54 protein-coding genes and 7 tRNA genes (2 of these 61 only partly in view) are annotated in these 56,560 nt (G+C 48.5%); 36 read left to right on the forward strand and 25 right to left on the reverse strand.

Annotated elements, in window-relative coordinates:
* From LHL18_RS00520 to LHL18_RS00535, 4 genes are all read right to left on the reverse strand, one after another.
* A protein-coding gene (locus LHL18_RS00520) for an alkaline phosphatase D family protein (protein WP_226765353.1) crosses the window boundary here: on the reverse strand, window positions 1-1,336 show its 5' portion. The gene continues 443 nt to the left of window position 1, outside the view; 1,336 of the gene's 1,779 nt are visible here — the first part of the coding sequence; it begins with the start codon at window positions 1,334-1,336; its stop codon lies beyond the left edge, outside the window.
* Between the two features lie 72 nt (window positions 1,337-1,408).
* The gene (locus tag LHL18_RS00525; RefSeq protein WP_226765354.1) at window positions 1,409-2,947 is read right to left on the reverse strand and encodes a DHA2 family efflux MFS transporter permease subunit; all 1,539 of its coding nucleotides are present in this window, start codon (window positions 2,945-2,947) and stop codon (window positions 1,409-1,411) included.
* Entirely contained in the window at window positions 2,944-4,017 is a 1,074-nt protein-coding gene (locus tag LHL18_RS00530) for an HlyD family secretion protein (RefSeq protein ID WP_226765355.1), read from the reverse strand. Before LHL18_RS00530 ends, LHL18_RS00525 begins: the two co-directional genes overlap by 4 nt.
* A gap of 35 nt (window positions 4,018-4,052) precedes the next feature.
* On the reverse strand, window positions 4,053-4,487 hold the full coding sequence (locus LHL18_RS00535) for a MarR family winged helix-turn-helix transcriptional regulator (RefSeq protein ID WP_226765356.1): 435 nt from the start codon (window positions 4,485-4,487) through the stop codon (window positions 4,053-4,055).
* Window positions 4,488-4,617: 130 nt separating this feature from the next.
* On the opposite strand from LHL18_RS00535, the gene msrB reads away from it, so the two are divergent.
* The 7 genes from msrB to LHL18_RS00570 all read left to right on the forward strand — a co-directional run bounded on the left by msrB (window position 4,618) and on the right by LHL18_RS00570 (window position 12,889).
* A complete protein-coding gene (gene msrB, locus LHL18_RS00540; RefSeq protein WP_134054988.1) occupies window positions 4,618-5,004 on the forward strand; it encodes a peptide-methionine (R)-S-oxide reductase MsrB in 387 nt (128 codons plus the stop codon).
* Window positions 5,005-5,131: 127 nt separating this feature from the next.
* A complete protein-coding gene (locus tag LHL18_RS00545) occupies window positions 5,132-6,583 on the forward strand; it encodes a glyceraldehyde-3-phosphate dehydrogenase (RefSeq protein ID WP_134054986.1) in 1,452 nt (483 codons plus the stop codon).
* A gap of 165 nt (window positions 6,584-6,748) precedes the next feature.
* Window positions 6,749-7,876, forward strand: a complete 1,128-nt coding sequence (locus LHL18_RS00550) for a M14 family metallopeptidase (protein WP_226765357.1) — start codon at window positions 6,749-6,751, stop codon at window positions 7,874-7,876.
* Window positions 7,877-7,884: 8 nt separating this feature from the next.
* Window positions 7,885-9,549, forward strand: a complete 1,665-nt coding sequence (pbp4b, locus tag LHL18_RS00555) for a penicillin binding protein PBP4B (RefSeq protein WP_226765358.1) — start codon at window positions 7,885-7,887, stop codon at window positions 9,547-9,549.
* 34 nt (window positions 9,550-9,583) lie between these two features.
* Window positions 9,584-9,910 carry a zinc ribbon domain-containing protein gene (locus LHL18_RS00560; protein WP_226765359.1) on the forward strand — a complete coding sequence of 109 codons (327 nt, stop codon included), beginning with the start codon at window positions 9,584-9,586 and terminating at the stop codon, window positions 9,908-9,910.
* 2 nt (window positions 9,911-9,912) lie between these two features.
* The gene (locus LHL18_RS00565; protein ID WP_226765360.1) at window positions 9,913-10,194 is read left to right on the forward strand and encodes a YeaC family protein; all 282 of its coding nucleotides are present in this window, start codon (window positions 9,913-9,915) and stop codon (window positions 10,192-10,194) included.
* The gene (locus tag LHL18_RS00570) at window positions 10,184-12,889 is read left to right on the forward strand and encodes a DUF349 domain-containing protein (protein WP_226765361.1); all 2,706 of its coding nucleotides are present in this window, start codon (window positions 10,184-10,186) and stop codon (window positions 12,887-12,889) included. Before LHL18_RS00565 ends, LHL18_RS00570 begins: the two co-directional genes overlap by 11 nt.
* Window positions 12,890-12,926: 37 nt before the next feature.
* Here LHL18_RS00570 and ansA read toward each other — a convergent pair whose 3' ends face one another.
* Together ansA and sppA are read right to left on the reverse strand one after the other, a co-directional pair.
* Window positions 12,927-13,943, reverse strand: coding sequence for an asparaginase (gene ansA, locus LHL18_RS00575; RefSeq protein WP_134054974.1), 1,017 nt, complete (start codon window positions 13,941-13,943; stop codon window positions 12,927-12,929).
* Between the two features lie 60 nt (window positions 13,944-14,003).
* Window positions 14,004-15,884 (reverse strand): signal peptide peptidase SppA, encoded by a 1,881-nt coding sequence (gene sppA / locus LHL18_RS00580; RefSeq protein WP_226765362.1) that lies wholly within the window; start codon window positions 15,882-15,884, stop codon window positions 14,004-14,006.
* A 185-nt stretch (window positions 15,885-16,069) separates the two neighbouring features.
* On the opposite strand from sppA, the gene LHL18_RS00585 reads away from it, so the two are divergent.
* The 4 genes from LHL18_RS00585 to LHL18_RS00600 all read left to right on the forward strand — a co-directional run bounded on the left by LHL18_RS00585 (window position 16,070) and on the right by LHL18_RS00600 (window position 21,665).
* On the forward strand, window positions 16,070-18,088 hold the full coding sequence (locus LHL18_RS00585) for an NADPH-dependent 2,4-dienoyl-CoA reductase (RefSeq protein ID WP_134054970.1): 2,019 nt from the start codon (window positions 16,070-16,072) through the stop codon (window positions 18,086-18,088).
* A 237-nt stretch (window positions 18,089-18,325) separates the two neighbouring features.
* Entirely contained in the window at window positions 18,326-19,558 is a 1,233-nt protein-coding gene (glgC, locus tag LHL18_RS00590) for a glucose-1-phosphate adenylyltransferase (protein ID WP_134054968.1), read from the forward strand.
* A 22-nt stretch (window positions 19,559-19,580) separates the two neighbouring features.
* Entirely contained in the window at window positions 19,581-20,993 is a 1,413-nt protein-coding gene (locus LHL18_RS00595; protein ID WP_226765363.1) for a glycogen synthase, read from the forward strand.
* A gap of 114 nt (window positions 20,994-21,107) precedes the next feature.
* Window positions 21,108-21,665, forward strand: a complete 558-nt coding sequence (locus tag LHL18_RS00600; RefSeq protein ID WP_226765364.1) for an NAD(P)H nitroreductase — start codon at window positions 21,108-21,110, stop codon at window positions 21,663-21,665.
* Window positions 21,666-21,798: 133 nt separating this feature from the next.
* On the opposite strand, the gene LHL18_RS00605 is transcribed toward LHL18_RS00600, so the two are convergent.
* Both LHL18_RS00605 and ggt read right to left on the reverse strand, forming a co-directional pair.
* Window positions 21,799-22,620, reverse strand: coding sequence for a type 2 periplasmic-binding domain-containing protein (locus LHL18_RS00605; RefSeq protein WP_226765365.1), 822 nt, complete (start codon window positions 22,618-22,620; stop codon window positions 21,799-21,801).
* A gap of 3 nt (window positions 22,621-22,623) precedes the next feature.
* Window positions 22,624-24,291: a gamma-glutamyltransferase gene (gene ggt, locus LHL18_RS00610; protein WP_226765366.1), complete on the reverse strand. Its 1,668-nt coding sequence runs from the start codon at window positions 24,289-24,291 to the stop codon at window positions 22,624-22,626.
* Window positions 24,292-24,463: 172 nt separating this feature from the next.
* Here ggt and LHL18_RS00615 point away from each other — a divergent pair, with 172 nt between their 5' ends.
* The gene (locus tag LHL18_RS00615; protein WP_226765367.1) at window positions 24,464-26,167 is read left to right on the forward strand and encodes a methyl-accepting chemotaxis protein; all 1,704 of its coding nucleotides are present in this window, start codon (window positions 24,464-24,466) and stop codon (window positions 26,165-26,167) included.
* Window positions 26,168-26,216: 49 nt separating this feature from the next.
* On the opposite strand, the gene LHL18_RS00620 is transcribed toward LHL18_RS00615, so the two are convergent.
* Window positions 26,217-26,293 (reverse strand) — tRNA-Pro (locus LHL18_RS00620).
* A gap of 187 nt (window positions 26,294-26,480) precedes the next feature.
* Here LHL18_RS00620 and LHL18_RS00625 point away from each other — a divergent pair.
* From LHL18_RS00625 to LHL18_RS00640, 4 genes are all read left to right on the forward strand, one after another.
* The gene (locus LHL18_RS00625) at window positions 26,481-27,353 is read left to right on the forward strand and encodes a DMT family transporter (RefSeq protein ID WP_226765368.1); all 873 of its coding nucleotides are present in this window, start codon (window positions 26,481-26,483) and stop codon (window positions 27,351-27,353) included.
* Window positions 27,354-27,429: 76 nt separating this feature from the next.
* Window positions 27,430-28,551, forward strand: coding sequence for a lysophospholipid acyltransferase family protein (locus LHL18_RS00630; RefSeq protein WP_226765369.1), 1,122 nt, complete (start codon window positions 27,430-27,432; stop codon window positions 28,549-28,551).
* Window positions 28,548-29,420 carry an EamA family transporter gene (locus LHL18_RS00635; protein ID WP_226765370.1) on the forward strand — a complete coding sequence of 291 codons (873 nt, stop codon included), beginning with the start codon at window positions 28,548-28,550 and terminating at the stop codon, window positions 29,418-29,420. The genes LHL18_RS00630 and LHL18_RS00635 overlap by 4 nt, the downstream gene beginning before the upstream one ends.
* Window positions 29,404-29,649 carry a DUF2960 domain-containing protein gene (locus tag LHL18_RS00640; protein ID WP_134054950.1) on the forward strand — a complete coding sequence of 82 codons (246 nt, stop codon included), beginning with the start codon at window positions 29,404-29,406 and terminating at the stop codon, window positions 29,647-29,649. Before LHL18_RS00635 ends, LHL18_RS00640 begins: the two co-directional genes overlap by 17 nt.
* Before the next feature lie 54 nt (window positions 29,650-29,703).
* Here LHL18_RS00640 and cspE read toward each other — a convergent pair whose 3' ends face one another.
* Window positions 29,704-29,913 carry a transcription antiterminator/RNA stability regulator CspE gene (gene cspE, locus LHL18_RS00645; RefSeq protein WP_008222696.1) on the reverse strand — a complete coding sequence of 70 codons (210 nt, stop codon included), beginning with the start codon at window positions 29,911-29,913 and terminating at the stop codon, window positions 29,704-29,706.
* A gap of 309 nt (window positions 29,914-30,222) precedes the next feature.
* The gene (gene ald, locus LHL18_RS00650) at window positions 30,223-31,341 is read right to left on the reverse strand and encodes an alanine dehydrogenase (protein ID WP_134054947.1); all 1,119 of its coding nucleotides are present in this window, start codon (window positions 31,339-31,341) and stop codon (window positions 30,223-30,225) included.
* Window positions 31,342-31,489: 148 nt separating this feature from the next.
* Here ald and lrp point away from each other — a divergent pair, with 148 nt between their 5' ends.
* The 7 genes from lrp to LHL18_RS00685 all read left to right on the forward strand — a co-directional run bounded on the left by lrp (window position 31,490) and on the right by LHL18_RS00685 (window position 38,414).
* Window positions 31,490-31,978 (forward strand): leucine-responsive transcriptional regulator Lrp, encoded by a 489-nt coding sequence (gene lrp, locus LHL18_RS00655; protein ID WP_134054945.1) that lies wholly within the window; start codon window positions 31,490-31,492, stop codon window positions 31,976-31,978.
* Window positions 31,979-32,073: 95 nt separating this feature from the next.
* Window positions 32,074-34,572, forward strand: a complete 2,499-nt coding sequence (locus LHL18_RS00660; protein WP_455566975.1) for a DNA translocase FtsK 4TM domain-containing protein — start codon at window positions 32,074-32,076, stop codon at window positions 34,570-34,572.
* Window positions 34,573-35,184, forward strand: coding sequence for an outer membrane lipoprotein chaperone LolA (lolA, locus tag LHL18_RS00665; protein ID WP_226765372.1), 612 nt, complete (start codon window positions 34,573-34,575; stop codon window positions 35,182-35,184). It begins immediately after the preceding gene.
* 5 nt (window positions 35,185-35,189) lie between these two features.
* A complete protein-coding gene (locus LHL18_RS00670) occupies window positions 35,190-36,530 on the forward strand; it encodes a replication-associated recombination protein A (protein WP_134054939.1) in 1,341 nt (446 codons plus the stop codon).
* Complete coding sequence (crcB, locus tag LHL18_RS00675) at window positions 36,530-36,904, forward strand: fluoride efflux transporter CrcB (RefSeq protein WP_134054937.1); 375 nt, start codon at window positions 36,530-36,532, stop codon at window positions 36,902-36,904. Before LHL18_RS00670 ends, crcB begins: the two co-directional genes overlap by 1 nt.
* 5 nt (window positions 36,905-36,909) lie before the next feature.
* Entirely contained in the window at window positions 36,910-38,199 is a 1,290-nt protein-coding gene (serS, locus tag LHL18_RS00680) for a serine--tRNA ligase (protein WP_226765373.1), read from the forward strand.
* A 62-nt stretch (window positions 38,200-38,261) separates the two neighbouring features.
* Window positions 38,262-38,414 (forward strand): hypothetical protein, encoded by a 153-nt coding sequence (locus LHL18_RS00685; RefSeq protein WP_226765374.1) that lies wholly within the window; start codon window positions 38,262-38,264, stop codon window positions 38,412-38,414.
* Here LHL18_RS00685 and LHL18_RS00690 read toward each other — a convergent pair.
* The 5 genes from LHL18_RS00690 to LHL18_RS00710 all read right to left on the reverse strand — a co-directional run bounded on the left by LHL18_RS00690 (window position 38,409) and on the right by LHL18_RS00710 (window position 40,469).
* A complete protein-coding gene (locus tag LHL18_RS00690; RefSeq protein ID WP_134054932.1) occupies window positions 38,409-38,744 on the reverse strand; it encodes a TusE/DsrC/DsvC family sulfur relay protein in 336 nt (111 codons plus the stop codon). The two genes, LHL18_RS00685 and LHL18_RS00690, sit on opposite strands and share 6 nt — an antisense overlap.
* The gene (locus tag LHL18_RS00695; protein WP_226765375.1) at window positions 38,732-39,001 is read right to left on the reverse strand and encodes a DsrH/TusB family sulfur relay protein; all 270 of its coding nucleotides are present in this window, start codon (window positions 38,999-39,001) and stop codon (window positions 38,732-38,734) included. Before LHL18_RS00695 ends, LHL18_RS00690 begins: the two co-directional genes overlap by 13 nt.
* Entirely contained in the window at window positions 39,001-39,357 is a 357-nt protein-coding gene (gene tusC, locus LHL18_RS00700; RefSeq protein WP_226765376.1) for a sulfurtransferase complex subunit TusC, read from the reverse strand. Before tusC ends, LHL18_RS00695 begins: the two co-directional genes overlap by 1 nt.
* Window positions 39,357-39,719 carry a sulfurtransferase complex subunit TusD gene (tusD, locus tag LHL18_RS00705; RefSeq protein ID WP_226765377.1) on the reverse strand — a complete coding sequence of 121 codons (363 nt, stop codon included), beginning with the start codon at window positions 39,717-39,719 and terminating at the stop codon, window positions 39,357-39,359. The genes tusC and tusD overlap by 1 nt, the downstream gene beginning before the upstream one ends.
* A gap of 81 nt (window positions 39,720-39,800) precedes the next feature.
* A complete protein-coding gene (locus LHL18_RS00710) occupies window positions 39,801-40,469 on the reverse strand; it encodes a Bax inhibitor-1/YccA family protein (protein ID WP_134054924.1) in 669 nt (222 codons plus the stop codon).
* A 162-nt stretch (window positions 40,470-40,631) separates the two neighbouring features.
* Between LHL18_RS00710 and LHL18_RS00715 the strand changes: the two genes are divergently transcribed.
* The 9 genes from LHL18_RS00715 (at window position 40,632) to LHL18_RS00755 (ending at window position 44,780) form a co-directional block, all read left to right on the forward strand.
* Window positions 40,632-40,722, forward strand: a tRNA-Ser gene (locus LHL18_RS00715).
* Between the two features lie 186 nt (window positions 40,723-40,908).
* Window positions 40,909-40,999, forward strand: a tRNA-Ser gene (locus LHL18_RS00720).
* 208 nt (window positions 41,000-41,207) lie between these two features.
* The gene (gene uvrY, locus LHL18_RS00725; RefSeq protein ID WP_134054922.1) at window positions 41,208-41,852 is read left to right on the forward strand and encodes a UvrY/SirA/GacA family response regulator transcription factor; all 645 of its coding nucleotides are present in this window, start codon (window positions 41,208-41,210) and stop codon (window positions 41,850-41,852) included.
* On the forward strand, window positions 41,852-43,669 hold the full coding sequence (gene uvrC, locus LHL18_RS00730) for an excinuclease ABC subunit UvrC (protein WP_226765378.1): 1,818 nt from the start codon (window positions 41,852-41,854) through the stop codon (window positions 43,667-43,669). Before uvrY ends, uvrC begins: the two co-directional genes overlap by 1 nt.
* A 33-nt stretch (window positions 43,670-43,702) precedes the next feature.
* A complete protein-coding gene (pgsA, locus tag LHL18_RS00735) occupies window positions 43,703-44,257 on the forward strand; it encodes a CDP-diacylglycerol--glycerol-3-phosphate 3-phosphatidyltransferase (RefSeq protein ID WP_134054918.1) in 555 nt (184 codons plus the stop codon).
* A gap of 134 nt (window positions 44,258-44,391) precedes the next feature.
* Window positions 44,392-44,467, forward strand: a tRNA-Gly gene (locus LHL18_RS00740).
* Window positions 44,468-44,497: 30 nt separating this feature from the next.
* Window positions 44,498-44,571: transfer RNA gene (locus LHL18_RS00745), tRNA-Cys, on the forward strand.
* A 29-nt stretch (window positions 44,572-44,600) separates the two neighbouring features.
* Window positions 44,601-44,687: transfer RNA gene (locus tag LHL18_RS00750), tRNA-Leu, on the forward strand.
* Between the two features lie 17 nt (window positions 44,688-44,704).
* Window positions 44,705-44,780: transfer RNA gene (locus tag LHL18_RS00755), tRNA-Gly, on the forward strand.
* 55 nt (window positions 44,781-44,835) lie between these two features.
* On the opposite strand, the gene LHL18_RS00760 is transcribed toward LHL18_RS00755, so the two are convergent.
* The 4 genes from LHL18_RS00760 to LHL18_RS00775 form a co-directional block, all read right to left on the reverse strand.
* Window positions 44,836-46,278 carry an SLC13 family permease gene (locus tag LHL18_RS00760; protein ID WP_226765379.1) on the reverse strand — a complete coding sequence of 481 codons (1,443 nt, stop codon included), beginning with the start codon at window positions 46,276-46,278 and terminating at the stop codon, window positions 44,836-44,838.
* Window positions 46,279-46,307: 29 nt separating this feature from the next.
* A complete protein-coding gene (gene rluF / locus LHL18_RS00765) occupies window positions 46,308-47,066 on the reverse strand; it encodes a 23S rRNA pseudouridine(2604) synthase RluF (RefSeq protein ID WP_226765380.1) in 759 nt (252 codons plus the stop codon).
* Window positions 47,067-47,191: 125 nt separating this feature from the next.
* Window positions 47,192-49,360 carry a hypothetical protein gene (locus LHL18_RS00770; RefSeq protein ID WP_226765381.1) on the reverse strand — a complete coding sequence of 723 codons (2,169 nt, stop codon included), beginning with the start codon at window positions 49,358-49,360 and terminating at the stop codon, window positions 47,192-47,194.
* A gap of 221 nt (window positions 49,361-49,581) precedes the next feature.
* On the reverse strand, window positions 49,582-51,231 hold the full coding sequence (locus tag LHL18_RS00775; protein ID WP_343834690.1) for an electron transfer flavoprotein-ubiquinone oxidoreductase: 1,650 nt from the start codon (window positions 51,229-51,231) through the stop codon (window positions 49,582-49,584).
* 185 nt (window positions 51,232-51,416) lie between these two features.
* On the opposite strand from LHL18_RS00775, the gene LHL18_RS00780 reads away from it, so the two are divergent.
* The 3 genes from LHL18_RS00780 (at window position 51,417) to LHL18_RS00790 (ending at window position 53,705) form a co-directional block, all read left to right on the forward strand.
* Complete coding sequence (locus LHL18_RS00780) at window positions 51,417-52,166, forward strand: electron transfer flavoprotein subunit beta/FixA family protein (protein ID WP_226765382.1); 750 nt, start codon at window positions 51,417-51,419, stop codon at window positions 52,164-52,166.
* Entirely contained in the window at window positions 52,166-53,095 is a 930-nt protein-coding gene (locus LHL18_RS00785; protein ID WP_226765383.1) for an FAD-binding protein, read from the forward strand. Before LHL18_RS00780 ends, LHL18_RS00785 begins: the two co-directional genes overlap by 1 nt.
* A gap of 112 nt (window positions 53,096-53,207) precedes the next feature.
* Window positions 53,208-53,705: a GNAT family N-acetyltransferase gene (locus tag LHL18_RS00790; protein WP_226765384.1), complete on the forward strand. Its 498-nt coding sequence runs from the start codon at window positions 53,208-53,210 to the stop codon at window positions 53,703-53,705.
* Between the two features lie 29 nt (window positions 53,706-53,734).
* Here LHL18_RS00790 and fur read toward each other — a convergent pair whose 3' ends face one another.
* A complete protein-coding gene (gene fur / locus LHL18_RS00795; protein ID WP_134055251.1) occupies window positions 53,735-54,175 on the reverse strand; it encodes a ferric iron uptake transcriptional regulator in 441 nt (146 codons plus the stop codon).
* Between the two features lie 154 nt (window positions 54,176-54,329).
* On the opposite strand from fur, the gene LHL18_RS00800 reads away from it, so the two are divergent.
* Window positions 54,330-54,800, forward strand: a complete 471-nt coding sequence (locus tag LHL18_RS00800) for a DUF4442 domain-containing protein (RefSeq protein ID WP_226765385.1) — start codon at window positions 54,330-54,332, stop codon at window positions 54,798-54,800.
* A 43-nt stretch (window positions 54,801-54,843) separates the two neighbouring features.
* Here the strand turns inward: LHL18_RS00800 and fldA are convergent, their stop codons facing one another.
* The 4 genes from fldA to LHL18_RS00820 all read right to left on the reverse strand — a co-directional run.
* Window positions 54,844-55,374 (reverse strand): flavodoxin FldA, encoded by a 531-nt coding sequence (gene fldA, locus LHL18_RS00805; RefSeq protein ID WP_226765386.1) that lies wholly within the window; start codon window positions 55,372-55,374, stop codon window positions 54,844-54,846.
* A 13-nt stretch (window positions 55,375-55,387) separates the two neighbouring features.
* Window positions 55,388-55,660, reverse strand: a complete 273-nt coding sequence (ybfE, locus tag LHL18_RS00810) for a LexA regulated protein (RefSeq protein ID WP_134054898.1) — start codon at window positions 55,658-55,660, stop codon at window positions 55,388-55,390.
* A 14-nt stretch (window positions 55,661-55,674) separates the two neighbouring features.
* Window positions 55,675-55,872 carry a DUF2788 domain-containing protein gene (locus LHL18_RS00815; RefSeq protein ID WP_134054896.1) on the reverse strand — a complete coding sequence of 66 codons (198 nt, stop codon included), beginning with the start codon at window positions 55,870-55,872 and terminating at the stop codon, window positions 55,675-55,677.
* Window positions 55,873-55,937: 65 nt separating this feature from the next.
* Window positions 55,938-56,560 carry the 3' portion of an alpha/beta fold hydrolase gene (locus tag LHL18_RS00820; protein WP_226765387.1) on the reverse strand. The gene runs 151 nt beyond the window's last position, so the window shows 623 of its 774 coding nt (coding positions 152-774); the start codon falls outside the window, past its right edge; its stop codon occupies window positions 55,938-55,940.

Here is a 56,560-nt window from a genome sequence, read left to right on the forward strand (position 1 = left end):
CCAGGTTATAAGGCATTGCAGGTAGCTGCAGCAGTGTCATGACTGCTGGCGTTAATCTTTGCTGATTGGCTTGCAGGTATGCCAGTTGCTCTGTCGTAAGGGTTGGATCGCCAGCCTGGGCACGGCCTGCCAGTTGCGCCAGTGCTGCCAGTTCGGCAAAATCGGTAATGCTCAGCTGCTGCAATGCAACGGCACCGGGCAGCATCATTCGTCCCATTAACACTTGCTGGCCAAGCATCTGCCAGCGCGCCGTGCTTTGGCTTAGTTTATCCTGCAGCCACTGCAGCTGTTCTGCACCCAGTATGGTACGGCTGCTCTGGGTTAAATCGGCTGTAAAACGCTGCGCGTCAAGCTGACCTGAAGTAGGGTCGATGTATGAAGCGTACTGCAGTTGTTGATCCCGGCCGATAATACGCGTGTCCAGCATCAGCAGGTTAAGTAAATTACCAAACTCAAACTGACGATAGATGGTTTCATTATCACCGGTTGCGACAGGTCGGATTGGCATCCACTCAAAATAAGCCCTCAGCGCCGCCATTTTACGTTCGGTGTAATCACCTTCATCACTCTGATGGTTTTCTGCACCGTCTCGCCAGGCGTCGTTGGTAATCTCATGGTCATCCCATACCGCAATAAAAGGTGCCGCAGCATGAATTTGCTGCAGTGCCTGATCAGTTCGGTACTGTGCATACCGCTGGCGATAATCGGCCAAAGTTAAGATTTCTGTTGCCGGCTGCACAACCCGACCCATGGCTTGAGCATCTTCACTGGCGTAACCCCCAGCACCGTATTCATAGATATAGTCGCCAAGATGGATGGATGCATCCAGATCACTTAATAATGCCGCGGCGGCATAGACATGAAAATAGCCAGCGGGGTAGTTAGAACACGAGAATACAGCCAGTTTTACCTGACTGACATCACCTTCAGGTAGCGTTTTACCGCGACCGATTGGGGAATACACAGTGCCGGCCCGAAAGCGATAGAAATACTCGGTGCCCGCAGCCAGCTCCCGAACATCAATTTTAACGGTATAGTCACTACTGGCTGATGTAGTGGTATTACCGCTTCGCAGTATCTGGCTAAACTCTTTGTCTACCGATAGTTGCCATTCCAGTGGCACTTCTGTTGCCTCTGCGCTGATACGAGTCCATAGCAGCAAAGCATCAGTAGTAGGGTCACCGCTGGCGACACCATGTAAAAATGCTACATCGTACGGTAAAGGTTCTGGATTATCGTTGTCACTGCTACAGCCGCTCAGGCTGGTAGATATAACAATACTGCCGATACTGGCTGCTGAAGCCAGAAGAAAATCGCGCCGGGTAAGCTTTGCCATCTGTTCACTCCTGAATAAGATGGCATTAGCTAAACAGAGATAAATTACAATAATATTAATGAAACTAATAAATTAGTTTACGTGTTTTTGTTTAGCCGGGCTAAGTAACAGCAGCAGTGGCAGGGCGGCAAGTGTTAAAAACATCATTAACCTAAAGTCCTGTAAGTACGCCAATGTGGCAGCCTGGCGCGTCACTTCAGCATTAATCTGGCTCAGCCCCTGTGCTGTGGAGATATCAAAAACACCTTGCTGTACACTCTGTTGTAAGGCGTCATTTGATTGGGTGATAAAGCCGGCAAACGCCGCATGATTAGCCTGAGTACGGTGTGCCAGATAGGTAACGACCACCGAAATACCAATACTACTCCCAATATTTCGCATTAAGCTGAACAAGGATGTGCCTTCATTACGATAGCGGCTATGCAGTGTGGAAAATGCAATGGTCGACAGTGGCACGAAAATGAAACCCAAGCCCAGGCCTTGGATCATACCGGTGCTGATAATATCCCAATGGCTGATGTCAGTATTAAACAACGTCATTTGCCACAGCGAAAAGGCAGTTAACAGCAGTCCCAGTAGAATTTTCAGCCTTACATCCACTTTGCCGGATAATTTACCGACCGTAATCATCGCTGCCATGGTGCCAATCCCCCTTGGTGCCAGCACATAGCCTACATCGATCACCGGGTATCCTAAAAGGTTTTGCAAAAACGGCGGTAATAGCGCCATTGTTGCCAGCAAGATAATGCCGACGATAAAAATAAACACTAAGCCGACACTAAAATTGCGGTCGCGAAAGATAGCAGGTTCTATAAAAGGTTGCCGCGCAGTAAAAATATGCACAATGAATAAATACATTGCCAACACCGCTAAGACTGCTTCGGTAAGTATTTCCCGGCTGGCGAACCAGTTAAGCACTTCTCCGCGATCAAGCATCATTTGCAGCGCGCCTATACTCAATGCCAGTAACGCAAAGCCGGTGATATCAAAACGACGTGCAGTATCTGTTGCGGTTTCCTGCACAAACGCCGCAATGCCTGCCCATGCCAGTAACCCAAACGGCAGGTTAATATAAAACACCCAGCGCCAGTTATAATATTCTGTCAGCCAGCCACCAAGGGATGGGCCGAGAATAGGCCCTATCATAACGCCAACCCCCCACATTGCCATGGCTTTACCATGCTGTGCTTTAGGGTAGGTATCAAGCAGCACTGCCTGAGACAGTGGAACTAAAGCGGCACCAAATACGCCTTGCAGCAGACGGAACAGCACCAGCTGACCAAGGCTTTGTGCCGCACCGCACAACATAGATGTGATGGTAAAACCGATGACTGACCAGAGAAATATTTGCTTACGGCCAAAGCGGGCACTGAGAATACCGGTAAGCGGCATACATATCGCAGCGGCGACAATATAGGAGGTCAGCACCCACGAGATCTGATCCTGAGTTGCACCAAGGGTTCCCTGCATATGCGGCAGAGCCACATTGGCGATAGTGGTATCCAGCGCCTGCATTATCGTGGCCAGCATGACAGACAGTGTGATCAGTAAGCGTTGCCTCGCCAGCGACTGATTATCCTGGGTATCCGCCGGGGCACTAATGCTGCTCATAGGCTAAAGCCGAACAGGCTGCGTTTGTGGCCCGTATCAACTGCGACTTCGGCACTGAGCCCAGCAAGAAGTGGGGCTGCGCTGGCATCGGGTTGCAGAGCAATGCGTACCGGTACTCTTTGGGTGATTTTCACCCAGTTACCAGTGGCATTTTGCGCCGGAATAATAGAGAACTCGGCACCGGTTGCCGGACTTAAGCTTTGCACAACCCCGTGCCAGCTTTGATCAGGATAGGTATCGACCTTGACCGTAACCTCTTGCCCTGGCTGCATATAGGTTAAATCGGTCTCTGTGAAGTTAGCCTCAATCCACAGTTTTTGGTTGGCGACTAAGGTTGCTGCAGTCGCACCGGCTGCCAAGTATTGGCCGGGTTTTGGCAGTTTACTGACCGCGCCGTCCATACTGGCTCTGACTGCCAGGTATTCAACATCAAGGTTAGCTTTGGCAAGCTCAGCCTGTGCCGCCTGAAATGCAGGGTGTTGCTCTGTTGGTAGGGTTACGCTGCCACCTAAACTTTCTGCGATACGCTGTAAGTCTTGCTGTAATGTGGCGATTTGTTGGAGCGAAACGGCTGTAGTTTGTTCGGCGTCGTCGTAATTATTAGCTGACACATAGTGGCTGGCCAGCAAGTCGGCCTGACGGGCTTGTTGCTTTTTGCTGAACTCATATTTGGTTTGAGCTAATGCGATTTCTGCCTCTTTTTCGCGGTAGGACGCCTTTAAAGCCGCAATATCTGAGCGCACCTGAGACAGTGTCGCCTGCGCTTTGGCCCTGGCAACCAGATAAGGTTCTGGTGTAATGGTAAACAGGATATCACCGGCGTTAACCTGCTGGTTCTCTTGCACCAGAATATCCTGCACTGGTCCGTTGATTCTTGCACTTACCGGCACTTTGTCGGCTTTGATATATGCATTATCGGTAGAGATAAAACGTCCGCCATGCAAATAGGCGGCGACACCGCCAACGGCAAACAGCGCTGGCAACAGCAGCATAAATACCCGGCGGATAAGCCGGTTATTCGGCTTAGTCAGTCTGGTTTCAGCAGGGGATGAAATAATACTGTTAGCCATAAAATACTCCGCCTGTAACAGGCATAATACGTTGTTTAATTGATACTTAATTTCTGTTGGATGCTTTGCAATTGTGTTATCAGCAAGTCCTGATCTAATCCGGCCAGTGCCACAGATTTCACCTTGCTGCCGGCAAGTTGGATGGTTTGTAGGTGGTTGTCTGCTTTGGGACGCAGGTAAATATGATAGGCACGGCGGTCATCCGGCGAAGGGCGACGCTCTATCAGATCCAGTGCTACCAGGTGGTCCAGCAAACGCGCCAGGGTAATAGGCTGGATCTCAAGCCGGTCTGCGATATCTACCTGACGTACACCTTCAAATCGGGCAACAATTAACAGTGCACGGGCTTGTGCCAACGTCAAAGGGCTACCCAGCAATGCCAGTTCCTGCTGAAATGCTTTGCGCATCAAGCGTGATACATCAGCCAGCAAGAAACCGATGTTGTTAGCCATAGCGTTGTCTGAACTCATAAAACATATTACCTATATAGTAAGCAATGCTTATTATATTTATTGCATATCATTAATCAAGTATGGTTACTGTTTTTGTGGTGTAAGGCGGGATATGCTTACAGAAAGGCAAAGCGCAGGAGTAACGGCAATGAAATTAACTGAACAACAATGGCAGCAGCGGCTAACTGACGAGCAATACCGGGTTACCCGGCTAAAAGGGACGGAATATCCGTTTAGCGGTGAGCTGCTGCATAACGAAAAGCAGGGCACTTATCACTGTATTTGTTGTGGTAGCGAACTGTTCCGTTCAGACACCAAATTTGATGCAGGCTGCGGCTGGCCCAGCTTTTACCAGGCAATAGAAGGTAAAGTTGACTACCAGACTGATACCAGCCATGGCATGAACCGTACCGAAATTTTATGCGCGAACTGTGACGCCCATTTAGGGCATGTGTTTGATGATGGGCCGGCGCCAACCGGGAACCGCTATTGCGTGAACTCAGTATCACTTAGCTTTAAAGGAAGTAACGAATAAAAAAACTGTAACTGTTGTCGTAGGCTTTCATCTTCTATTACAATACGCGCCGGCAAAGCGTTAAGCGGCGCAGACCCTGCTTTGGCATAACCGATTAATTCATCTTATTGAAGTAAAAGGCCTACACATGACCCTATCGCACGAAGAGCTGTATCAGAAGAGCTGGCAGGAACGCCAGGAATATGCCGAAAATATGCAACCTATCATTGGCCGGCTGTATCGCAGCAAAGGCATTGAAGTGGTGGTTTACGGTCGGCCACTGGTAAATGCGACCACCATCGACATCATTAAAGCGCACAAAAGCGTTGAACGTTTTGAAGGCCAGAAGCTGCGCCTGCGTGAAAGCTTTCCGGTGCTGGAAGCGATTAGCAAAATGAAGCTGGCACCGGGGCGTGTCGATATCGGTAAGTTGGCTTATGGTTATATCTATAAGAACGCTGCTAACGGTGTGGAGTTACAGCAATACTTGGATCGCGAACTGGCCGACATCCTCGATCAGGAAGATCAGGTAAAACCTGTTGACGTTGTGTTGTACGGTTTTGGCCGTATCGGCCGTTTGTTAGCGCGCTTAATGCTGGAAAGATCCGGCCCGAGCACTAAATTGCGCTTACGCGCTATCGTTGTGCGTGGCGGTAAGAAAGGTGATTTGGAAAAGCGCGCCAGCCTGTTACGCCGCGATTCAATTCACGGCCCATTTAATGGCAGCATTACCATTGATGAAGAAAATCAGGGGATCAAAGCCAATGGCACCTTCATTAAGGTGATATACGCTAATTCACCGGAGCTGGTTGATTACACGCAGTATGGCATTAACAATGCACTGGTGGTCGACAACACCGGCATCTGGAAAGACGATAAAGAGCTGAGCATCCACTTCAAAAGCAAAGGAACAGCGAAAGTGCTGTTAACCGCGCCGGCAAAAGGCGAAGTGCCGAACATCGTTTACGGTGTAAACCAGCATATGATTTTGCCGGAGCACAAAATTGTATCAGCAGCAAGCTGCACCACCAATGCCATTACACCGGTGTTAAAAGCGCTGGAAGATGAATTTGGTATCCGTAACGGCCATGTCGAAACAGTCCACTCATACACCAATGATCAGAACCTGATTGATAACTTCCACAGTGCTGAGCGCCGTGGCCGTGCCGCGCCACTGAATATGGTATTAACGTCTACCGGTGCAGCCAGTGCTGTGGCCAAAGCCTTGCCTCAGCTTAAAGGCAAGCTGACCGGTAACGCTATACGTGTGCCAACACCTAATGTATCTATGGCGATTTTGTCACTGAACTTGAACCGCGAAACCAGCCGCGAAGAGATGAACGACTTCCTACAGCGTACATCGTTATTCTCTGAGCTACAGGATCAGATTGATTTTACCGCGTCGACCGAAATTGTGTCGTCTGACTTAGTGGGTTCCCGCTATGCCGGCGTGGTTGACTCCCAGGCTACTATTGTAGATGGCGATCGCTGTGTGTTGTACGTTTGGTATGACAACGAGTTCGGTTACAGTACTCAGGTCATCCGTGTTATGAATGATATGGCTGGCATTAAGTATCCAACCTTACCGGTAGCGCGTTAAACCGTTACTTTATCGAAAAGCCGCTTTTTAGCGGCTTTTTCTTTAGCGTGAACCTGTTAGAATCCGTCACACTGTCGCACAGCCTTAGCGCACCATAGCAACCCGACTTGTGCCACAAGCAGGCTGTGTTAGTCTTCTTACCATTTTAAGCAATGGATTTATGTTATGAAAATCACCAGCAATTTTGACAGCGGTAATATTGAAGTTCTGCAGATGGACAGCCCGGATAACATTCAACTGGCTATCCGTAAAGACAATCAGTCTGACTTTTTCCAGTGGTTCCACTTTCGCTTAAGTACCGAGCACGCTCAGGAACACAAACTGATCTTTACCAACGCGTCAGAGTCGGCTTATCCGGATGGCTGGAAAGATTATCAGGCCGTAGCCTCTTACGATCGTCAAACCTGGTTCCGTGTCGATACTGAATACGATGGTAAGGCGCTGACAATAAAGCACTTTCCAGAAGCAGAGTCGGTATATTTTGCGTATTTTGCACCATACAGCTATGAGCGCCATATGGATTTGCTGCATCAGGCGCAATCTGATTACAACTGTCAGCTGGTCGAGCTTGGCGAAACGCTGGATGGCCGCGACATGAGTTTACTGGTTGTCGGCGAGCCGGAAGAGGGTAAAAAGAAAATCTGGATCACAGCACGTCAGCACCCGGGCGAAACCATGGCGGAATGGCTGATTGAAGGCTTACTGGACCGCCTGCTTGACGAAGACGATGGTGTAGCACGCGCGTTATTAGACAAAGCAGTGTTTTATATAGTGCCGAATATGAACCCCGATGGTTCAGTGCGCGGCCATTTGCGCACCAACGCGGCCGGTATGAACTTAAACCGCGAATGGCAAACACCCTCAATGGAGAAAAGCCCGGAAGTGTATCTGGTCCGGCAGAAGATGCTGGAGACGGGTGTAGACCTGTTCCTAGATATGCACGGTGATGAAAATCTGCCTTACAACTTTGTTGCCGGTACTGAAGGCGTGCCTTCGTACAATGAACGGATCCAAAAGCTGGAACAGCTGTTTAAACAGACCTTGCTGGCTGTGACGCCTGAATTCCAGACCCAGTATGGCTATGAGCTCGATGCGCCGGGTAAGGCCAATATGACCGTTGCAACCTCCTGGGTTGGCGATCAGTTTAACTGCCTGGCATACACCGTTGAAATGCCGTTTAAAGACAATGCTAATCTGCCGGATTCGGCTTACGGTTGGTCTGATGTGCGTTCAATGAAACTTGGTCAGGACATGTTGCCGGCGATTTTAGCCGTTGTTGATACACTGCGTTAGGTTTTCGCATGCGCAGTAAAGTAAAGGTATTGCTACTGGCAACTGCTCTGGTATCGCTTGGTGGCTGTACAACGGCGCAGCAGTGGTTGCAGGTATCACCACTGCCGGTCAGCAGTCAAAGTACAGCGCAGCGCACTACGCTCAGTGGCGGCAGTGCCGTCGGTCAGTTGGATGTTAGCTGGCCTCAAACCAACAGTAAAAGAGCACTGGTAAACAACAGGGCTACCTTCATTGGTTATCAGGGCCAGGGGCAGTTATTGCTGGAACTTGGTACAGCGCAGCGCCTTACACTGAGTATAAATGGCAAGGTGCTGCAACTGGCGCCGGATGCCGCTCTGGGCCAACATCTGGTGTTTGATATCAGTTCAGTAACACGTAACGGTCTTAACCAGTTGGCAATGCTGGATATTAAACCATTAGGTGCGTCGGTGCGCCTGGTGTTGCCTTATCCGTCACTTGACGACGGTACACTAGAGCAAGCCGGCTTTTCAGTCACAGAGCTTGACGAACTGGACGCGTTAATTAACCGCGAAGTGGCGCAGGGCTTCCCCGGCGCGGTGCTGCTTATTGCCAAAGACGGTAAAGTGGTTAAAGAAACAGCGTATGGCTATGCCAGCCGTTATGATACCACTGGCGCCGCGCTGAGCTCGCCCGAACCGATGCAAACTGACACAGTATTTGATTTGGCGTCAAACACGAAAATGTATGCCACCAATTATGCATTGATGCATCTGGTCAGTACCGGTTTGCTCGATATCAATCTGCGGGTACAGCATTACATTGCCGAATATCAGGGCAATGGCCGTGAACAACGATTGGTGAAGGACCTGTTGTATCACAATGCCGGTTATCCACCTGAGGTGCATTTTCACCGGCCGGATAACCGCCACGGCGAAGCATTTTACTCGCTTGACCGAGACAACAGTATGCAACTTATCGCCACTAAGGTGCCGTTCGAGCGAGAGCGTGGCGGTAAGGCGATATACAGCGACATCGACTACATGCTGCTGGGGCTGATTATTGAGCGCATTACCGGTCAGCAGCAGGATCAGTATCTGGAACAAACACTGTATCGGCCTATGGGCTTGTCACACACCTTGTTTAATCCGCTACGCAAAGGCATTACGCCACAGCAGATTGCTGCCACTGAACTTGCCGGTAACAGCCGCGGTGGCCGGGTCACTTTTCCGGCGGATCAGGGCGGGGTGGTGAGGGGTAATGTGCATGATGAAAAAGCACATTATGCTTTTGATGGTGTAGCCGGCCACGCAGGGCTATTCTCCACCGCCAGGGAAACGGCAAGCCTTGCCATGCTGGCGCTGCATGGTGGTTATGGATTAACACCGGTATTCAGTCCTGCTGTTGTACAACAGTTTGTACGGCCATCAGCATCTGATCATACTGTTGGCCTGGGTTGGCGCACTGCCACAGGTGGCGATCTGAACTGGCACTTCGGCCCTTATGCCAGTGCTTATGCATTTGGCCATACCGGCTGGACAGGCACAGCAACACTTATCGACCCATACTATGGCCTGGTGGTAGTATTACTGACGAACAAAAAACACAGCCCAATCCTGCCTGAAGGTGAGAACGGCTATTATTTTGCTGGCGACAGGTTTGAAACTGGTATGTACGGCAGCATCATGAGTAAAATATACCAGGCGTTGCAGTAGGCTTATCCTGCTGCCTTATTAAGGTTGGAGTACCATGGCGATTATTTCCTGTCCGTTTTGCGGGCACAAAATTTCCGATAAAACGGCAACATGCAGCAAATGCAATGGCGATGTCGCCGGTTTAACACCGGAGAAACGTGAATCTTTAGTACGCAGCAAAGCGCTGGATAAAGCACAAAGTCTGGTTAATCACTCGATGTTTGCACTCTTGCTGTTTCTGGCCGGTTTCGGCCTGATGTACTGGTGGGATCCGGAAGCGGGCAGCGCCCAGCAATACATTGCCGGTGGCGCTATAGGGTTGGGGTTTTGCTGGTACATTATCAGTCGGGCCCGCATCATGTTTATGAAAAAGCGTAAGTGAAGATGAACTTTAATGCTCTTGTACAGGCCATGACGCCTGATACTTATGAAAAGTTGGCCGAAGCGGTAGCAACAGGACGCTGGGCCGATGGCAATGTTATGAGCGACGCGCAGCGCCAACACAGTTTGCAATTGGTCATGGCCTATCAGGCGCAGGTGCTTAAATCTGATGAGCTGTTCACCATAGGGGCAGATGGTCAGATGGTACATAAATCTAAAGCCGAGCTTAAAAAGCAATTCGATACCCAGCCGTCTATCGCAAGGTTTTCGCACGATGATCTTTAAACGTTTTTTCAAACCAAAATGGCAGCATGCCGACGCTGCGGTGCGCCAACAAGCTATAGCGCAGTTAGACCAAAATAATCAAGAGCATAAGAGTATACTGCATGAACTAGCGTTTAACGATGGCGCAGAAGCCGTGCGTAAAGCGGCATTGGTGAAATTGAACGACTTTTCACTGTGGTGGCAGGCAAGTAAACACGACAGCGCTGAGCGTATACAGCATCTGGCTGAGCAAACGCTGATAGAACAGTTGCTACAAAATAAAGTGGAAGCGAAGTTAAAACTGCAGTTTATTGCTCAATGCAACCGTAGCAGTATTCTGGAGCAATTGGCACAAACAGAAACAGATGCTGGTATTAAATTTAGTTTGTTACAGCGTCTTAATAAGGCAGAGCTGAAACACAAAGCACTGCAGGAGCCGGTATTACAGCTGGCGCAAAAACGACAATTGCTGGCTGGCCTTACCGATGAGAAAGTGCTGGAGAAACTGGCGCGCCAGCTTGACGGTGAGTTACAAACTGAGGTGCTGCAAAAACTGCAAGCGCTGCATGAGCAAAAACAAAAGCCGCCGCAATTACGTAAACAACTGACGTTACTGCTGGCAAAATTAAATGCGTTACGTGAACGCACTGTGCTGGAGCAAATACCGGCGCAGCTGGAAGAGTATCAGGCGCAGTGGCAGCAACTGGAACCTGAGCTGGAGTGTCTGGCGCAGGAGGCGCAGGAATTTCGTACTAAGTATGAAAAAATCAACAGCCAACTGCAGCAGTGGTTGGCTCCGAAACTGGCGCAGCTGAATGAGATCCAGGCGCAGCAACAACGAGAAACAGAGCAGCGGGCCGCTTATAAGGCATTACAGCAGCAAGTTGATGCTCTTAAGCAAGGTTTGCAGCAGGCTTTGCTCAACGCCGATATCAGCGCAGCACAGCAACTTGAATCGCATTTGCAGGCCTTTGAGCAGGCGTTGGCAGAGGCTGATGTTGCAGATAAATCCGAGCTGACAAAGCAGGTCAAACAGTTACAGCAACAACTGCAGCAGTTGCCGGCGTTGGCTGATCAACTGGCGCAGCTTACCCGGTTGGTGGCAGACTGGGCCGCACAGAAAGTCCCGTCAACAGTGGAAGAATACCAGTCACTGGCGGCGCAGCTGTCCCAATGGCAGCAAGACTGGCGCAGGCTAAGTAAGGCGCTGGTGATTGCCGTGCCGGATAGTCTGCAACAGGCGAAAGACGATTTGGCCCGGCAATGGCAAAATGCTGCGGTAGGTTTTACCGCCCAGAGTGAGAAAGTACAACGTCAATGCCGCAGTAAACTGGCGCAGTACCGCAGATTATATTCGGCCGGTAAATATAAGGTGCTGTTTGGTCTGTTTAAGGGCATAGAGCAGGATTATGCGCAGCTGACGGCGTCGCAGCAACAGGCGCTTGGTAAAGACTACGAGTTTGCCAGTGAAAAAATGGCCGAGCTTGCAGACTGGCAGGAATATATCGCGACGCCACGTAAGCAACAATTACTGGCGCAAATGCAAACGCTTAGCGCAGAGCTGCCTGATAATCTTATCCGTCAGCGCGCCGATGAGGTGAAGCAGGCACGGGCACAGTGGAACTCATTGGGTAAGGCTGATCCAGCATTGGAGCAGCAGTTAAATGATGATTTTGATGCAGCCTGCGAGCGGGCATTTGCACCATGTCGCAGCTATTTTGCTGCGCAGGACGCGCTGCGCGCAGAGCATGTAAAGCAGCGTGAGCAGCTTATTGCCAGCGCGCAAGCAATACAATCAGAGCAACTGGATGCGAAAACACTGGAACAACAACTGCACCAGTTGAAGCAGGCCTGGCAACAAGCTGGGGCAGTGGATAAACAGCAATTTAACGCCTTAAACGACGCTTTTACTCAGGCGTTGGCGCCTTCGCGTGAACACCTGACAGCAATCCAGCAACAGGTTGCTCAGGCTAAACAGCAGCTTATTGTCAAAGCACAAAGCGCCTTAGCACTGAACGATGCTAACCTGACCGCCAAAGCGTTAAAGGAGTGCCAGCAACAATGGAAGCAACTGGGCCAGGCCGCTCGTAAGCAGGATCAGGCACTGTGGACAGAATTTCGTGCAGTGTGTGACAGCTTCTTTAATGCCCGGGCGGAGCAGGTGTTACAGCAAAAAGCCGCCGAGCAGGCTGAGCTGGAACAGATTACTCTGCAACTCAATGCGTTAGAGGCCTTATTACAACAAGCTGACAGTGCAGCAGAGTTCAATGCATTACAGCAAAAGCTGCAGGCGATAGAGACTCACAGCGTGGGCGCACAGCAAAGTGTACGGCAGCTGCAAAGTAAACTACAGCAAGCGCAGCAACAATGGCTGCAGCAACAGAACACTCAGGAATTTGCTGCGATGTTTGAGTTGTTGCAGGACCCTGCTGTCAGTGCCGAACAATTGCCTGCTGCGTACCGGGATGTGTTTGCCAAACAGCAAGAACAGCAGTTCAGTCGCGAGCAACTGACGCTGGCGCTGGAAATTGTGACCGATATGCCGTCACCCGATCAGGCGGCAAGGCAGCAAGTTCAGCTGTTACTGTTGTCAGATAAGCATAATCAGGGCGTGGCGCTGGATAAACACAGTCTGCTGCGCCGCTGGTTGCAGTTTGGTGCTGTACAAGCGACAGAGCTACCGCTGTTGCAGCGGGTAAAGGCCGTTTTTGCCTGAGCTGTGCTTATTTGGCTAAGCCATAAATGACAGCAGGTTAACCTGCTGTCAGCTCTCCACGCAGGTCTTGCTGCATTTGCTGGCGTACTTCATCAGCAGACAAGTTTTTACTCAGTAAATAGTGCAACTTGGTCAGTGCTGCTTCCAATGTCATATCGTAGCCGCTTATTACACCGTTTTGTTTCAGGGCGTTGCCAGTGGCGTAGCCTTGCATATTAACGGTGCCTTTAAAGCACTGAGTGCAGTTTACGATAATCAGGCCGCGCTGGCTGGCGTCACTGAGAATTTGTAACAACTCTGGCCGCTGCGGCGCATTGCCAACGCCAAAAGATTTGATAATCAACGCTCTTACCGGCGCCGCGGTCATATTGCGGATCACTTCAGTGCTGATGCCGGGATATAAGGTCACCACACTGATCGGTTGCGGAATAATGTGTGCCAGTGTCAATGGGGCTGCCAGTTTGGTCTGACTTAATTTGCCGGCAACCAGGCTGATATGAATACCGGCTTCAAGCAGCGGTGGAAAATTAGGTGAAGCAAACGCATTAAAGCCATTGGCATCGGCTTTGGTGGCGCGGTTACCGCGAAACAGCTGGTTGTTGAAAAACAAGGCAACTTCAGCAATCGGGTAGTTCGCCGCCAGATACAGCGCATTTAGCAGGTTCACTTGTCCGTCTGAGCGCATTTGTGCCAGCGGAATTTGTGAGCCGGTAATAATGACCGGCTTTTGCAGGTTTTCCAGCATAAACGATAGCGCAGATGCGGTATAAGCCATAGTGTCTGTGCCATGCAACACAACAAAACCGTCGTAGTGCGGGTACTGCTGCTGAATATCTTCTGCAATATGGCGCCAATGCTCGGGTGTCATGTCAGATGAATCTATCACCGGGTGATATTCGTGAATATCAAACTCAGGCATTTCCGGCCGGTAAAACTCCGGCATACTCTTTACGGTATCGGTTAAAAAACCCGGTACAGGCACATAGCCTTGATCTGAGTGCTGCATGCCGATGGTGCCGCCGGTGTAGGCGACATAAATACGTTTTCTGCTCATATTATCAATATAAAAATGCCCGGTCATTGCCGGGCATTGTAATAGACTTCGCTAGGGCTGTCAGTTAATGCTGCAGCTTACACAGTATGAATAAACACCATTTGGATCATTGAACTGGTTCATCAGCACAAAATCCTGTTTCAGTTGCTTGGTTAACTTGCCAAGCAATTTCTGCTCTGCGCTGGCTTCCGATTGTGGCAACCAGCCCTGAACCTTGGCTTCACCCAGTAAATCTTTAATCATCTGCTCGCCCGGTGTCAGATCCTGCTGTACCACTTTGACATCATAGTGGCTTAAACCGGCTTTATCGGCTGCGGCTTTAATGGCATCGCCAAAGCTGCCCAGTTTATCTACCAGGCCCAGCTCCTGTGCCTTGCGGCCTGTCCAGACACGGCCCTGGGCAATCTTGTCTACTTCTTCTGCTGTCATATTGCGGTTTTCGCTAACCAGCGTTAAGAACTCGCTGTAGCCACGTTCAATTAATAGCTGGAACAGATCAGCTGCTTTATCGTCCAAACCTTTAAACAGTGGTAAGCCGTTACTTAAACCAGCAAGCTCGGTAGTGCCGACACCGTCTACATTCAGGCCAAGCACCGGTAACGCGTCTTCAGCTGTATGCAGCAGACCAAAGATGCCAATAGAGCCAGTAATGGTTGTAGGTGATGCCCAAATTTCATTGGCCGGTGCTGCTATCCAGTAACCGCCAGACGCCGCAACAGAGCCCATAGATGCGATAACCGGTTTACCGGCTTCACGCAGCAGACGGATCTCCTGACCAATTATTTCCGACGCATAAGCGCTACCGCCTGGGCTATCGATACGCAGTACAACGGCTTTTACTTTATCGTCAAAGCGTGCTTTACGCAGCAGTTCAGCTGTAGAGTCACCGCCAACTGAGCCTGCTTTGGCATAACCATCAACAATCACACCGCGTGCTACCACTACAGCAACCTTGTCAGTAACCGGATTATCAAACTGTTTTGAAGGCACAACCAGATGTGCGTAATCCTGGAAAGTAACGTGGTTGTAAGTGTGCTCGTCGTTCTCACCGACAATAGCTACCAGCTCGCGACGAAACTCTTCACGGGTTTTGATGCTGTCGACCAAACCGGCATTGACAGCATACTGACTTAAGTCACCGTTTGCAGCTTGCAGCTTTTCCAACAGTGAGCTGTAAGTTTCATCGAAGTTGTCTATGGCAAAACCACGGCGCTGCGCGACCTGCTCTTTATAGTCGCCCCACAATTCATTTAACCAGGCAGAATTGGCTTCTTTTGCTGCATCAGACATGTCGTTGCGCAAAAATGGCTCTACCGCTGATTTATAGGTACCCACCCGGAACACATGGGTATTAATTTTCAGCTTCTCTAACGCATTTTTGTAATACATCGGGTAGCTGCCATAACCTTCAAGCAACACTGTGCCCATCGGGCTCAGGTTTATCTCGTCAGCGTAACTGGCAAGGTAGTATTGGGTCTGGCCGTAAAAACCACCGTAGGCAAACACCTTTTTACCGGCGGCTTTAAAGCTTTCGATGGCTGCACCAATGCGCTGCATTTTATCCAGTGAACCATGGCCTAACATCGATAAATCCAGCACCAGCGCCTGAATACGGTTGTCGCTGCTGGCTTGTTTTATTACCGTAACCACATCACTGACCAACACTTCAGGCGCTTCTTCCTGACCGCCCAGACTTTCGTTGATTGCCGTTGCGATAGGGTCTGTCCAGCGTTTCTCTTCTACCAGGTCACCGGTCAGATTAAGTACTAGCGCAGCTGTTGGCGGCACTTCAACGTTATCGTCGCCACCAAAAATGGACATTGCGATAACGACAACCAGGCCAATAAACAGCAGGTTTAAAATGACAGAACGGAAGCCGCGATACAGCCGGCCAATGGCACTGAACAACCGGCGGATCGGGCCGGGATTTTTATTGGTCATAGGGTATTCCTGTTGTTGCATCACTATTTATGCATGCTTGTATGCTAAACAATTTACTGTCAAAGGCTAAGTGGAATTTGTAAGTAAATGTGTAACACTCTGCGTCAGTGCAGGCGCAGCTTGCTATCGGCAGACAAAGCGGCTAAAGTCTGCCACAAACAACAGGTACGACCAGAGAGGCTAATGTGGCATACCAAAAACTATTACAACCACTGGACTTGGGTTTCACCACGCTGAAAAACCGCGTCATTATGGGCTCGATGCACACCGGGCTGGAAGAAGAAAAGCAAGGCTTTACTAAACTTGCTGCCTTTTATGCCGAGCGCGCCAAAGGTGGAGTTGGTTTGATTATCACTGGCGGCATCAGCCCAAATTTTCGCGGCAATCTGGTGCCATTTGGCAGCCAGCTTAGTTTTTGGTGGCAAACCGGTAAACATAAAGAAGTGACACAAGCTGTGCATCAGCATGGCGCGAAAATATGCCTGCAGCTGTTGCACGCTGGCCGCTATGGCTATCATCCGTTTAGCGTTGCACCAAGCAAAATTAAGTCGCCCATAACGCCGTTTAAACCATCACAAATGTCATCGCGGCAGGTGCGCAGTACTATCAGAGATTTTGCGCACTCTGCCAAGCTTGCTAAAAAAGCCGGTTATGATGGCGTTGAAGTAATGGGCTCAGAAGGCTATCTGATTAATCAGTTTATTTGTCTGCGCACTAACCAGCGTAAAGATGAGTGGGGTGGCAGTTTTGAAAACCGTTGTCGCTTTGCCGTCGAAACGGTTAAAGCGGTGCGTGACGCCTGCGGTGAAGATTTTATCATTGTCTACCGCTTGTCGATGCTGGACCTGGTGGAAGATGGCAATAGCTATGATGAAGTTGTGGCGTTGGCAAAGGCGATTACTGATGCCGGCGCCAGCTTAATTAACACCGGTATTGGCTGGCATGAAGCCCGTGTGCCAACAATTGGCACTATGGTGCCACGGGCAGCATTTAGCTGGGTCACTGCCCGGGTAAAAGCAGAAGTGAATATTCCGGTGATTGCCACCAACCGTATTAATGACCCGCAGGTGGCTGAAGATATTCTGGCCAGTGGCCAGGCGGACATGGTCTGTATGGCGCGGCCATTTTTAGCGGATGCCGAGTTTGTTAATAAAGCTGCGGCAAATCAGGCTGGGCTGATTAATACCTGTATTGCCTGTAATCAGGCCTGTCTTGATCATGTGTTTCAAAATAAGCGCGCCAGTTGTCTGGTTAACCCGCGTGCCTGTTACGAAACCGAACTGAATTTTACCCCGGCGCAGCAGCGCAAAAAAATAGCCGTTGTCGGTGCAGGCCCGGCAGGCCTGGCATTTAGCGTCTATGCTGCCCAGCGCGGCCATGAAGTGCATTTGTTCGATAAATCGCATCAGATTGGCGGACAGTTTAACTACGCTAAACAAATTCCCGGCAAAGAAGAGTTTCATGAAACGTTACGTTATTTCGGCCGTATGCTGGAATTACATGCCGTTAAACTGCATTTAAACAGTGAACAAACGGCAGATAGCTTGGCCAGTGGCGGTTTTGATGAAGTCGTACTGGCCAGCGGTATAGTGCCGCGTGATATCGGCCTGACTGGCAGTGACCACGATAAAGTACTCAGTTATCTGGATGTATTGCGTGACCATAAAGCGGTCGGTCAGCATGTTGCCATTATTGGCGCGGGAGGGATCGGTTTTGACGTTGCCGAGTATTTAACTGAGCCTCATTCGCTGACATTGCAACCAGATGCGTGGTTAAAAGACTGGGGGATTGATAAAAACTATCAGGCCAGAGGCGCCTTGCTGCCCGATGAAACCCAGCCACCTGCTGCGCGTAAAATTTACCTGCTGCAGCGTAAAACCAGTAAAGTGGGTGCTGGCTTGGGTAAAACAACCGGCTGGATCCACCGAGCCTCGTTAAAGAAGAAAGGCGTCGAGATGATAGCGGGGGTAAATTATCTGCGCGTTGACGACAACGGCTTGTGGATTGAAATTGCCGGAGAAGAGCGCTGCCTGAACGTCGATAACGTGGTGATCTGTGCCGGCCAGGAACCGCTGCGTGCACTGGTGCCGGAGCTTGCGCAAAAAGGTATTAAAGCACATCTTATCGGCGGCGCCGATGTTGCAGCTGAGCTGGATGCGAAAAGGGCGATCCGTCAGGGAGCAGAGCTTGCCGCTGTCATCTGACAGCTGATGTCATGTGCTGTTCTGGTGAAGGCATCGCACCAATGCTGTGCGCCTGCTGCTCAAAGGCACCGTTTTGGTGCCTTTGTTATATCAGTGTCATAAATATCTGTTCATTTAGAACCTGTGAAACCTTATTGCTAAGGACTGCTAGCCATTTGCTAACAGCTACTGCTATTGTGGTATTAGCTTTGCAACCTGAAAATAAATTACACACGTTGAGCTGAACAGGGAGTTTTTATGTCCGGGGTATTAACCATGATTCTGGCCGGTGGCGAAGGTACGCGTTTAGCACCTTTAACCGGTGTCAGGGCAAAACCAGCTGTACCTTTTGGTGGAAATTATCGCATCATCGATTTTGTGATGAATAACTTTGTTAACTCAGATTTGCTGCAAATTTTTGTTATCACTCAATTTAAATCGCACTCACTAATGAAACACCTAAGCCGTGCCTGGCGTGTTACCGGCTTAACTAACCGCTTTATCGACCCTATACCAGCACAAATGCAAACCGGTAAACACTGGTATCTGGGTACAGCTGATGCCATCTACCAGAACCTGCATCTGATCCACGGCCTGGATCCGGAGCATGTCTGCGTATTTGGTGGTGACCACATTTACAAAATGGATGTAAGGCAGATGCTGGATTACCACCGGCAGAAAAATGCCCGCCTGACCGTTGCGGCCATACCTGTGCCGGTAGCGCAGGCGCACGAGTTTGGTGTGATTGAAGTCGATGCCAACGGCAAAATGATTGGCTTTGAAGAAAAACCGAAAACCAACCCGAAAACGATACCGGGTAATCCGGATTTTGTACTGGCGTCTATGGGTAATTATATTTTTGAAGCCAAAACATTGGTTTCAGTACTGGAAGATGATGCCGCCAAAGCCGACTCGAAACACGATTTCGGCCATAACATTATTCCGCAGTTGTACCCATCGGGTGATGTGTATGTTTATGATTTTTCGTCTAATGTTATCCGCGGTGAAAGCCCGAGCAGCAGCGGTTACTGGCGCGATGTCGGCACCATAGATTCATACTACGAAGCCAATATGGACCTTATCTCTGTCGAGCCGCCGTTTGATTTATATAACAGGTACTGGCCACTGCGCGGCTATACGCCACCGGTACCACCGGCGAAGTTTGTACACGATGAAGCCAACCGCACCGGGCAGGCCATAAGCTCAATGGTGGCATCAGGCTGTATCGTTAGCGGCTCAATTGTTTATCAGTCTATTCTGGGTCATAACGTGCATGTACACAGCCACGCCTATATTGAAAAGTGCGTACTGATGGGTAACAACGATATTGGCCGGGGTTGCCGCATTCGTCGCGCCATTATTGATAAAGATGTCAAGATTGCGCCGGGCACTATAATCGGCGAGGATCCCGTTTTGGATAAGCAACGTTTTCATATCTCCGCCAGTGGCGTTATTGTGATACCCAAAGGTGCCATGGTTGGGTTTGAGTGAAACAACGAAAAGGCAGTAGATAGTGCGGATATTGTTTATATGCAGTGAATATGAAGGGCTGATCAAAACCGGCGGCCTGGCCGATGCATGCCGAGGGCTGGTGCAAAGCCTGATTGCCGAAGGCCACGAGGTAACGGTTGCGTTACCGCGTTACGCCAGCCTGTACAAACAGCATACCGACAGTTGGCAATCGGTATATTTTACACTGGGCGGTCGGCCGTTCGGCTGCGCTGTCAGGCACTTTAAGCACTATGGCGCTGATATTGCGCTGGTTGAGCATGATGATTTTTTTCGCCGCGAAAGGCCGTACGATGATGGTGAGCATGGTTACAGTGACAACCCGCTACGGTTTGCGTTTTTTTGCAAAGCTGTGTTGGAATGGACGCTGCAAACCGGGCAGCAGTTTGATCTTGTTCATGGCCATGACTGGCAAAGCGCAGCCACGGCCTGCTACCTGAAAACCCATTATGCAGACACCGCACTTGGTACCTTGCCTTTTGTGTTTAGTATTCACAATGGCGCCTATCAGGAGCGCTGTGCACCTCACTGGCGTCAGGAGCTTGATATAGAGCCTCAGCGCCACGACGAGCTGAATTTTCTGGCACTGGCCCTAACTTACGCCGACAAGCTCAACACGGTAAGTGCAGGCTACCGCGATGAATTAATACAGGAGCCGCAAGCTGCCGGCCTTGCTGCTTTATATCAGCAGCGTATCGCGGATTTCTCAGGCATTTTAAACGGTTGTGACTACGATATCTGGCATCCGGGCCACGACAGGTATCTGGCTCAGCATTTTGATATTGGCGCCATGCAAGGTAAACAGCAGTGTAAGCTGGCGATGTTAGAACATTTTCACCTTGCGCCAACCAAAGCGCCGTTGTTTGTCGCTGTAAGCCGGCTGACCGGGCAAAAAGGCTATGATTATCTGATCCCGGCGCTGCGAGCCTGGCTGGCAATGGCAGATGCGCGCGTTATTATTATGGGCACCGGCGAGGCAAAGTACTGCCTGGCACTTGAAGCCCTGCAGTGGGATTTTCCGGCTAAGTTTCGTTTTGTGCACGGGTTTAGCGATGCGATGGCTCATCAGTTAGAAGCTGCCGGCGATTTTTTTCTGATGCCTTCTTTATTTGAACCCTGCGGCCTTAACCAATTGTATAGCCTGCGCTATGGCAGTGTGCCGGTGGTACGTTTAACCGGAGGCCTGAAAGACACTGTTAAACCCTGGCCGGGCAGGGGCGCAACGGGTATAGGTTTTGTCGATGCAGATGTGGAGTCAACGTTGGCCGCATTGCAACAGGCACAGCAGCTTTTTAGTAAAGCTGAAAGCTACCGCCGGGTACAGCAAAATGGCATGCTGCAAAACTTCAGCTGGCCAAGCTCGGCCAAGCAATATGTAGCACTGTATCAGCAGGCACTGTGGGCCAGGGCGCATTAAATTTCAACAAACTGTTTGAAAGGCCATCAGACAGGCATCACCTTGCCATAATCTGATGTAAAGGTTACTGTTAATTTGCTAGGCTGCGCGCAGCTACCACCATTGGGGTTTTTTATGGATGCATTGACATTACTCACCAGCCGTTATTCTTCAGCCCGTTTAACTGAGCCTGCGCCGGCAGGTGAGGTGCTGGACAATATTAAGCGTGCCGCGCTGCAAGTGCCGGATCATGGCGGTTTACGTCCGTGGCGTTTTATCATCGCTGAAGGCCGCCAGGCGCTTAGCCGGTTGGGCGATATTTTTGCTGAAGCGGCGGTAGAAGACGACCCTGCCATCAGTAATGACATGCTGGAGCGCGCCCGTCAGCTACCACTGCGCGCACCTATGGTCATTGTCTGTATTGCTAAAGCCGTCGAAAGTAGCAAAATCCCGTTAACAGAGCAGCAACATTCGGCTGCCTGTGCAGTCATGGCCATGCAGCAAGCTGCATTCGCACAGGGTTTTGGCGGCATCTGGCGCACTGGCACTTATGCCCAGCTGGATTTTGTAAAACAGGAACTCGGCCTGGCTGAAGATGACGAAATCGTTGGTTTTTTATATCTTGGCATGCCAAACGGCGAACCACCACGGCGCAACGCGCCGGATCCTGCGGACTTCTTCACCAACCTCTGAGTTCATTCAGGGGGTTGTTTATACCGAAGTCTGATGTCCAAAAGCCGGGTGCACACCAAGCCCGGCTTTTTTGTTTGCCCCGTCGCAATAACCGCGCGTATAGAATACGGTGTTTCTCTATCCACTTTCTGGCTTAGTCTGGATAGCTCAGATACTCCAGGTAACGCAATTTATTCAGCGTTTGCGGCAGCGTCTGCCAAAGCTGCTCAGACAACTGTCGGTGCTGGTGGTAAAAAGCTTTGCTTAGCATCAGATAACCAAAGCTCTGGTGCAGTGGCGGATACAGCAGTTGTAGAGGTAGTAAGTTCAGGTGGCGCTCGCGGGCATCGACACCGTTGAGCTGGCACAATACGGTGGTCGCATCGACCCGGCCGTTAATAACAAGATCCAGCGCATTATCGGGTGACTGCGCACCGATCAGTAGAGTATTTTCCGGAAACGGAATGGGTTTATAGCCTAAAGGCCGTGACACGGTCAATTGCTGTTGTGCCGCTATTTTGTGCTCAATGGGGTTGTCAAACCTGTGCGCCAGGCACAAGCCTAACTGATTAATAGCAAGGCTTGGATCAGCGCTGCCATCGCTGCGTTTGGGATATTCGGTATAGTGTGCCCGGTCTTTGTCATAAGCTGCTACCAGGGCATCTACGCTATTGTCTTCAAGCTGCTGCAGACAGCGCAACCAGGGCATACGTGTAAGCTTTATTGTAATGCCGACTTGCTCTGCCGCTATCTTTAAATGCTCGATGGTTGCCCCCGGGCGGTCGGGAATATCGCGGCTGTTTTCTGTGTAGTAGGGTAATAGCTGTTTGTCTTCATAGCAAAATGTCAGTACCGGTTGCGCTGCTATGGCCTCGGTGGCCGGTTTTAGCACATCTGCGCCAAGCGGATGGCAAATGGCTAAAACCAGCACTGCCGATAAGTGAAGACTGAGGGGTTTAACATTAAAACACTGCATAGGTTAATAACTGAATACCTTAGCTACACCACGTGAGCGCGGATCGGCGGCAGCTTCCACTTTGCCATGGGTACGTTTTATTACCTGAATATCGCCCAAATTCCAGCTTTGGGTTACCAGGTTATAACCGCGTTCTTTTAATTGTCTTTGCACTTCATCTGACAGGGGGGCGTAGGGCTCCATCGTAATTTGATTTTCAGGCAGTAACTGATGATGAAAACGGGGGGCGGCCACAGCGTCAGCCAGGGGCAAGTTAAAATGATACAGGTTTGTCATGACCTGAAATATGCTGGTAAAAATAGTTGAGCCGCCCGGGGTGCCAATAACGAGCTCGACTTCGTTATTTTGAACCAGCAAACTCGGGGTCATTGATGACAGCATGCGTTTACCCGGTGCGATAGCGTTAGCGGCGTTGCCGACAACACCAAAGGCATTGGGGACACCAGCCTTGGCAGAGAAGTCGTCCATTTCATTATTCAGTAAAAAGCCAGCACCTTCGACCACGACACCGCTGCCAAAGTCCAGGTTTAGGGTATAGGTATTGGAGACGGCATTGCCGTGCTTGTCCAGTACGGAAAAATGCGTGGTGTGGTAGCCCTCTAGACCTGGATTAACGGCTGCTGTGGCTGAAATAGCGGCTGGGTTAATTTCGCTGGCCCGCTTATCCAGATAATCAGCTGCGAGCAGTTGCTGCTGCGGCACTGCAGTAAAATCAGGATCGCCCAGATAGTCGGCGCGATCGGCAAATACCCGCTTTTCAATTTCAGCCACCAGATGCACATACTGGCTGCTGTTTAATGTTACGTTTTTAAAATCGCCATTGCGGCGCTGCTTTAATCCCAGCAGTTGGCTAAGTGCTATACCACCTGAGCTGGGCGGCGCTGTGGTAATAAGCTGATATTGCTGCCAGTTGGTAATGACCGGTTCTCGCCAGCCTGCTTTATATGCGGCTAAATCGGCTTTGGTAATGAGGCCGCCGCCGCGCTGCATCTGGGCTATCAGTAAATCTGCGGTTTCGCCCTGATAAAAATCTGCCGGGCCCTTTTCGGCAATGCGGCTTAACGTGGCGGCAAGCTCAGGCTGTTTAAACGTTTGGCCGCTTTGCATAGCAGAGAAATACTTGCCAAAGTTGGTTTTGCCTTCCAGTTGTTGTAATAAGTCGGCCCGATACTGATACTGGTTTTCAGCGACGGCAAAACCATTTTGCGCATAGTGAATCGCCGGGGCGACTAAGTCTGCCCAGGGCAGCTTGCCAAAGCGCTGATGTGCTTGCCACAAGCCCATGACAGTGCCAGGGACTCCACTGGCTTTATGACCGACTAAGCTAAGCTCGTCAATGACCTGTTTATCTTCATCCAGATACATATCTCTGTGCGCGCTGCCGGGCGCAGTCTCGCGGTAATCCAGAAAGTAGGGCTTGCCATCAAACCAGATGGTCATAAAGCCACCGCCGCCTATGTTGCCGGCTTCCGGGTAGGTGACAGCCAATGTGAAGGCGGTGGCCACTGCCGCATCGACAGCATTGCCGCCACTGCGCATTATCTGTTCAGCAACAGCTGCGCCATATTGGTCAGGAGATGCCACTGCACCGATACTATTCTCATTGCTTAAGGCACTGCAGCTAAGAGTTAGCAGCAACAAGAGTGAGGCGTTGAATCTGCTGTAAAACATAGTGTACTCCGTTCTGAGCGAGCTATCAGTTCTACCTTGTAGCGGGCACAATTACAAGAAGTGACAAGGTTGAAAACGGCGGCTATGCTGAAATTGTTTTAAATAAGTATCTGTTCAAAAAAATAAATTCAGTTTTCAACTGGTATAAAAACAGCATTAGTAAGGATAGATCATGGGATTTTGGAAGACGGTGGGCGGTCGGTTACTCAGCATTCCCGTATTGGCGCTATTAGGCTTTTTAGTGTTAGCAGCGGTTGCGCTGAGTGCATTAAACCATAGCCTGATTGAAGGCAGACAAAACCGCGTTGTGGCGGTTATCGACAGTGCGCTGAGTGTAGTAAAACACTATCAGTCACTTGCACAAAGTGGAGCACTGACAGAAGAACAAGCTAAGCAGCAAGCGATGGCAGCGATTAAAGTCATCCGTTATGACGGCACTGAATATATCTGGATCAACGACACAGGGCGGCCAGTGCCCAGCATGATAATGCACCCAACCGTGCCAGCACTCGAAGGCACAGTATTGGACAAGCCCAGTTTTAACTATGCAACTTTGATGCGTAACCGTGATGGCAGCCAACAGCAAACTCTGGATAATGCTAATTTATTCGTCAGCATTGTCGATGTCATTAACCGCTATGGCAGTGGCTTTGTTGAATATCAATGGCCAAAGCCGGTGAAAGGTGGCGGGGTTACTGAAGAGCGCTATACCAAACTGTCATATGTGGCAAAAGATGAACGCTGGGGTTGGGTGCTGGGTTCAGGTATTTATATCGACGACGTTAAAGCAGCATTCTGGCATGTGGCCCGCCAGGTCGGGGCCGTTGTACTACTGATCATTGCGCTGACCGTGGGCATATCGCTGTATATACGGCGCTGGCTTTTGCAGGCGCTTGGTGGCGAGGTGGCCGATACCAAGGCTTTGGTACAGCAGGTAGCTGCAGGAGATTTCTCAGTACATTTTTCACTGCAGCCAGGCGATAACAGCAGCTTGCTCGCTGCTTTGAGTAGTCTGGTGCTCCAATTAAGGGGCATTATTTCCCAGCAAACTGCCATGGCAGAGCAACTGGCCGCGCAGTCAGAAGCGCTGGATGATACCAGTCAGCATACCCAGCAAATCCTGCAAAATGTGATGGATCAGACTGCTCAGGTGGCTACAGCCGTAAATGAAATGACCGCGACCTGTGAAGATATGGCCCGTAGTGCGACAACCGCGGCAAAAGCTGCGCGTGACGCCGACCAGGAGGCACAAAATGGCGTTGCTGCGGTTAAGCAAACTATTACAGCAATAGATGCGCTGAAAGTTAAACTGGAGCAGGTATCTGATGTTATCGCTAAGCTGTCTAAGCGCAGCGAAGAGGTGGGTGCGGTAACCGATGTAATAGGTGCTATTGCTGAGCAGACAAACTTACTGGCACTGAATGCGGCCATTGAAGCAGCAAGGGCTGGCGAGCTGGGCCGTGGTTTTGCCGTGGTTGCCGACGAAGTGCGTACATTGGCCAGCCGTTCGCAGGCGTCGACACAGGATATTAATCAGCGCATACAGGGTATTCAGCAGGACTCTACCAACGCTGTACAATCTATGGCGCAGAGTAAAACGGAAACTGAACAAACGATTAGCTGCTCGCAACAGGCTAATGAAGCGCTTGGCCGTATTAATGCCGCGGTCTCCAGCATTACGGATGTGAATGACCAACTGGCCAGTGCAACAGAAGAGCTGGCGGTGGTATCGGGCACGATAAACGAAAATATGGAAAACATCGCTGACGCTGTGGAAAGTACCACTGCGAAATCCGGTGAGTTATCTGCTGCCAGCCAGCAGCTAAGGCAAATGGCCAGTGAAATGAAAAAGTCGCTCAGCGGTTTTAAAATTTAGCGCAAAAAAACAAAGCCCCGCAACAGCGGGGCTTTGTTTTGAGGAATAATGGTCGGTACGAGAGGATTTGAACCTCCGACCCCTGACACCCCATGACAGTGCGCTACCAAGCTGCGCTACGTACCGATGTACGGCGTATCATAATGATTCCCCGCCAGAAAGCAATGCTGTAATGGTTGACTGTCGCTATTTTCACCAACCAGCGAGCTTTATACATCAGCAGGTTGAATGTGCACTATAGTTGCGGCCAGCTATCTTAATGCGCAGCCCCTTGTTAATATAGCCATCTTTACGTCCTTTCTGGTGTGCAGTGATGCTGTGGATCCCCTTTACCTTACTGGCTGCTTTCATGCAGGCTTGGCGCAATGCGTTTCAAAAGCAGCTGAGTAAAGATGTCAGCGTGGCTGGCGTAACACTTGCCCGTTTTATCTTTGCTTCACCTCTGGCCGCTTTCTATCTTTGGGCGTTATATGCCTGGCGGCCTGCAGCCATGCCAGAGTTCAGCGGCACTTTTGCCGGTTTTATCATTGGTGCTTCACTGGCGCAGATACTGGCCACGGCATTAATGGTAAAACTATTTCAGCTAAAAAATTATGCTATTGGCGCCGGCCTGGCAAAAAGCGAAGCGGTACTGGCAGCGATGCTCGGCGTGTTGTTTTTTGCAGAAAGCTTAACGCTATGGGGCTGGTTTGGCGTATTTCTCGGCGGCTGTGCAGTGTTTTTACTCAGTGGAGCACGCCTGCAACAGCTGTCGTTTCAGGTGTTATTGCTTGGGCTGGGTAGCGGTCTGGCCTTTGCGCTAACGTCGTTGTGGGTGCGCCAGGCCAGTCTGACATTAGGTTTGCCTTTTCCGCATGGTGCGGCCTGGGTGCTGTTACTGGTGATATTGCTGCAAACCCTGGTTCTGACGCTTTGGCTGGCGTTAAAAGACAGGGAGGTTCTGCTCGCATTATGGCGACACCGCAAATTAACGCTGGCAGTGAGTGTATGCAGCTGTGTGGGCTCTGTCGGCTGGTTCACAGCAATGAGTCTGGAATCTGTTGCACTGGTTAAAACACTCGGGCAGGTTGAAGTGTTGTTTATGCTACTTATTTCAGCTTTTATTTTTAAAGAGAAACTTAAACAAACAGATCACCTGGGGCTGGCACTTATTGTTATTGCTGCTGTCATTGTAATATGGGCTTAAATGGGTTTGGCACTGGTGAAATTTCGCTAACCCAGTAAAATGAGCGCTCTTTTGGCTTACCAACATAGTGATTTACGTGTCAGAACAGGATCTATACGCCGATATACGGCCCTACAACGATGCCGAAGTTGCACCTGCTATAGCCCGGCTAATAGCAGATGACGAGTTTATTCAGGCTATTTTGCATTACCGTTTTCCCCACCTGTCGGGGCCATTCGGCTGGTTGCTGTCACCGCTGGTCAAGTTTGCGTTAAAAAGACGCTGGGCAAAGCTGAATACCGTGCATGCGGTGCAAAAACAGGTTGCCGGTTTTATGGATCGGATGATAGACAACACAACTAACAAAGTGACAGTGTCTGGAATAGAGCAGCTACAGCAGGATAAAGCCTATTTATTTATTTCAAACCACCGCGATATTGCGATGGACCCCGCATTGGTGAACTGGTGTCTGCATCACCATGGCTTTGACACAGTGCGCATTGCGATAGGCGATAACCTGCTACGTAAAGCCTGTGCCACTGAGCTGATGAAATTAAACAAAAGCTTTATCGTAAAAAGGGGGGCTAAAGGCCCGCGCGAGATGCTTAAAAACCTGTCTCAGCTATCGGGTTACATTAAGCACTCACTTGAGCAAAAACATTCAATCTGGATCGCGCAAAAAGAAGGCCGGGCCAAAGACGGTAACGATGAAACAGATCCGGCTATTCTGAAAATGTTTTATATGGAAGGCAAAAAACGCGGCGAAGAGTTTGCTAGCTACATGGCAGGCTTGAATATAGTGCCGGTCTGTTTGTCATACGAATATGATCCCTGTGACGCCGATAAAGTTAAAGAACTGTGGCACAAGCAAACGCAAGGCGCGTATCAAAAAGCTGAGTTTGAAGACATAGACAGTATCATTAAAGGCATAGTCGGCATTAAAGGTCGGGTTCATGTCGGTTTTGGTAAGCCAATCAGCGAGGTTCTAGCCGAACCTGAACAGCTGGCTGCGCTTATAGATCAGCAAATCTGGCAACAGTACCGTCTGTTTCCCATCAATTATCTGGCTGCAGGCCAGGAACATACTTCTGTTAACGAACAGGTTGCTCAGCAGTGGCAAAACCGCTTGCAAGCGGTGCCAGTGGCAGCTGCGCCTATGTTAAGTGCGCTGTATGCTGCGCCTCTGGTGAAACAGCAACAGCTGGATGAAACACTTTGAGCTATCTTGTCGGCGTAACACTGCTATGGGCGTTTTCATTTAGCCTGATTGGTGTGTACTTAGCCGGTCAGGTTGATCCCTACTTTGCGGTATTACTGCGTGTGGGGCTGGCGCTGTTGGTTTTCCTGCCATTTATGCGTCGTTTGCCCTGGCTACTGGCAGCTAAATTATCGGCATTAGGCGCCGTGCAACTGGGGCTGATGTATCTGTTTTATTATCAGTCATTTTTGCTGCTTAGCGTGCCTGAAGTGCTCATTTTTACTATCTTTACACCGGTTTATATCACACTACTGTATGATGCCTTGCAACAGCGTTTTCGTTACCGGTTTTTACTGGCAGCTGTCGTTGCGGTGCTTGGCGCAGCTATTATGCGTTATCAGGGCCTGACACAGGGTTATTGGCTAGGTTTTATCATTGTGCAGTGCGCTAATCTGTGTTTCGCACTAGGGCAAGTGGGCTATAAAATATTACTGGAGAAACAGCCATTAGTGATTGCCCAACACCAGCTATTCGCCTGGTTCTATGCAGGGGCTCTGGCTGTTGCTTTGCCGGCCTGGCTGATACTCGGCGGTACGCAATACCCGGATAGCGCGACACAATGGTCAGTTTTGCTTTGGCTTGGGTTGGTAGCGTCGGGTGGTGGCTATTTTTGGTGGAACAAAGGCGCTACCAGGGTAAGCAGTGGTACTCTGGCGGTGATGAATAATATGCTGATCCCAGCAGGCTTACTGGTCAATATTCTGCTTTGGAACCGCGAAGAGAATGTTATGACATTGCTGGCTGGCTCATTACTACTGATTTTTTCTTGTTTGCTGTGTAAGCCTGGCAGTATAGCAATAACCGGAGAGGCAGATGGCCAGACAAATTAGTTATACCTTTAAAAATCAACATAAAATTATCAACTTCAGTTACGATAAGTATCGCGATATGTACGAAGCGGTAGCTGCAGCTGAAGGTATTGATTTAAGAGCGTTTCTTGCAATGGAACAGCAGGTTGCGATGACGGCGAAGCGGGGAGCTGCTGTAAAGAACTATCGTCAGCAGGAGTTTGCCCGCATGGGTTTTGCAAATATTGCTTTTGTCCGGGATGAACACTGACATTGCTGCAAATAAAAAAGGACACCGAGGTGTCCTTTTTTGCAAGCGCTTAAATTACAGAACTGTAACGTTAGCAGCTTGTGGGCCTTTTTGGCCTTGTTCGATTTCGAAAGAAACGCGCTGACCTTCGTTTAAGGTTTTGTAACCTTCAGTCTGGATTGCACGGAAGTGAACGAAAGCGTCTGCGCCGCCGTTGTCCTGAGTAATGAAACCGAAACCTTTATCAGCGTTGAACCACTTAACTACACCAGTTACTTTAGCCATGAATGACTCCTAAAAATTTTAATAAACTAATTGACGCTTAATTGCGCTTTTAGCCTGACTGTTACCTTACTTATGCGGCCAAACGTGCGTGAATCTTCAGGACATGACTTACAATGAAGCTGTGTAGCGAAGTTTTCATAAACATTTTGTTACATAGGTCTGCTTTACAGGCCGGTAAGCACTATAGCAGGTCTGCACGGAATGTATATAGCTAAATACAAATAAACCGTTGTCGTGCAATAAAAAAGTCGATTAAATAAAAAAGGCCGGATATCCGGCCTTCTTCTGCAGCTGCTTATTTATTGAGCATTAAGCGTTTAGTGCGGTTTTTGGTTCAACAAAGGTAAAACCTAACGCTTCAGCAACGCTTTGGTTTGTTACCTGGCCATTAATGACGTTCAAGCCGTTCATTAAGTGCTGATCATCAAGTAGTGCTTGTTTGTAGCCTTTATTTGCCAGACGGATAATAAATGGCAGTGTTGCGTTGTTCAGCGCGAACGTTGATGTACGTGGCACGGCGCCAGGCATGTTTGCTACACAATAATGCACTACGTCGTCAACAATGTAGGTTGGATCAGCGTGGGTCGTCGGTTTAGACGTTTCCACACAGCCACCCTGGTCGATGGCAACGTCTACAATAGCTGAGCCGGGTTTCATACGCTTGATATGATCTTTTGTAACCAGTTTGGGGGCTGCAGCGCCTGGCACCAATACGCCACCGATAACTAAATCTGCCGCCAGTACTTCCTGCTCCAGTGCATCAGCAGTAGAGTAAATAGCTTTAACGGCACCGTTGAACTGCGCATTGATACGGCGCAGTACGTCAACACTGCGATCCAGCACTGTTACATCTGCACCCAGGCCAACAGCCATCTGAGCAGCGTTGGTACCTACCATACCACCACCGATTACAACCACTTTGGCTGGTGCTACGCCAGGTACACCACCTAACAACATACCGCGGCCAGCGCATGATTTCTCTAAGGCGCGGGCTCCAGCCTGAATAGACATACGGCCAGCAACTTCTGACATAGGTGCTAACAGCGGTAGGCCACCACGATTGTCGGTAACCGTTTCGTAGGCAATACAAATGGCTTTTGATTTAATTAAATCTTCAGTTTGTGGTAAGTCCGGGGCAAGGTGCAGGTAAGTAAACAGGATCTGGCCTTCACGCAACATCGCACGCTCAACAGCCTGTGGTTCTTTTACTTTTACAATCATCTCTGCTTTAGCAAACACTTCAGCGGCTGTTGCCAATACAGTCGCACCTGCTGCGGTGTAGTCTTCATCGGTAAAGCCAATGCCGATGCCAGCATTGGTCTCAACCAGCACGCTGTGCTTATGGTTAACCAACTCGCGTACGCTGGCTGGAGTCATGCCAACGCGGTATTCGTGGTTTTTTATCTCTTTTGGTACGCCAATAATCATAATTTTGAGCCTTATATTGAGGTAAATGTTGGCTGAGGTAAAATTTGTGCGCAGTATACTTATTATTTTGTAGAATTAATGCTTGTTTTTAAGCTTCTGCATAGTGCAAAATTCTGTTTTAATTTAAACGGCAAAGTTTTTCGCTGCTATGTACTCTTTAAATAAAAGTATCAAGAAGTTAGATCGTATAGACCGTAAAATACTGGCAGAATTGCAGCTCGATGGCCGTTTAGCAAATGTAGAGCTGGCGCGCAGGGTAGGGCTTAGCCCAACGCCTTGTCTGGAGCGCGTGCGAAAGCTGGAAGCGGAAGGTGTTATTCTTGGTTATACCGCCCAGGTAGACCCGCATAAAGTAGGTGCCGCGTTACTGGTTTTTGTTGAAATTACACTAAGTAAAACCTCGCCTGAAGACTTTGATGAGTTCAGTAAAGCGGTACAGAAACTGCAAGAAATCCAGGAGTGTCATCTGGTCTCCGGCAGCTTCGACTTTTTGCTAAAAACCCGAGTAGCAAATATGGCGGCGTACCGCGAACTGCTTGGCGAAACGTTGCTCAGATTACCCAGCGTACGGGAAAGCCGCACTTATGTCGTGATGGAAGAGGTAAAACAAACCACCTTTGTCGCAATCAGCAGTTAATTGTCGGTTCAGCCGGCCTTCACAGATGCACTTTTACAGTGTCTCTGGTATCTTAGCCTGCAGTACTGCCTCTTGGTGCGCAAAATGATAAAAAGATGAGAAAAGGTAGGGTCCTTCATTTGCAGAACAGAGTTTATTTTCCGCTAAACGGTGTGCAGCGCTTGCTCGAAGTTGGATTAATCGTATTTTCCGGCTTTGGCTTGTTTCTGTTGCTGGCGTTGTTGTCTTTTGATCCGGCGGATCCGAGCTGGTCGCAAACCGGTTATCAAACCAGTATCCATAATTACGCCGGCCCTATAGGTGCCTGGCTGGCTGATCTGTTGCTTTTCAGCTTCGGCTGGATAGCATATTTAATACCTTTTCTCGTCGCGTTAAGTGGCTACCTGCTGTTCAAGCGTTTTCATGATCTGATGAGCCTTGATTATCTTATTCTGGGGCTGAGGATTATTGGTCTGGTATTGACGCTGCTAACGGCAACAGCTATCAGCAGTATGAATTTTAATGATATTTTTTATTTTTCTTCAGGCGGTGTAATAGGGGATGTCGTCAGTGGCGCGTTATTACCCTATTTTAACTTTATCGGTACTATTTTGTTGTTGCTGTGCGGCTTTGCTACCGGGCTTACTCTGATGACCGGTATTTCCTGGTTGACGGTGGCTGATGCTTTAGGTGCTGCTTGTTACAGCGCTGCACAGTTTGTAATGTCAGTGCCCCAGCGTTTAAAAGAGCGCAGTAAAGATGACTATGATCCTTTTGCACAAAGCCCGGATGAAGACTCGCCGGTCAAAACAACTTACGTTACTGAAGAGCCGGTTCTGGCTGCGCCTAAGCCGCGGCAGACACCTAAGCTTGGTAAACCTGTTGCAGACAGTTTACCAATCTCGCCGTTAGACGAAAAAACGCAGGCTAAAGCGTATTACAGCGTTGATACGCTGGCCGATGAGAACCTGTCATTCAGTGCAATCGATGAACCTGATAGTGGTGATTGGGAAGAAACTCTGCACCAGCTGGATTTACCGTCTGAATCTGAAGTAGAAACTGTGCTGTCTGCTGTGACAGACGATGAGGATGATAGTGAAGAAGTGTCGCATCAGATGGAGGAGTTGCCATCTCTTGCGCTGCTGGATAGACCAGATAAAGCGGTGAATCCGATAGACCCCGCGGATTTGGAGCGGGTATCCCGCCTGGTCGAAGCAAAACTGCTGGACTTTAATGTTGAAGCCAAGGTTGTTGGTGTGCATCCTGGACCGGTTGTAACCCGGTTTGAGCTGGATCTGGCGCCTGGTGTCAAAGTCAGTAAAATTACCGGCTTATCAAAAGATTTAGCCCGTTCTTTATCCGCTATCAGTGTGCGTGTAGTCGAGGTGATACCGGGTAAATCTTACATTGGCCTCGAACTGCCTAATCAACACCGTGAAATTGTGAGGCTGTCAGAGGTCATTGGTGATGAGATCTTCGATAACTCTAAGTCACCACTGACAATGGTATTAGGTAAGGATATTGCCGGTAAGTCGGTTGTGGCAGACCTGGCGAAAATGCCTCACTTGCTGGTTGCCGGTACGACCGGATCCGGTAAATCGGTTGGCGTTAACGTGATGATTTGTAGTTTGCTGTATAAATCAACGCCTGACGATGTACGCTTTTTAATGATCGACCCGAAAATGCTGGAACTGTCTATTTATGAAGGTATTCCACATTTGCTGACCGAAGTGGTTACCGACATGAAAGATGCAGCCAATGGCCTGCGCTGGTGTGTTGGTGAAATGGAGCGGCGTTACAAACTTATGTCTGCGCTGGGTGTGCGTAACCTGAAGGGTTATAACGCAAAAATTAAAGAAGCCATTGCTGATGGTGCACCGATCAAAGATCCGCTGTGGCGGCCATCAGATGATATGCGTACTGAAGCGCCATTGCTTGAAAAGCTGCCCTCTATCGTTGTAGTAATAGACGAATTCGCCGACATGATGATGATAGTTGGTAAAAAAGTGGAAGAGCTTATCGCACGTATCGCTCAGAAGGCTCGGGCTGCCGGTATTCACCTGATTCTCGCGACACAGCGGCCCTCTGTTGATGTTATTACCGGTTTGATTAAAGCGAATATTCCAACCCGTATTGCCTTTCAGGTGTCATCGAAAATTGACTCACGCACTATTTTAGACCAACAGGGCGCAGAGAGTTTGCTTGGGCAGGGCGATATGTTGTATTTGCCACCGGGTTCAGGCGTGCCGACCCGGGTGCATGGTGCCTTTGTTGATGATCACGAGGTGCATGCTGTAGTGGCGGATTGGAAAAAGCGTGGCAAGCCAAATTATATTCCGGATATTTTAAGTGGTGAAACCACAGAAGAAAATCTGCTGCCGGGTGAAACCATCGAAGGCGAAGATGGCGAAGCTGATCCGCTTTATGATCAAGCTGTTGCCTTTGTCACGGAAACACGCCGGGCCTCGGTATCCGGCGTACAACGCAAATTCCGCATTGGTTATAACCGGGCCGCGCGTCTGGTAGAGCAAATGGAGCACAGTGGTATTGTTACCGGCCCGGGTCATAACGGTAACCGAGAAGTCATGGCGCCAGCGCCGCCAAAAGGATATTAAATGCTACGTAAAGTGTTTGCTGTTGTTCTGATGTCTGTTTCTGTTTCGGCGCTTGCACAAAGTGCAGAGGAGCAGTTGCAACGTAAATTGGCAACAATAAAGACCTTCTCTGCCAGCTTTGAGCAGCAGGTAACCGATGCTCAGCATCAACTTCTGCAGCAAGGTAAAGGCCAGCTTATGATAAAGCAGCCGGCTAGATTCCGTTTCGAAACAACCGAACCTGAACCCAATCTGTTTATTGGCGACGGCGCTACATTGTGGTTTTACAACGAGCCGCTGGAGCAACTGACGATTTATGATGCGCAAAATGAGGTGAACAGAACGCCTTTTGTGTTACTGACATCAACTAAGCCTGAGCTGTGGCAACAATACGATGTTACGCGGCAGGGTGAGCAGTTTGTTATCCGCTCAAAAGCAGCAGACAGCCCGGTTAAGCAGTTAACGCTGAGTTTTTCCGGTTCAGCCTTATCAAAGATGCAGGTATTAGATATGAACCAGCAATTAAGCGAATTTAATTTTACGCTGGTGCAGTTGAATATTGCCTTAGAAGACAGCCTGTTCCGGTTTGAACCGCCGGAGCATACTGATATTGATGATCAGCGTCAGCGATAATTATTGTGAATTCTATACCCCTCGATTTTGGTGAGGACTTCCGCCCGCTGGCTGCCAGAATGCGCCCACGCAATCTGGATGAATATGCAGGTCAGCAGCATTTAATTGGTGAAGGTACTGCGCTTCGCAAAGCCATCACGGCGGGGCGGGTGTTTTCGCTTATTTTGTGGGGCCCTCCTGGCACAGGTAAAACTACACTGGCTGAAGTTATTGCCAGCCATGCTGATGCAGCTATCAGCAAACTCTCAGCTGTTACCTGTGGTATTAAAGATATACGTGACGCTATCGCTGAAGCTAAGCAACGTCAGCAGCAATATCAGCAACGCACCTTGCTGTTCGTTGACGAAGTACACCGCTTTAACAAAAGTCAGCAGGACGCATTCTTACCTTTTATCGAAGATGGCACTATCATTTTTATTGGTGCAACCACCGAAAATCCGTCTTTTGCGCTAAATAATGCTATTTTGTCCCGTGCCAGAGTGTGTGTACTTAAAGCCCTGAGTGATGCCGATTTGCGCAAGGTGTTGATGCAGGCGTTAACTGACACAGAACGGGGTCTGGGTGAGGGAGGCATTGCACTTACGGCTGACGCAGAACAATTGTTACTGCAGCTTTCTGCCGGTGATGCCCGCAAACTGCTCAACCTGTTAGAGCAGGCCGCAGAACTCACCGACGCAGGTAGCGCAGGTAAAGTCATCGAATTTGACACTCTGAAGCATCTGGTACCAAAGCAGTTGCCGGGTTTTGATAATCAGGGCGACTTATTTTACGATCTGATTTCGGCATTTCATAAATCCGTGCGCGGCTCAGACCCGGATGCCGCACTTTACTGGTACTGCCGGATACTGGCTGGCGGCGGCGATCCCCTGTATGTTGCAAGGCGTTTACTGGCAATTGCCAGTGAGGACATTGGTAACGCTGATCCGCGGGCACTAACACTGGCGCTAAACGCCTGGGATACGTTTGAGCGCGTCGGGCCGTCGGAGGGTGAGCGCGCGATAGCGCAGGCTGCGGTTTATCTGGCATTAGCGCCTAAAAGCAATGCGGTTTATAGTGCTTTTAATCAGTTAAAGCAGTTAGTCTCGGAGCAACCGGCCTATGATGTGCCGTTACATTTGCGTAATGCCCCAACCCGTTTAATGAAGCAGTTGGGGTTTGGTGAAGGATATCGCTACGCGCATGATGAACCCGGTGCTTACGCTGCAGGAGAGCAATATTTGCCTGACAGTTTAGCCGGGCAATCTTTTTATCAGCCATCAGATCGCGGTATGGAAAAACAGCTATCGGAGAAGCTGCGTTATTTAAAGCAGCTGGATGCCCAAAGCCCTAAAAAGAGGCGAAACTAGTGTTATCTTATCTCGCGGTTGCAGTTGGTGGCGCTGTCGGCGCAAGTTTACGCTACGGTTTGAATGAGTTGGCAATGAATGTTTTAGGGAAATCATTCCCTTTTGGTACTTTGCTGGTTAATATTCTGGGCTCTTTTGTGCTGGGGTGGGTATATGCATTGTTTAGCAGTGGTATGCTGGCAGTGTCGCCCTGGCGTGCGCTGATTGCTATTGGCCTTATTGGCGCTTTTACCACGTTTTCTACCTTTTCGCTGGATACAGTGTTGTTGTTGCAGCAAGGCGACTGGCTGAAGGCTATCACCAACGTATTATTAAATGTGTTGTTATGTTTAACGCTTGCCTGGTTAGGGCTTAAACTCGGTTCAATGAAGTAATTACTATGCTAGATGCGAAATTTTTACGTACAGAATTAGAAGAAACCGCCAGCCGTCTGGCGCAGCGTGGCTATGTGTTGGATGTTGCGCGGCTGACCGCGTTGGAAGAGCAGCGCCGCTCGTTACAGGTAGAAACACAGGATTTACAGAATCTGCGTAATACCAAATCGAAAGCCATTGGTCAGGCAAAAGGCCGTGGTGAAGATATCACGCCTTTACTGGCTGAGGTGGATGGCTTAGGTGCGCAGCTTGATGCTGCTAAGCAGCAATTAGACAAAGTTTTGCATGACGTTGAGCAGATTGCGCTGACGGTACCTAATTTACCAGATGCTTCGGTACCTGCCGGTAAAGACGAAACAGACAATGTTGAAGTACGTCGGTTTGGCGAGCCCCGTCAGTTTGCGTTTGAAACGAAAGACCATGTAGCGCTGGGCGAGGCGTTGGATAGAGGCCTGGATTTTGAAAGTGCAGTTAAAGTTGCAGGCTCACGTTTTGTTGTTATGCGCGGGCAAGTTGCAAAACTGCACCGCGCTCTGACGCAGTTTATGCTGGATTTACACACCGGCGAACACGGCTATACCGAATTATATGTGCCTTACCTGGTAAACCACGCCAGCTTATTGGGTACAGGTCAATTGCCCAAGTTCGGAGCGGATTTGTTTCATACTCAGCCGGCAACGGAAGAAGGCCAGGGTATGGCACTTATTCCGACGGCAGAAGTCCCGGTGACAAACCTGGCACGCGACACTATTTTTGATGCAACAGAGCTACCGGTAAAATATACCGCTCACACCCCATGTTTTCGCAGTGAAGCAGGCTCGTACGGGCGTGATACCCGTGGTTTAATCCGTCAGCATCAATTTGACAAAGTTGAGCTGGTGCAGTTGGTACACCCGGAACAATCAATGCAAGCGCTGGAAGAGCTGACGAGTCATGCTGAGAAAGTGTTGCAGTTATTGGGTTTACCTTACCGCGTAATGTTACTGTGCACGGGTGACATGGGCTTTGGCTCAAGCAAAACTTACGATCTGGAAGTATGGTTACCGGCACAGAATACTTACCGGGAGATTTCGTCCTGCAGCAACATGGGCGATTTCCAGGCTCGGCGGATGCAGGCCCGTTATCGTGGGGCTGATATGAAAAAGCCAGAGCTTATTCATACCTTAAATGGTTCTGCACTCGCTGTTGGCCGCACACTGGTGGCCATTCTGGAAAACTACCAGCAAGCGGATGGCAGCATTGAAGTGCCGGAAGTGTTGCGGGCCTATATGGGTGGCGTAGCGAAGCTGGGGTAAACCTAAGCAGATGCCGGCACTGACGTTACTGGATTGTGCCGGTTTTAGCAGGATCAATAAAAATGCCCAAACCCCGTAAAAGCATTAAACAGACTAACCCCGCGCTAATGCGGGGTATTTATCTGGCGATAATTATTGGCATAGTAGCAATTTTCGCCATAGTGACGCTGGAGTCGATAATCAGTATTCTCAGCGACGCCTTTGCTGATTCATAAACACTTAGCTGGCTTGGGCAGGCCGGCTATCCGTGTCGCCTGCTTGGCAGGGCCTTGTGGGAATAACATAAACAGATACTTGCTATTACCTTTTTCAGGGCCAAGCTGCTGCGCCATCGCTTTGACTAAAATGCGTATAGCGGGAGACGTCTGAAACTCGACATAAAACTGTCTTACGAAATGCACAACTTCCCAATGCGCCTCGGTCATTGTTATCTGTTCCGCCACAGCAAGCGCCTGAGCAACCGCCGTATTCCAGTCTTGTAAATTAGCCAGATAGCCGTGTTTATCCAACGGTATTGCTTTTCCATCAACTGTTATTTCTGCCATAAAATATTCTGCGTCGCTTTACTGCAAAGTTCTACCCATTGTTGTGCGCTTACAGCGGTGATGCCATCAGGCTGTTGAAGTTGTCGTACTGTTAAATCTGTCTGCAGCGCATATAACTTTTTTACAGGCCACGAAAGGTGAGGAGACAAGCACAGATAAACTGCATCCTGCCGCAACAGAATAGCATCGTCGTGCTGACAAATTCGAGATAGAGAATCCAGATTTACTTCTGGTGTAATCAAGCTTATTAATTTCATTAAGTTGTTATCACCTGATGCTGAGACGATAGCAAAGCAGCAATGTCGGCCTTGCTCAACAAGGTTACCGCAATATTTAACTGTGCCGGTTCTAACCCGCGCGCTGTAACTGATTCAAGGCAAGCATAAACCTGCTCTATATCGTACAGCGAAAACAACTTAAAACTGCGCGGGTACTGTTTCAGGCCAAAGTCTGGCTGGTCGACTGTTGGCAGTAACTGATAAACAGCGTCATCACAAAACAAAATGCTGACGCTGTGCTCGACGGCGGCTAACGCCAGCGCCATATCCAGAGCTTCACGGCCATTGCTGTTGTTAAACGGGCTGTGTTGTTGTAGAAGCAATATATTTCGCATCAGAACTGTATCAACTTATCTATATTGGTTTGTCGCATCGCGAACTCAGCCAGGCCAGCAGCGACATAGCCGTGCTTAGGTTGTTTTACTGCAGTTACGACGCCACGTTTTTCTGCAGCAGTAACGCAAAAAAGCAGAGGTATATGGTGTTGCTGACAAAAATAGGCCAGTTCGGCGCTGAGATCTGGCTCATCAGCAGGCAAATCGTTATCAGCAGAGGCGCAGTATACGGCATCCTGGTACAAAAAAATGTGCTCTATGCTATGACCCATTTGAACTGAAGTTTTGGCAAAATGCAGTGCACTCGCCAGGCTCTGACTGGCAAAACCATTGGATGTAAGCAGTAAACCAAAGCGCGTCATAAATAAAGTGCCTGAATAAAAAAATGCCCCGACCAGCGGGGCATTTTAACTAATTAGTGTAAAGAGGCATAGCGCCGGTGTTTAGTCATCGCCGCCAAATACGCCAAGTAACTGCAACAAATTGACAAAAATGTTGAAAACATTCAGGTATAAACCAACAGTTGCGCGAATATAGTTTGTTTCACCGCCATGAATAATCCGGCTGGTATCGAACAGAATAAGGGCAGACATAATCAGAATAATTGCAGCGCTGATAGCTAAGCTTAGGGCTGGAATCGACAGGAAGATGTTTGCCAGCGCGGCTACCAGCACAACAATCAGACCTACCATCAGGAAACCACCCATAAAAGAGAAATCTTTACGGGTTGTTAATGCATAAGCTGACAAACTGAAAAAGATCAGTGCCGTGCCACCAAGGGCCTGCATAATTAACGCCGGGCCGTTAGCTAAACCCGCGTAGTAGTTCAGCATCGGGCCAAGTGATGCGCCCATAGCGCCGGTGAAAGCAAACACCCAAAAAATACCACTGGCAGAGTCCGCAGTTTTATTGACAATAAACAACATAATAAAACCAGCTACAAAACATACCAGCGACATCATTGGAGACATATTAAGCGCCATGGCCACGCTTGCTGTCACGGCACTGAAGGCGAGGGTCATAGCCAATAAAAAGTAGGTATTTCGCAGAACTTTATTGATCTCCACACTGCGTCCGGCAGTGCTTAGAACAGAAGTTTCTCTGTATGACATAATTTACTCTCCTGATACAAAGGTTTAATAACGCATTTGACGATATCATACGCAGTAAGTTCCGTTCAGACCAGCATCCACAGTAACAATTTAGCGACAATGTGATTTTTTTCGATTAAATGCTTTCTTTTGTCTGACGAACTGATTAATATACGCGTCGCCGGAGGGATGGCAGAGCGGTTTAATGCACCGGTCTTGAAAACCGGCGTGGGTTAATAGCCCACCGAGAGTTCGAATCTCTCTCCCTCCGCCACTAAAACCACCTTCAGGGTGGTTTTTTTGTATCCGTAAAAACTGAAAGGCCGTATGGCGTAAAGGAAATGGTCTGGAAATTGTACGAATAATGGCTTTATTGTCGATTTACTAGGCAAACGGTTGAAAAGTACAAAAAAGCCCTTTACAAAGCCCGGTACAGTTTTTAATATTCGCCCTGTAACGCGGAGGGATGGCAGAGCGGTTTAATGCACCGGTCTTGAAAACCGGCGTGGGTTAATAGCCCACCGAGAGTTCGAATCTCTCTCCCTCCGCCACTTACATCTCAAAAATTCCAACATCAAAGTCTTACATTTAACGCCTTTCTTTAATTCAATAGTTTAAAATTTTTAACCTTTCTGGCACACTTAACCTCAACCGGTCAAAACTAATAGTATTGGCATAATTTGTTTAGCAAATAGGGCTGTGCTCGGCTAAGCTAAACGACAATAATAATTCTAATATCCAGTGAAACGGAGAGGCAAATTGATTAACGTCTTGTTAGTTGATGATCACGAGCTTGTACGTACTGGGATCAGTCGCATACTAATGGATGAGCGCGGTATCAAGGTGATAGGCGAAGCTGGCTCCGGCGAAGAAGCTTTACAGTTTTGCCGTCAACATGAACCTGATGTGGTGTTGATGGACATGAATATGCCTGGTATGGGCGGTATGACAGCGACTAAACGTATTCTGCATTATTGCCCGGATATTAAGATCCTCGCGCTGTCTGTATCGTGTGAAGAGCCGGTTCCTACTAAAGTCATGCAACTGGGTGCGGCTGGTTTTATCTCGAAAAACTCTCCACCGCGCGAGATGGTATCCGCTATTCGTAAAGTTTACAGCGGTGTCAGACATATTTCCGATGAAGTCGCGCAGAAAATGGCATTGAGTAAAGTGAATAATCATAGCCAGAACCCGTTTGACGATTTATCTGATCGTGAATTGCAAATCATGATGATGATTACGCAGGGCCAAAAGGTAAATGATATTGCTGAACAGCTGAATGTCAGTGCTAAAACAGTAAACTCCTATCGTTATCGCATGTTCGAAAAGCTGGCTATCAGTGGTGATGTTGAGTTAACGCACCTTGCATTGCGTCACGGCATGATAGATATCGCTAAAGCCTGATGTTTGATGCTAAAACTTTTCTGAAATCTGTGCCAAAGCAGCCCGGCGTTTATCGTATGTTAAATGCTGCGCAGCAGGTAATTTATGTTGGTAAAGCAAAGGATCTTAAAGCACGATTAAGCAGTTATTTTCGCAGTAAAGTAGATAGCGCTAAAACGCGTTCGCTGGTTAGTCAGATTGCACAGGTTGAGTACACTCTGACACATAGCGAAACAGAAGCGTTGATCCTTGAAAATAACCTGATAAAGCAGTTTTTACCGCGCTATAACGTGCTGCTTAGAGATGACAAATCTTACCCGTACATTTTTCTCAGCGCACATAAACACCCGCGTATCAGTTCTCACCGTGGCCCCCGTAAAGCGCCAGGCCAGTATTTTGGGCCTTACCCCAATGCCGGAGCAGTCTGGCAGAGTTTAAAAACGCTACAAAAAATTTTCCCCATCAGACAGTGTGAAGATGGTTTTTACCGCGCCAGAACCCGGCCTTGTTTGCAGTATCAGCTGAAGCTTTGCTCAGCGCCTTGCGTTGGCAAAATCTCAGACGATGAATATATGCATCATGTCAAACTGGCTAGTTTGTTTTTACAGGGCAAAGATCAGCAAGTCATTGAAGATCTGGTGCAGAACATGAATGCTGCCAGTGAGCAAATGCAGTTTGAACAGGCTGCAGTGTTGCGCGATAAAATCATTGCCCTTAGAAAAGTGCAGGAACAGCAAAGCGTCAGTGGTTCGCATGATGAAATGGATGTGATTGGCTTTGTTTACTCACATGGTATTGCTGCAGTTCATGTGTTATTTATCCGTGAACAGAAAGTGCTTGGCAGCAAAGCCTATTTCCCGAAAGTACCCGCTGATACTGAAGAGAATGAGATCTTAAGCGCATTCCTGCTGCAGTTTTATCTGGATGGTTATGGCTCTCAGCAATTGCCGCGCGAAATAGTGTTGGCGCAGCCTTTGGCTGAAGCTGAACCTGTTGCTGCTGCAATAAGTGAAATTGCCGGGCGCAAGGTTCGGATCACTTATGCCCAGCGCGGTGAAAAAGCGCAATATCTTAGCCTGGCAGAGAAAAATGCCCGGTTGGCTTGTGAGAACAAGCAATCGCTTGCTCAGAAAATGGCTATCCGCTATGCACAGTTACAACAAGTGCTGCAGCTGCCTGACGCTATAAATAGAATGGAGTGTTTTGATATCAGCCACACTATGGGGCAGGCAACAATCGCTTCTTGTGTGGTGTTTGACGGGCAGGGGCCGCATAAAGCCGAGTACCGCCGTTACAATGTCACAGGGATCACCGCCGGTGATGATTACGCTGCTATGCAGTTTGCGTTAAACAAGCGCTATGGCAAGCTGCAAGATGAAAGCAAAATACCTGACATTGTTTTTGTCGACGGTGGTCAAGGGCAGCTTAATATCGCAATAGAGCAATTTCTGCACTGGCCTCATAGCAAAAAACCGCTGCTTGTCGGTGTGGCAAAAGGTGTAAGCCGCAAACCAGGATTAGAAACACTGATACTTGCTCACAACGGGCGCAGCATCAATCTACCCGAAGATGCGCCGGCTTTGCATCTGATCCAGCAGATCCGCGACGAAGCGCACCGCTTTGCGATTACCGGACACCGCAATAAGCGTGGTAAGGCACTGATAAAGAGCCCATTAGAACAGGTCAAAGGTATTGGTGAGAAACGCCGGCAAGCTCTGCTGCAGTACCTTGGGGGCCTTCAGGGTGTGATGCGGGCCTCTGTTACAGAGTTAGCCTCAGTACCCGGAATATCAAAGGCTCAAGCGGAAAAGATTTACCAAGCCTGTCATAACAAGTAGCATAGTGCTATAGATGCTGTAGAGAATTCGCCGATGTGGAATATTCCTAATCTGTTAACGTTGTTTCGCCTGTTTCTTATCCCTGTCTTTATACTGTGTTTTTATTCCGGTATTGAAAACGCTCGCTTTTGGGCCGCATTTGTATTTTGGCTTGCGGCCATTACTGATGCCTTAGATGGCTATCTGGCCAGAAAACTACAGCAGTCTACTCCGTTTGGTGCTTTTTTAGATCCGGTAGCAGACAAGGTAATGGTGGCTGTCGCTCTGGTGTTGATTGCAGTTGATAGTTTATCGCTGTGGGTAACGGTTCCTGCCATTATTATGATCAGCCGTGAAATAGTGATTTCTGCGCTTAGGGAATGGATGGCTGAACTGGGTAAAAGAGCAAATGTTGCAGTGTCAAACCTGGGCAAGTATAAAACGATTGCGCAGATGCTGGCGTTAATTGGATTAATCTGGCGACCGGAGCATTGGCTGGTTAGCTGGTTTAGCCCGGTAGGTATGCTGTTATTGTACATTGCTACGGTGCTAACTATTTGGTCTATGTACGATTATTTGCGGGCAGCCTGGCGCGATCTGGTGTATTAATCACTGTTTTTGCTGATTATTAACGCAACTCAGTTAAAATTTAATCAGTCAGTCATAAAAGCAAAATTTATTATTGACTGGCCGGATTAAAACAGTAGAATGCGTCTCGTGTTAAGGCACATGGCCACAAGCACGCGAGTATAGCTCAGCTGGTAGAGCGCGACCTTGCCAAGGTCGAGGTCACGAGTTCGAACCTCGTTACTCGCTCCAACTCTTTCAAAGAGTGAAAATTGTTTGATTGGCGGGTTGGCAGAGTGGCCATGCAGCGGATTGCAAATCCGTCCACCTCGGTTCGACTCCGGGACCCGCCTCCATCACACAATGTTACAAACTAAAGTTGTCTGCCCGGGTGGTGAAATCGGTAGACACAAGGGATTTAAAATCCCTCGGGGGAAACCCCGTGCCGGTTCAAGTCCGGCCCCGGGCACCATTTAGTACCAGAATTTCGCGAGTATAGCTCAGCTGGTAGAGCGCGACCTTGCCAAGGTCGAGGTCACGAGTTCGAACCTCGTTACTCGCTCCAAATAAACAAAAACGCAGCTTAACGCTGCGTTTTTTGTTTTTCAGCAGATGTAATTTCAGAAACTGAAAATTGCACGAGCCAGTACTATAACAAAAGTACTTATCAGCACTACGCCTGCGATGTTCAGTGCTAAGCCAGCCTTTACCATATCGCTTATTTTAAGTTTGCCTGACGCAAATATGATCGCATTTGGTGGCGTCGCCACCGGCATCATAAAGGCAAAACTTGCCGCAACAGCAGCGGGTATCACGAGCATTGCCGCTGAAGTATCAAGGGATACCGCTACAGGCCCCAGCAAAGGCAGAAAGGCTGCTGCAGTGGCCGTATTGCTGGTAACTTCTGTCAGAAATATAATGACTGACGTTACCAGCACGATGAGCACTAGCAGGTTAACATTGCCAAGCGAACCGATTTGGCTGGCAATGTAAGCAGATAAGCCAGAATTATCAATTTGGGCTGCCAGCGTCAGACCGCCGCCAAACAATATTAATACACCCCAGGGCAGGTTTTGGCAGTCCTGCCATTGCAAAATGCGGGTGCCTTCACGAAAAGACACCGGCGTAATAAATAGCAGGCAAGCTGCGGCTATTGCTATAAGCGTATCGTCGAGTTTAATGCCGCTAATATCGCTTAGTGCACTACGAAATATCCAGCAGAAGGCTGCTGACGAAAAAATCAGTAACACCAGCTTTTCAGCCCGATGCATGCTGCCAAGTTCTTGTAACCGTTGACGATATAGAGCTCTGCTGTCAACTGTAGTACTGGCTGGCAATTTAAAATGTATTTGTGTCAGCCAAACCCAGCAAACGATTAGCATGCTAACAGATAACGGCAGACCAAATAGCATCCAGTCGCTGAAGCTCAGTTGCAACTGGTAGCTTCTTTCGAGATAGGCCGCCAGCAGTGCATTCGGCGGTGTACCAATCAATGTCGCAACACCGCCTATGCTGGCAGCATAAGCAATAGATAATAGGACGGCTTTAGCAAAGTTATCATCGTTGCTGTCATGCTCTTGTTGCATCGCAATGACTGAAAGGCCTATAGGCAGCATCATTACGGCTGTGGCGGTATTCGACATCCACATTGATAAGAATGCCGTTACCAGCATAAGCCCGGCAATTTGCTGGCTTGGCTTGGTACCGACCAATAGCATAGTCAGTAAGGCAATACGTTTATGTAAATTCCAGCGCTCCATAGCGATAGACAACATAAAGCCACCGAGAAACAGGAAAATAAGTGGATGGGCGTAAGGGGCTGTAACGTTGCCGATGCTATCGAGTGCTGACAGTGGCACCATAACAATAGGTAGCAGGGCAGTAACAGGTATCGGCACAGGCTCGGTGATCCACCACCAGGCCATCCAGGTTGTTAATCCAGTGACAACCCAGGCATTTGGGCTCATGCCGGCAAAAAATGGCTCGAAAACCAACGTAATTAAAAACAGCGCTGGCCCAGCTAACAAGTTGGCATAAAAAGGTATTTTAATGTTGCCTGGCATATCTCACCTTACACTTCGACAAAATAGCCTTAGTCTTCAAAACTATTGACTGTACAGGCTGAGTCTACTGTTTTGCTGGAGTTAAGTAATTGCTGCTCCAGCATTTTGATTTCAATATCCTCAAGCAAACGCCATTGCCCAGGCTTTAAACCTGCTAAGCGTATATGCATGATGCGGGTACGCTTAAGTGTTACTACATCGTATCCCAGATATTCACACATCCGGCGAATTTGCCGGTTGAGTCCCTGTGTAAGGATAATTGAAAAGCTCTGTTTTGAACGCTGCTGAACAGTACAGGGCAGTGTTACGGTGTCCAGTATCGGCACGCCGCGGCTCATTTGCTGAATAAAACGCTCGGTAATTGGCTTGTTTACAGTAACGATATATTCTTTCTCGTGCGCATTGCCTGCGCGCAGAATTTTGTTAACGATATCACCGTCGTTGGTCAGAAATATCAATCCTTCGGACGGTTTATCCAGCCTGCCAATTGGAAAAATACGCTCAGGGTAGCGCACCGCATCGACTATATTGCCCTGAATGTGACGTTCAGTGGTACAGGTAATGCCAACCGGCTTATGGTAGGCAAGGTAGACGCGTTTCGGTTTGTCTTTGAGCGGCTTACCATCAATCAGTACCTGGTCTTGTTCTGAAACTTTAGTGCCGACTGCTGCAATAACACCGTTTATAGTGACATTACCGTTTTCAATTAAACGATCTGCTTCACGGCGCGAACAAAAACCAGTGTCGCTGATAAATTTGTTTAAACGATATAAGGTGTTATCTGACATAAAACAAACAATTTCCAAGCGGATTTATAAAGTGCCGATAGTGTAGGGTGATCTATAGTTTTACGCTACTGCCGATAGTAAAAAGGCTTAGCATTGCTAAGCCTTTCTCTCGCAAGACAGCAGCGTTACTCTGGTACAGGCGCTTTTCGCTGGCTTTGTGGATTAAGCGAAATAACTTTAGTTTTGCTGATTTTATGCCGGTAAATTTCCCGCAGGTATTTAATGGCCTTTTTCACGCTGTCACGGCTTAAACGTATATCATTAATTGAAACAAACTTATCCTTATTATGGATAAGCTCACGATACTTTTTCTCATACATAGGTTTGATAGCGTACCAATTGGTATCAAGAATTTTTGCCGGATTTTCATATTCATGCAGCATGGTATCCAGTGCGGCTTCGTCAAATTCGTCTGAGCGGATAAAGGTTAACATTGCCTGGTCCAATTGCTCATCAAATCGATAATTGTCCTTAGCAAAACAGCGTTTAATAAAGGCAACGATCAGGGTTAGAAAATCATCACTCAAACAAGGGCTTTTCACAATCAGGGTTGTTAACGAAATATTTGCCGAAGCACCTATTACCAGCGCATAGCGTTTTAATGTGGTATTAGGGAACAGAGAGTTAAGATGTGATTTTAATCGGTTTAAATCCATATATGACAATTTATAATCTTTTGGCAGCGATACAATTGATACAACAGACGAGCAGTTTTTAAAGAAATGCAGATCTTTAAGCTCCGCGGCGTTATAACCGTTCTTAACATAACTGGCTAATGTTTCGCGGTAGCGGCCAGATTCAATTGGCAATAAACTAATGCCCTCAATAGCTTGTGTAACTTTGTTAAAGTGCGGCAAATCTATTGAGCGGAAGAACAAGTCGTCTATGTTCAGACCGCTACTGGCCTTTTTATCCGTACTGCCGTTATCAGGCGGAATGACTGACTCAGCATAAGCCACTGCAACCGGCCCCGCCAGACTCATGAATAAATCGTTTGCATCGAGCCGTATCGTCTCGCCGATATCAATACCTGCCCGGCGGAAATAGTTCTCGTCATAGTCTGTGGTTACTGCCTGAGCAGTCAAAATGTTAAAGATTTGTTGTGATATATACTGGTTGGCGTATTTTTCCATCGCATTGACATCGATATGCTGAATGCCACCGTCATCTGTCTCTTCGGCATAGCGCATAATGTCATTAGATATCAGCATCATCGCATTCCACGGCCGTATGCGATGCATTACACTGGACTCGCTACTGTCTTCGTTGTCGAAGTTGTATGAGAAATCCCATTCTTCTGCCAGATACTTACATAGCAGGCGGCCGGCATTAATATGCAGCGCCTCCGACATCTCTACGCCATGGTCAGAAATATTAGGCAGAATACAAATACCACTGGTGAAAATAGGCTCGAATACGAAAGAGTGGCCCCGGTTTTCCTCGTCTTCGGCCAACATACGGGTATCAAATGTTTTACTCATATAGGCATATTGCTGCGCCAGGCCAAACTCAGAGGCCATACCTGAGCCTGTACCACCACCGGCACTGAAGATATAAAAGTACAATCTGGACTGATTGGCTTTGATACCGCAGGAGTCGATTAAGTAAGAGTGAATGAACTTCCAGTCTGCATTGGCAAAACGCTGGGTGTCTTTATTCAGGATAATTTTTGCCAGATACTGCCCTAAGATAGGTGCGTTGCCCGCACCTCCAGCATGTACTTCAGATAAGTCCATTATTTTCATCTTGGTGTAGTCATGCAGGAAGCCGCTTTTTTCTCCTTTGTGGGAAAAACGGATCCGGCCTTCAATGTCTTTGTCTAAATCTCCCAGCATGACAAGGGGTTCAATCAAAAACACCGGTTTAATCGACTGGGAGTTTTCCAGATGCAGGCTGCGCTTTATCCAACGCATAGGGCGGTATTCCTGCTCCCGGTTTTGCTTTTCTTCGTTATTAAACTCACTCAGATAAAAATTACGGGCGTTATATACCAGTGATGCAACGTCAAGCGCGATATTTGAGCCGCAGCGACCAAGGCCTATCAAGCAAACCGAGGGGAAGTGCTGTTGTTTACGGCTCTGGATCTCATTGTCAGGGTTTGATACCGGAAACACGTTGGCCCGCAGTGCATCAAGATTAGTTAAAATTTTATTCAGATCACGCTCGGTAAAATACATATAGCGATCACTGGCAAAGGAGGGTGATGGAAGCGGTGCGGCAGGCTTTTTTATCACCGGCTTCACGGTAACCATATCATCTTGCGTAGACGTTTCTGTTTTTATTTTATTGTTCATATCACTACTTCCAATCTCTGGCGAGGCAATAAGGCTAAGTAAATTAATACTACGGACAATATTAAAAGTAGTAGCAGATTAAAATTAAGCCAATGAAATAACTAAATATAAAATGCGCTTTTTTAACGAGATTAAAGAGTGATTTATATAAGAAACAAGAGGTTGGTTTTTAGCGCCGGCATATTAACCAGGTTGATATGCCGGACAATCAATGCAGGACATCACATATTGGGATAGTTGGGGCCGCCAGCACCTTCCGGTGTTACCCAGGTAATATTTTGTGCCGGATCTTTAATGTCGCAGGTTTTACAATGGATACAGTTTTGAGCGTTGATTTGAAATTTAGGCTGATGATTTTCATCTTCTACAATTTCATAAACGCCAGCCGGGCAGTACCGCTGTGCCGGTTCATCATAAACAGGCAGGTTTACTGCGACCGGTATGTTACTGTCTTTTAATTTTAAATGACATGGTTGCTCTTCCTCATGGTTGGTATTGGATAAATACACCGATGATAAGCGGTCAAAACTTAACACATTGTCTGGTTTTGGATACTGAATTACCGCCGCCTCGCTGGCAGGTTTAAGCTGGGCATAGTCATACGTATCGTCTTTTAACGTAAAAGGTAATTTACCACCAAACCAGTTCTGCTCCAGCGTATTAAAGGCACCGCCCCAGAATGTACCGAATTTGTGCATCGCCGGGCCGAAATTGCGCGAACGATATAACTCATCATATAACCAGCTATTGGCCAGTGCGTCTGCAAACTGGATGAGATCCTGGCCGCCTGCATCATCTTGCTGTAAAACACTAAACAGCACTTCTGCCGCCAGCATGCCGGATTTCATTGCTGTATGATTACCCTTAATTTTGGCAAAATTCAATGTTCCGGCATCACACCCAACTAACAGACCGCCATTAAAGCTCATTTTGGGCAAGCTATTCAGACCGCCTTTGGTTATAGCCCGAGCGCCATAGCTGACGCGTTTGCCACCGTTAAGATACTGACGAATGACAGGGTGATGCTTGTAGCGTTGGAATTCAGCAAACGGGTTTAGGTGAGGGTTGCTGTAGTTCAGATCAACAATCAGCCCAACGACAACTTGCTGACTTTCTGCATGATAGAGGTAACCGCCACCGGAGGTGTCGCCTGTCAGAGGCCAGCCGGCAGAATGCACCACTAAACCTTCTTTATGCTGTGCTGCAGGAATATCCCAGATTTCTTTAAATCCCAGCGCATAATGTTGAGGTGACTTTCCTGCATCAAGGTTGAACTGCTTAATCAACTGTTTGCCCAGATGGCCGCGGCAACCTTCAGCAAATACGGTATATTTAGCCCGCAGCTCCATGCCCGGCGTAAAACTGTCTTTGGGTTTACCGTCGCGATCCAGTCCCATATCGCCAATCAAAATGCCTTTGACTACTTTTTCTTCCAGCAGCACCTCACTGGCAGCAAAGCCCGGAAAAATCTCAACACCTAATTGTTCAGCCTGTTGGGCAAGCCAGCGGCATAAGTTAGCAATGGAGACAATGTAGTTGCCAGCATTATGCATAGTCTTAGGTACTGCAAAGCCAGGAAGCTTGCGTGCATTTTGGCCATCGTTAAACAGATAAATATCATCATGGTTGACTGCTGTGGTAACAGGAGCACCAAGCTGGTTCCAGTCGGGTAGTAACTCATCCAGCGCCCGCGTTTCAAACACGGCACCAGACAGAATATGAGCACCAACTTCGGAGCCTTTTTCTACGACACAGACACTGAGTTCCCGGCTAGCTTTGTTAGCCTGTTGCATCAATCTTATCGCGGTTGATAAGCCGGCAGGACCTGCGCCGACAACCACCACGTCAAATTCCATTGATTCTCTTTCCACTGCACGAACTCCTTGGAGTTTATTATTTACAGCTTACGCCGTTTTTGTCATGTTGATTAGGGTATTGTAGGTTGACGTTAACGTCAACAGTAAGTAGATTGTCGCAACAAGTCCATCTTAGCTTTACCTTCACGTAAACCTGCGGCATATAATGCGGCAATAGCAGGGCAGAGAACGAGGAAATTATGAAAATACTGGTGCCGGTAAAACGGGTAATAGATTACAACGTTAAAGTTCGGGTTAAAGCTGATCAAACAGGGGTCGATCTGGCTAACGTAAAAATGGCATTGAACCCGTTTTGTGAAATCGCAGTAGAAGAGGCTGTACGGTTAAAAGAAGCAGGTACGGCGTCTGAAGTAGTAGTGGTTTCTATTGGCACGACAGCAGTGCAGGAACAGTTACGCACTGCACTGGCATTAGGTGCTGACCGCGCACTGCATATCGAAACCGACTTAAATCTGGACTCGTTACAGGTTGCTAAGTTACTGGCGAAAGTAGTCGCTGACGAACAGCCTGGCATGGTTATTCTTGGCAAACAGGCTATTGATTCCGACAACAATCAAACCGGGCAGATGCTTGCGGCTCTGACAGGTATGGGCCAAGGCACCTTCGCCTCTAAAGTCGTTGTGAACGACGGCAAAGTGCAGGTTACCCGGGAAATTGATGGTGGCTTACAGACTGTAGAGCTGACATTGCCTGCTGTCGTATCAACTGATCTGCGCTTAAATGAACCACGCTACGCGTCGCTGCCGAACATTATGAAAGCGAAGAAAAAGCCGCTGGACGTTAAAGCTGCAGACAGTTATGGCGTAAGTCTTGAATCGAAAGTCACTTTGCTGAAAGTCGCGGCTCCGGTGGTGCGTCAGGGTGGCGTCAAAGTAGAGTCAGTGGCAGAGCTGGTTGATAAATTGAAGCATGAAGCGAAGGTGATCTAATGGCTATTTTACTTATTGCAGAACATAACAACCAAAGCCTGAAAACCGAAACGCATAAAGTGGTGCAGGCGGCAGCCGACATTGGCGGTGATATTACTGTACTGGTTGCTGGTTTTAACTGCGCTGCGGCTGCATCTGAAGCAGCAATGATTAGTGGTGTAAATAAAGTACTGGTTGCAGATAATGCAGCATACGAGCATCAATTAGCAGAAAATATAGCAGCGCTTGTGGCAGAGTTGGGTAAAGATTTCAGCCATATTCTGACGGCAGCCACCACGACGGGTAAAAACTTCTTACCACGCGTCGCAGCACTATTAGATGTGGCACAGATTTCTGATGTTATTGCCATCGAAAGTGCAGATACATTTGTGCGGCCCATTTATGCCGGTAATGCTATCGCTACCGTGCAATCTGCCGATGCCATTAAAGTGTTAACGGTGCGTCCGGCAGCATTTCGCGCGGCCGAAACAGGTAATAGTGCACCGGTAGAAGCCATTAACACTACTGCGCATGATGCTGGCGTGTCCGGCTATGTTTCCGAAGAACTGACTAAATCTGAGCGTCCAGAGTTAACCGCTGCCAGGGTGGTTATTTCAGGTGGCCGTGGTATGCAAAATGGCGAGAACTTCGCATTGCTCAACGGTATTGCCGATAAACTGGGGGCAGCTATCGGTGCGTCGCGTGCTGCGGTAGATGCGGGTTTTGTGCCAAATGATATGCAGGTTGGTCAAACCGGTAAAATCGTTGCACCAGAGCTTTACATTGCAGTTGGTATTTCAGGCGCCATTCAGCACCTGGCTGGGATGAAAGACTCTAAAATCATCGTGGCGATAAATAAAGATGCTGAAGCCCCCATTTTCCAGGTGGCTGATTATGGCCTGGTTGCCGATCTGTTTACGGTACTGCCTGAATTGGAACAGCAGTTGTAGATAAACATTGCACGCAGAAGCCAGCATCGTGCTGGCTTTTTTATTGCCGGAGCTTGTTGCAATGCCAATTTGCCAGTTAATATAAGGCGTTATTGTTGCCAAGGACGCTACTATGCCTGCTGTGATCCGCCACGCTGAACCTGACGATATTGATGCGATAAAAGCGATTTACGATCAGTCAACCGTCTATGCCAACACCCTACAACTGCCCTATCAGCCGGTCGCAAACTGGCAACGACTATATAATGCAGGTGCCGGTTTTTACAATCTGGTTGCAGAAGTCGAAGGCGCGGTAGTCGGGCAACTTGGCATGCAGGTTTGTCAGAATCCCCGCCGCCGTCATGTTGCTGAAATCGGTATGGGGGTGTCTGAGGAATATCAAGGGCAGGGGATTGGTTCAGCCTTGCTGCGCGCGGCACTGGAGATGGCCGACAACTGGTTGAATATCAGACGGGTAGAATTGACAGTGTACAGCAGCAATGAAGCTGCTATAGCACTGTATGAACGTTTTGGTTTTGAAGTTGAGGCCGAGCTGGCAGATTATGCCTTCCAATATGGTAAATATGTTACTGCTCTGGCGATGGCGCGTATTAACAACGTCACCGGATAGTAAAAAGGCACCAAAGGTGCCTTTTATAGCTAGTTCATCTCGCTGTTTTTCTTACACTGTTCCGTGTCTTTGCACTCACCGTACAAATACAGGCTGTGGTGGGTAAGCTTGATACCGTTCTTTTCTGCGATTTCCAGCTGCTTTGCTTCAATTACCTCGTCTTCGAACTCGATAACCTTACCGCATTTCAGGCAGACCAGATGATCGTGGTGGCTACCACCGGTAAGTTCAAATACTGATTTACCGCCTTCAAAGTGGTGACGGGTCAATATGCCAGCATCATCAAACTGGTTCAACACCCGGTATACGGTTGCCAGGCCAATGTCTTCACCAATTTCTAACAGCAACTTGTATACGTCTTCAGCACTGATGTGCTGGTGCTTAGGGTCCTGTAGGATCTCTAAAATTTTTACTCTTGGCAGAGTAACTTTCAGGCCGGCTTTACGTAACTCATTGTTGTGATCTGGCATATTCATTCTGATTCTGGCTTATATATGCAAAGGATTATAAAGGCATTGCCGACAGATTGAAATGGCAAAATAGTGCAATAGGGACAAAGCTGCGCTTGTACTGTGATTTTACTGTCGTACAATGACAGTACACAGGTCATACCAGAGATAAAAGATGAAATGGGCATTTAACCCCGCAGTGATGCGCAGACTGCTGAACTTTTGGCCACCTTTTTTGTTCCCGGGCATAAAAGTGGAAGAGCTAAGCTCAGATTATCGCTATTGCAGAGTGATACTGAAAGGACGCCCCTGGACGCGCAACATTAATAGCAGCCAGTTTGGCGGTTCTATGTTTGCGATGACTGATCCCATTTACCCTCTGATGCTAATGGGGGCATTGGGTAAAGAGTATCTGGTTTGGGATAAACAGGCTGATATCGACTTTATAACACCAGGTATTGGTAAATTGACGGCTGAGTTCTGGTTATCGGATGATGCGATAGACAGTATTAAAGCCGCCACTGAAAGTGGTGAGAAGCATTTTCCGCAGTTTGTGGTACATATTAAAGACAGTAAAAACCAGATAGTCGCTGAGGTAAATCGTACTGTGTATATCAGAAAAAAAGCGAAATACCGGCCGCTTTGAACAAAGCAACAAAAAGCCGGCGTATCAGCCGGCCTTGTTATGTTTACAGCGCTTCAAACTCTTTCAGACTCATTTCATCGTAGATTTGTTTGCACCACTGTTTAACGCGTTGTTCAGTCAGCTCTGGCTGCCGGTCTTCGTCTATGCCTAAACCGATAAAGTGATTGTCATCGGCTAAAGCTTTAGAGGCGACAAAGTTATAGCCTGCCGTTGGCCAGTGACCAACAATGATTGCGCCTTTGGGCTCGATAATATCGCGCAGTGTGCCCATCGCATCAAGGAAGTATTCAGCATAATCTTCCTGATCACCACAACCGAAAATAGCAACCAGCTTGTTGCTAAAGTCGATATTTTCCAGCTCAGGAAAGAAATCATCCCAGTCACACTGGGCTTCGCCGTAGTACCAGGTTGGAATACCCAATAGCAATAAGTCAAAGCCAGCGATATCTTCTTTGCTGCTTTTTGCTATATCACGTACGTCAAACAAATGTTTACCCAGCTCTTTCTGGATCATTTTGGCGATATGTTCAGTGTTACCTGTATCGCTACCGAAAAAAATGCCTACAGTTGCCATTAATCTAACCTTCTTACCTGGTTAAAACCTGTGTCAAAATATGTTCTATATACGCACTGCGTGTCATATCCGCTTTGCCGGCTTCTTCACTTAATGCGGTATACAGCTCGTCGGATACTTTGAATTCAATACGTTTTAAGCCTTTGCTGCGATCGCGCCTGATTTGATTACGCTTGTTAAGCTTAAGCTGTTCTTCCCGCGGCAGTGGATTCGTTTTGGGCCTGCCGGGGCGCTTTTCCTGCGCAAACAAATCAATGGTGGTGCGATCAGTGGCAATCTTCGCCATCGATCTAAACCTTACTACTCAAAAAAATAGGGCACGATACTTTTTATAATGAACACCGCGGGTGACAGAAAAAGCACCAGCCACACAAAAAACTGACCTATTTTAGGTGCATTACTTTTCTTTAAAACGTCGCGGATTGCCATGATTATAAAGAGGTATAAGACACCCAGGCCCAACCACAAACCCAGCGATTCAAACTGCTCTATAGACATAGTGCTACCACCACCCCCTCAAAAGTGCGCGCACTATAGCATAATTTGAATAAAAATTTAGTGCGCTAGCGCAATAAAAACTCCTGCACCAGCCTGGTAAAGGCTGCAGGCTTCTCCGCATGTAACCAGTGTCCGGTACCCTGAATGATTTTTGCCTGTGCGTTGGGAAACAGCTGGTTAATGGCTTCTTTGTGCTCGGGTAAAATGTAGTCTGACTCGTCGCCTTTAATAAAAAGCACCGGGCCGTCATACTGGCCTGTAGTCATAGGAGCGTCAGTCAGTGCGCTGTAGTTTGCTTTTAAAGCGTTAAGGTTAAAACGCCAGTAAAATTTGTCGTCTTCTTTTATCAGGCTCTTTAGCAGAAATTGTCTTACTCCTGCCTCTTTTACGAAAGCAGACATCTGCTCATCTGCCTGAGCCCGGCTGGATAAGTTCGCGATATCGACTGCAAACAGACCGGAGAAAATACTGTTGTGCCGGGGCGGGTAAGCCACCGGTGCTACATCTGCAGCTATTAGTTTGGTTACGCGCTGCGGGTACAATAGCGCGAACGTCATCGCCAATTTTCCGCCCATCGAATGTCCCAGTAAAGCGGCTTTACTGACGTTCAGTGCATCCAGCGTTTGTGCTAAGTCATCAGCCATCAAGTTGTAGTTCATCTGCTCACTGTGCCCGGAGCGGCCATGGT

The organism is Rheinheimera aquimaris, assembly GCF_020531985.1.
GTDB lineage: Bacteria > Pseudomonadota > Gammaproteobacteria > Enterobacterales > Alteromonadaceae > Alishewanella > Alishewanella aquimaris.

What these genes read in the sequence shown, in the direction of transcription:
- msrB (WP_134054988.1), top strand. Translation starts at nt 4,618, where the DNA reads ATGAAATTAACTGAACAACAATGGCAGCAGCGGCTAACTGACGAGCAA.
- tusC (WP_226765376.1), bottom strand. Translation starts at nt 39,357, where the DNA reads ATGCGAAATATATTGCTTCTACAACAACACAGCCCGTTTAACAACAGC.
- LHL18_RS00780 (WP_226765382.1), top strand. Translation starts at nt 51,417, where the DNA reads ATGAAAATACTGGTGCCGGTAAAACGGGTAATAGATTACAACGTTAAA.
- lolA (WP_226765372.1), top strand. Translation starts at nt 34,573, where the DNA reads ATGCTACGTAAAGTGTTTGCTGTTGTTCTGATGTCTGTTTCTGTTTCG.
- uvrC (WP_226765378.1), top strand. Translation starts at nt 41,852, where the DNA reads ATGTTTGATGCTAAAACTTTTCTGAAATCTGTGCCAAAGCAGCCCGGC.
- LHL18_RS00710 (WP_134054924.1), bottom strand. Translation starts at nt 40,469, where the DNA reads ATGTCATACAGAGAAACTTCTGTTCTAAGCACTGCCGGACGCAGTGTG.
- LHL18_RS00790 (WP_226765384.1), top strand. Translation starts at nt 53,208, where the DNA reads ATGCCTGCTGTGATCCGCCACGCTGAACCTGACGATATTGATGCGATA.
- ald (WP_134054947.1), bottom strand. Translation starts at nt 31,341, where the DNA reads ATGATTATTGGCGTACCAAAAGAGATAAAAAACCACGAATACCGCGTT.
- LHL18_RS00685 (WP_226765374.1), top strand. Translation starts at nt 38,262, where the DNA reads ATGCCCAAACCCCGTAAAAGCATTAAACAGACTAACCCCGCGCTAATG.
- LHL18_RS00695 (WP_226765375.1), bottom strand. Translation starts at nt 39,001, where the DNA reads ATGAAATTAATAAGCTTGATTACACCAGAAGTAAATCTGGATTCTCTA.
- LHL18_RS00560 (WP_226765359.1), top strand. Translation starts at nt 9,584, where the DNA reads ATGGCGATTATTTCCTGTCCGTTTTGCGGGCACAAAATTTCCGATAAA.
- LHL18_RS00550 (WP_226765357.1), top strand. Translation starts at nt 6,749, where the DNA reads ATGAAAATCACCAGCAATTTTGACAGCGGTAATATTGAAGTTCTGCAG.
- LHL18_RS00565 (WP_226765360.1), top strand. Translation starts at nt 9,913, where the DNA reads ATGAACTTTAATGCTCTTGTACAGGCCATGACGCCTGATACTTATGAA.
- fur (WP_134055251.1), bottom strand. Translation starts at nt 54,175, where the DNA reads ATGCCAGATCACAACAATGAGTTACGTAAAGCCGGCCTGAAAGTTACT.
- LHL18_RS00615 (WP_226765367.1), top strand. Translation starts at nt 24,464, where the DNA reads ATGGGATTTTGGAAGACGGTGGGCGGTCGGTTACTCAGCATTCCCGTA.
- pbp4b (WP_226765358.1), top strand. Translation starts at nt 7,885, where the DNA reads ATGCGCAGTAAAGTAAAGGTATTGCTACTGGCAACTGCTCTGGTATCG.
- LHL18_RS00800 (WP_226765385.1), top strand. Translation starts at nt 54,330, where the DNA reads ATGAAATGGGCATTTAACCCCGCAGTGATGCGCAGACTGCTGAACTTT.
- LHL18_RS00605 (WP_226765365.1), bottom strand. Translation starts at nt 22,620, where the DNA reads ATGCAGTGTTTTAATGTTAAACCCCTCAGTCTTCACTTATCGGCAGTG.
- fldA (WP_226765386.1), bottom strand. Translation starts at nt 55,374, where the DNA reads ATGGCAACTGTAGGCATTTTTTTCGGTAGCGATACAGGTAACACTGAA.
- LHL18_RS00625 (WP_226765368.1), top strand. Translation starts at nt 26,481, where the DNA reads ATGCTGTGGATCCCCTTTACCTTACTGGCTGCTTTCATGCAGGCTTGG.
- LHL18_RS00815 (WP_134054896.1), bottom strand. Translation starts at nt 55,872, where the DNA reads ATGTCTATAGAGCAGTTTGAATCGCTGGGTTTGTGGTTGGGCCTGGGT.
- rluF (WP_226765380.1), bottom strand. Translation starts at nt 47,066, where the DNA reads ATGTCAGATAACACCTTATATCGTTTAAACAAATTTATCAGCGACACT.
- cspE (WP_008222696.1), bottom strand. Translation starts at nt 29,913, where the DNA reads ATGGCTAAAGTAACTGGTGTAGTTAAGTGGTTCAACGCTGATAAAGGT.
- pgsA (WP_134054918.1), top strand. Translation starts at nt 43,703, where the DNA reads ATGTGGAATATTCCTAATCTGTTAACGTTGTTTCGCCTGTTTCTTATC.
- LHL18_RS00690 (WP_134054932.1), bottom strand. Translation starts at nt 38,744, where the DNA reads ATGGCAGAAATAACAGTTGATGGAAAAGCAATACCGTTGGATAAACAC.
- ansA (WP_134054974.1), bottom strand. Translation starts at nt 13,943, where the DNA reads ATGAGCAGAAAACGTATTTATGTCGCCTACACCGGCGGCACCATCGGC.
- LHL18_RS00535 (WP_226765356.1), bottom strand. Translation starts at nt 4,487, where the DNA reads ATGAGTTCAGACAACGCTATGGCTAACAACATCGGTTTCTTGCTGGCT.
- LHL18_RS00660 (WP_455566975.1), top strand. Translation starts at nt 32,074, where the DNA reads ATGAGAAAAGGTAGGGTCCTTCATTTGCAGAACAGAGTTTATTTTCCG.
- LHL18_RS00600 (WP_226765364.1), top strand. Translation starts at nt 21,108, where the DNA reads ATGGATGCATTGACATTACTCACCAGCCGTTATTCTTCAGCCCGTTTA.
- LHL18_RS00760 (WP_226765379.1), bottom strand. Translation starts at nt 46,278, where the DNA reads ATGCCAGGCAACATTAAAATACCTTTTTATGCCAACTTGTTAGCTGGG.
- tusD (WP_226765377.1), bottom strand. Translation starts at nt 39,719, where the DNA reads ATGACGCGCTTTGGTTTACTGCTTACATCCAATGGTTTTGCCAGTCAG.
- LHL18_RS00770 (WP_226765381.1), bottom strand. Translation starts at nt 49,360, where the DNA reads ATGAACAATAAAATAAAAACAGAAACGTCTACGCAAGATGATATGGTT.
- serS (WP_226765373.1), top strand. Translation starts at nt 36,910, where the DNA reads ATGCTAGATGCGAAATTTTTACGTACAGAATTAGAAGAAACCGCCAGC.
- lrp (WP_134054945.1), top strand. Translation starts at nt 31,490, where the DNA reads ATGTACTCTTTAAATAAAAGTATCAAGAAGTTAGATCGTATAGACCGT.
- ybfE (WP_134054898.1), bottom strand. Translation starts at nt 55,660, where the DNA reads ATGGCGAAGATTGCCACTGATCGCACCACCATTGATTTGTTTGCGCAG.
- glgC (WP_134054968.1), top strand. Translation starts at nt 18,326, where the DNA reads ATGTCCGGGGTATTAACCATGATTCTGGCCGGTGGCGAAGGTACGCGT.
- sppA (WP_226765362.1), bottom strand. Translation starts at nt 15,884, where the DNA reads ATGACCAATAAAAATCCCGGCCCGATCCGCCGGTTGTTCAGTGCCATT.
- LHL18_RS00640 (WP_134054950.1), top strand. Translation starts at nt 29,404, where the DNA reads ATGGCCAGACAAATTAGTTATACCTTTAAAAATCAACATAAAATTATC.
- ggt (WP_226765366.1), bottom strand. Translation starts at nt 24,291, where the DNA reads ATGTTTTACAGCAGATTCAACGCCTCACTCTTGTTGCTGCTAACTCTT.
- LHL18_RS00525 (WP_226765354.1), bottom strand. Translation starts at nt 2,947, where the DNA reads ATGAGCAGCATTAGTGCCCCGGCGGATACCCAGGATAATCAGTCGCTG.
- LHL18_RS00530 (WP_226765355.1), bottom strand. Translation starts at nt 4,017, where the DNA reads ATGGCTAACAGTATTATTTCATCCCCTGCTGAAACCAGACTGACTAAG.
- LHL18_RS00545 (WP_134054986.1), top strand. Translation starts at nt 5,132, where the DNA reads ATGACCCTATCGCACGAAGAGCTGTATCAGAAGAGCTGGCAGGAACGC.
- LHL18_RS00570 (WP_226765361.1), top strand. Translation starts at nt 10,184, where the DNA reads ATGATCTTTAAACGTTTTTTCAAACCAAAATGGCAGCATGCCGACGCT.
- LHL18_RS00785 (WP_226765383.1), top strand. Translation starts at nt 52,166, where the DNA reads ATGGCTATTTTACTTATTGCAGAACATAACAACCAAAGCCTGAAAACC.